Genomic DNA, 57,671 nt, shown 5'->3' with positions numbered 1-57,671 from the left:
TATGGTTTTAACGTTTTTACTCAAATTTTATACACACGAATTTATATATATTTTTCGAAATAATGGTTTCAATCTTCTATTTCTTTACTATTTAGATAATAGATTTTATTATAGCTTTTTCTATGCTTCCCTTAATGATTGGTTTTGCTATATAACCAGTCATTCCCGCATTGATACAATTTTGTTTTTCATCTTTTTCTGCTCCGGCAGTTACAGCTATTATAGGGATTTTTTTTCCTGATTTTAATTCCCGTATTGCTTTAGTTGCTTCATATCCGTTCATAACAGGCATTTGTATGTCCATAAATATGATATCTGGATCTATTGTTTTGTATAATTCAACGGCTTCTTCTCCGTTCTCAGCGTCGTATATAATAGCATTTATAAAAAGATTTTTTATAGTGGCTCTTAGTAGTAATCTATTGACGTTATTGTCTTCTACGATAAGAAATTTTATTTCTTTGGCAAGTTGCTCTTCAGTTAAAACATAAATAGTATTATTGTTGTCTTCGATAGCACTTTCAAAAAAAACAGGATCGTATATATTGCAGCTTTGTATATCTAGATCAAAATAAAAAGTGCTTCCTACGTTTACTTTACTTTCTAATTTTAAATGGCTATCCATCAAACTAAGAAGTTTATTTGAAATAGTTAACCCTAGTCCAGTACCTCCAAATTTTCGTGTAGTAGAGCTGTCTTCTTGTGAAAATGCCTGGAAAATACGTTTTTTATTTTCTTCGAGTATTCCAATACCAGTATCAGAAACCGAAAAACGTATTGTGTACGTATCGTTTATTTTGTCTAGTACAGTTACATTAAGTTTTATTGTCCCTTTTTCGGTGAATTTAACTGCATTTGCAAGCAAATTTATTAGAATTTGTTTTATTCGAACAATGTCAATCCAAAAGCAACTTGGTATGTCTTCATTGATGTTTAGTTCTAATGTAAGGTTTTTAAGGTTGGATTCGTATAATATTAAATCGACAACTTGATTAAGTATTTCTCTAATGTTATATTGATCAATATTTAGCTCTAATTTTCCAGCTTCTATTTTAGAGAAATCAAGAATGTCATTTATAATATTAAGTAACGATTGTGCTGACTGATTAACAGTAATCATATATTTTTGTTGAATCTCCTGAAGATTTGTTTTCATTAGTAAATTGGTAAAACCAATAATACCATTTAGAGGAGTTCGTATTTCATGTGACATATTTGCTAAGAAATCAGATTTTGATTTATTTGCAGCTTCTGCCAATTGTTTTGCTTTTATAGCGTCTTCGGTTTCTTTTTTGCTTGTAATATCAAAATAAATTCCACCAACAAAATCAATTGTATTTCCTTTCTTGATTACATCACCAAATTCTTCTACCCAAATATATTCGCCAGTTTTTCTTTTTATTCTATAAACGCAATGTATTGGTATTCCATTTTTTAAATCACTAATCTGATTTTTAATGATGTTTTCTTTGTCATCTGGATGCATTAATGACATAAATGGCAGTTTATTCTCTAGAAACTCAGATTTTGGATATCCGGTTAAATTTTCTATTTCGTCGCTCAGGAATACTTTTGTACCTAGTTCATCAAATTTAGACAGGTAAACAGTACCAGGAATATTATTGGCAATTAGCTTAAATTTTTCTTCACTTTGATGAATTCTAGTTTCGTTTCTATTTCTTTCTAAGGTTGAAGAAATGTTATTTGCAAGAGACTGTAAAATATAAATCTCATCTTCAGTCCATTTTTTCTCATTCGTACAATCATCGAATCCTATAAATCCTGTAAATTCATCATTAATATATAAAGGAAGAATTAAAATAGATTTGATTTCATTGGCTATTAATAGTTCTTTAAAAAAGGAATTTTTAAGTTTAGTGGTGAGTGTATTTAATATTTTTTTATTTTGTGCCTGAGCAAATATCTCATGTAAATTTTCAGTGCTAAAACCTTGTAATTTTGTTATTTGTTTTACAAATCCCTTTCTTGCCCATTTATATTTTTGGCTTACAAGATTTGTATCAGTATCCTTTTCATAATAAAACATATGATCAGCTTTTGTAGCTTTTCCTATTATGTCAAAAGTTTCTTCAAACATTTTGGAGGTACTTTTGCTCAATAAAAACTTTTCAGTACATAGTGCTAATGCATGTAATAACTGACTCTTGAATTCTAATTTTTTTTCTGCAATCAATCTCATTTGAGATGAGACAGCTAAGGAAATAATATCCGAAATTGTTCGGCCAAAACTAATGTCTTCATTGTCCCAAATTCGTTTGTTTTGAGTTGATTCAAAACATAGGATACCTGTTAGTTGTCCATTTGTAAAAATGGGAATATCTAGCATTGACTTAATGTCATTTTTTAAGAAAGCGTCTTTTGTAAACTCGGATATTTCTAATTGATTAAAGACATCGGGAGCATTAATTATAGTTTTATTTTTTATAGAATTAAAATAGACAGGATAATGTTCTTTTTTTAAAACTGTTTTTTTATTAAGTTTATGATTATCTGTACTAAATAAATTTGTACAGGTAATAGCATCTTCAGTATATTCCCAATAACTAACCCGGTTGGTTTTCGAAGCAATTGCTGCTTCTTTGATAATTAGTTCAACAACACTGTCTATGTCATTATAGTTACTAAAGTTTGTAGTTGATAATTTTTTGGATACCGTATTGTAATCTTCTGTTTTTTCTTGCCTTATTTTATTTTCAATTTCAATGTTTTTCAGTTTGGTAATATCTCTTGCAATACCAGCATAACCTGTTATTTCTCCTAAATCATTCTTGCGAATAATAACTTTAAGAGAGACCCATAATTCTTCTTGATTTTTTGTCAATAAAGGAATTTCTATAGCAGGAAAATCATTTTCTTTTTTCTTTAGATTTTCTTCCAGATTTTCATAAAAACTCATCGTATTTGTGATGTAGTCTAATCGGATGAATTCTAGGTAATTATGAGATATTATTTCTGATTGAGAATATCCTAATGTTGAAATTGCAAATTCATTGATAAAAGTAAAATTGCCATCATCGTCGGCTTCAAAAATTAAATCGGTGGCTGTTTGGATTAGATTTTTATATAAATCTTTGGTGTTAATTTGTTCTGTAATATCTTGTCCAATACCAATTATTAAGTTCTCAGAGAATTTTTTATCCTTCCATTGAATGTACTTGTATTCTCCATTTTTACATTTTAATTTGCGAATGTAGAGTTTGTTGTCAGCATAATTTAAATGATATTCTTTGACAATAAATTCCGGATCTTCGGTAAGATTCCAAAAACCCATTCCCATGACTTCTTCGGGTGAATAACCAAGGATATCAATTATGGTTTCGCTACAAAATAAAATTTCTCCTTTGCAATTACTAGCTATAGTAAGTGAATTTCCTTTATGTACTATTTCATTAGAAAAACGGAATTTATCATTCATGTTTAATAAAACTGCATATCTTACATAATTGGCAACAAATACAATAAGAGAGAAGTTAATTAAAACTACGGATGTTTTTAACGATATTAATTGTGAAATTGTAGTATCAATTAAAAATAAAAAAACGAAAGCTGTAAAAACCCAATATAATTTTATAGGTTTTAAAATGGAATATGAAAAGTAAAAGGCAACAATAAAACTAATTATAGGAGTAATGTCGTTGGGTAAAAGAATTACATTACGTGCTATGTAAATGAAAAAGAGCAGAAATAATGTAATAAAGATAAATTGTACGTTTTTACGTAAGTAGTTGACTCTAATAGTTATAAAGTAGAATAATAAAAAGAACAGACCAATCGAGGCATTTATAATAAGTAAGCTTTTTGGTCTAATTTTAAATAGCTCATTAATTATTTCTATTAATATAATGTTGATTCCTAAGAATAAAAAATACAATAAATACTCTTTATCGGTAGTATCATTCTCTTTTTCTTTTTCAATAAAATTGCCTAATTGATTTTTTATATTAAAAAAATGGTAAATCAAAAAAGCAATAAGACTAAATAAAGCTAATCCTAGAGCTGGAAACTTAGGATTGTTATATGAAATCATCCACTGAATGCATACGTCGCTAAATATCAATAATTTATTGGCCAAGCCTGTTGGGTTTGGCCATGAGAATATTATTGATATAAAACTACAGTACAAAACCATAGATTTTGGGGGGATTTTGGTTTGATTAAATAGATTCTTGGGGAATTATCGTTTTAATTGTATTTTTTATAAAAATGTTTTTGGTCCTGAATTAGATTCTTTAATTTTTTCGAATGTGTCTAAACCAATAATTGAAGTATAGATTGCATATGTCATAGAATAGATAAAAGGAATAGTGAAAATTACTCCAATACAACATCCGATGAATCCTACCATTGCACCTAATCCTGAAACAATTAATAATCCAATAAGCATTAACGGTTGTTTTGATACAACCATAAAACTTGTTTTAATTGCATCTACAGCATTAAAATTACCAAAGATAATTAGTGGTATTGTTAGATATGTAAAAAGAGAAATTAGCAATGAAATTACTGTTCCTAAAAATGATAAGTTCAGAGTTTGCAAGATTGCAGATATAGGAACGTTTATAATTGATATAAGTAATGTGGCTATAATAATGTTTGTTAGGTACGGTAATCTGTAATAATAAAAAATCGTAGATACATTAAATTCTTCATCTTTATCTGCACAATCAGCCATTTTTAAAAAACCAGCAGTAAAGGGGGCGAAAATTACAGCCAATAAAAGCATACTTGCCATATAAATTGCAAGTGGCTGTCCCGACAATTTAACGTGTTGTAAGTTTTCTAAAGATTCTTTTGTTAAACTTTCGATTCCAAAAATAGAAATTACAAGTCCAGAACCAAAAACACCAAGTATAAAGTAAAAAACAAGTATAATCAATCCAGCGTAAAGAGCTATTTTTTTATAATTTTCGAAAGCATGATTAAATACATTTGAAAAATCTAATTGATAACCATTTTTTTTTATTTCTTCAATTCGTTGTTGCGTAGGATTCATAGTTTTTTAAAGTAGTTATTAAATTATATTTAATTTTTTTAGATTATTTAATTATAAAATATCAGTAGTAAATATAATGTATTTTTTAAATCGACCAAGCTAAAAACATTTTTTTGACAAAATGATTTAGCACATTTGGCTGCTTAGTTATGAGAAATTAATCTGCCTAATGAGTATTTAAAATTAGTTGAATTTATATCCAGTCTAATAATTTTTTAATGGCAGCCAATTTGTCTTTATATGGCGCGTATCGCATTGGTAAATCTAACCAGTTGGCCTTTTTAACAATGCCTTTATGGTGAGAAAAAGTATCAAAACTTAATTTACCATGATAGGCTCCTAAGCCACTATGGCCTACACCTCCAAATGGAAGTCTTTTATTTGAAAAATGAACAACGGTATCATTGATACATCCACCGCCAAATGAATAACGTGTGATTATTTTTTTAGCAAAATGTTGATTTTCACTAAATACATATAGAGCAAGAGGTTTTTCGTATTGGTCGATAATGTTCTTTATATCTGCTTCAGTTTTGTAAGTAAGTATAGGTAATAATGGTCCGAAAATTTCTTCTTGCATGATATTACTTTCTATATTTGGTTCATCGATAAGAGTTGGAGCGACATAAAGATTTTTAGCATCCGTTTGTCCTCCAAAAATCACTTTATTTGGCTCAATCATGCTATCTAATCGCACCCAGTTTTTGGTGTTTATTATTCTTGCAAAATCAGGTGACTCTTGTGGATTTTGACCGTAAGCTTTGTTGATTTCATCTTTTAAATAGCCTATAAAATGAACTTTCATATTTTTATGAATCAAGATATAATCAGGGGCAATACAGGTTTGTCCTGCATTGATGAATTTACCCCACACTATTCTTTTTGCTGCTAATTTCAAATTAGCTGTTTCGTCAATAATACATGGATTTTTCCCGCCAAGTTCTAGTGTAACTGGAGTGAGGTTCTCGGCTGCGGCTTTTGCAACAATTTTCCCGACAGCTACACTTCCGGTAAAGAATATGTAGTCCCAGCGTTTTTCCAAAAGTTTTTGCGCGATATCGGCACCTCCTTGTACTACTTCAACATGATTAATGTGAAATGTTTTCTGGATTATTTCGGTTATAATCTCAGCAGTCTTCGGAGTAAGTTCGGATGGTTTTAAAATGACTTTATTTCCTGCTGCTACAGCCGATATTAATGGGCATAGCGCCAATTGAAAAGGATAATTCCAAGGAGCCAAAATCAATACTTTTCCATAAGGCTCTTTGTAAATATAATCGGTAGAAGGGAAGTTGAGTATCGATGGGATAATACGTTGTGGCTTTGCCCAACTATAAATGTTCTTAATGGTATCTTTTAATTCCGAAATAACATAATTGGTTTCGGTTAGAACGGCTTCAAAAGCAGGCTTCTTGAAATCATCATACAAAGCTTTTACGATTAAATCTTCGCTTTTTTGTATGTTGAACAATAGTTTTTTAAGCGTCTCTTTTCTGTAACCGATGTCATTTCTATAGTCCATTTTAAAATCAGCTTAGTTTTATTCTATGCAAGTTAATTTTAAAATTTTAAATAAAAGTGATTTTTATCTAAAAATCATAAGGCATTCCATATCACTTCATCTGGAGTAGGAGCAATAATGGTAAGCGATTCTTTTGTTACTGGATGTATGAAGGTTAATTTTCGGGCATGAAGATGAATTCCTCCATCGGGATTACTTCGGTCAAAACCGTATTTTAAATCTCCTTTTATAGGTGATCCAATTGCCGAAAGTTGTGCTCTAATCTGGTGATGTCTTCCTGTATGTAAATTGATTTCGAGTGCTACGTAATTCTGAAGTTCTTTAAAAACGGTATAATCTAAGCTTGCTAATTTACTATCAGGAACTTCTTTTAGATGTGCTTTTGAAGTGTTATTTTTTTCGTTTCTTTTAAGGAAATGAACCAATTTGGCACTTGTTTCGACGGGTTTGTTTTTTACAACTGCCCAATAGGTTTTTTGTGTTTCGCGATTACTAAACAATTCGTTCATACGCGTTAATGCTTTACTTGTTCTTGCAAAAACTACAATTCCAGTTGTAGGACGGTCTAAACGATGAATCACACCTAAAAATACGTCTCCGGGTTTATTGTATTTATCTTTTATGTATTCTTTTACAACATCCGATAGTGGTTTATCACCTGTTTTATCACCTTGTACAATATCGCCTACGCGCTTGTTTACAACGATAATATGATTGTCTTCGTGTAGAACTTGGAGATTATTCTTATCTGATATTATTTTCATTTTAGACTTCTTAGATTTTTAGACTGGCTTAGACTTCTTAGATTTTTTAGAATAAAATATTATAATAAAGTAGCTCTAAACCGTGATGTCATTTTAATAATTTCTTCCAATAAATTGGTTAATTCAATTGTGGTTTCTTCTGTAATAAATCCTAAATAAGACGAGATTAGAAGTTGTGTTTCTACTTCATAAGCAGACCCAATTGCAATTTCTATAAAGCGCGCAAAATCTTTATTAGAATTTCTTGATGAACCTTCTGCAATATTAGATGGAATTGAAACCGATGCTCTTCTGAGTTGATTTGTGATTCCGAATTTTTCTTCGCTAGGAAATGTAGTAGTGACATTATAAATTTTAGAACAAAGTAATCTGCTCTTTTTCCATATTCCTAGTTCTTTAAATTAATGCATTTTTTAGATTTTTAAAAGTCTTATAGTTCTCAGATTATTGAGGTTTGTAAAATCAGTATATAAAAGGAGATTTATACTACAAAATTAAAATAACCCAATAATCTAAGAAGTCTAAGTAAGTCTAAATTTAGTATTGCTCACCAGAATTAGGGAAATCTCCTGATTTTACATCATCAACATATTGGCTAATTGCTGTAGTCATTCCTTCGTATAAATTCATGTAGCGTCTTAAGAAACGCGGGCTAAACTCATTGTTCATTCCTAACATATCGTGAATTACCAAAACCTGACCGTCAACTTGACCTCCAGCACCAATTCCGATTACTGGGATAGAGATACTTTTTGCAACTTTCTCAGCTAAATGTGCTGGTATTTTTTCTAGAACTAAAGCAAAACAACCAATTTTTTCAAGCATTTTTGCATCTTCAATTAGTTTCTCAGCTTCGTCTTCTTCTTTTGCTCGAACGGTATAAGTCCCGAATTTATATATTGATTGTGGTGTTAAACCCAAATGTCCCATAACTGGAATTCCTGCGTTTAATATTTTTTTAATTGATTCTTTAATTTCTTTTCCACCTTCTAGTTTTACTGCATGACCACCACTTTCTTTCATAATTCGGATAGCAGAACGCAATGCTTCTTTAGGATCCGATTGGTAACTTCCAAAAGGTAAATCAACAACGACCAAAGCTCTTTCGATAGCTCTCACTACAGATGATGCATGATAAATCATTTGGTCTAGTGTAATTGGTAATGTAGTTTCATGACCAGCCATTACATTTGAAGCCGAATCTCCCACAAGGATTACATCGATTCCAGCTGTATCAACAATTTTCGCCATTGTATAATCGTAAGCCGTAAGCATTGATATTTTTTGCCCATTGGCTTTCATCTCAATTAGTGACTTAGTAGTAATTCTTTTGTAATCTTTTTTTGCTACAGACATTGTAATCTATGATTTAGTTCCGATCCCGAAACGTCGGGAGGGGATTGATTTATATTTTGAATCTGTAAAAGTAATAAAATGAATTTTTTTAAACCCCGATAGCGCGGAAATTCTTTCGGTGCTCACAAACAAATTGATTTAAGATTTTAGACTAACGATTTTTGATTTCAGATTAATGGAACTAGTTATGATTGTGTTGGTGTATTCTAACCTTATGAGAGTTCGTTAAAATTGTATTTCAATTTATTAATTGAATTGTGCAGAGTTTATGCGCTAAATTATGAATTGCCTCCTGCTTTAGTTGGAGGTTTAAGAATTGATAATTATTTAGGGCTTTAGCCAAAAGAATATAAGGTTTGGCTAAAGCCATTGATTTTTACTTTTTGTACCTCCAGCTAAAGCAGGAGGCAATTCAAAACAAAAAAACCGATAGCGCGGAAATTTTTTCCGTGCCCACAAACAATGATTTTTTATACTCGTTTTATTCTCTTGCGTCTTTTTTTGGGATGGGCGCGAAAAGAATTTCCGCGCTATCGTTGTGTGTATTCGAGTAGCCAGATTTTTTAGCTATATTTGCGGTTCCTAAAATTACAGAATCATGACATCTAAAAAACTTTTGCCCGTGTGGTATGGTGGCGGTATTGGAAACAACCGTAACACTTTCTGTAAAGTGTAGGACACCTTAGCTATACGGGTTTTATATTTCCTAAAATTACAGAGTTATGAGTACAAACAACCTTTCGAAAGAAGCCGAAGCTAGGCTTAGAGATTTCTTTAACAAAACGATAGACCCCAAAGCTATGGCTAAGGAGATAAGGCAAGTAAATTATTTACTGGCTTTAGGAGTCATGAGGGAACACAAAACCCTTAAACATGACGTAACCAGTTTAGAAAAAAGTTTTTATTGGCTGAATCAATTAGCCGAAATTCTAAATCCCTATTTGGAGAATGAATAAATTTCTTTCATTACAATTTTAAGATTAACAATAAAGCTTAAACCTTGATTCTAAAGAGTCGAGGTTTTTTATTATAATGTTGATTTGCTTTGTGGAATAAATTTATCACAAAGGTGCAATTTTTTTATAAACATCAATTATCCACACTGTTTGTCATTTCGACGAAGGAGAAATCTCCACAAGAAACTCCGCAACGAGAGTCCTAGCTTTGTAGAGTTACTCACGAAGATTTCTCCTTCGTCGAAATGACAAGATTGTGTTTAAGCTTTGCGTTTTTTTACATCTTTACAAGATTAAGGCTGCTTACTAAAATCTCTTAACTTAATGACATTGAGCTAAAGCAGGAGGCAATTCAAAACTAAGCTACCTATTTTGTTTTAGCCCTGATGGGAACGGCATCCTTTTATGGCTTTTTTTGCCATAAAAGATATAGTGTACAGCAGGATTAGCTCCTGAAAAAAGAATGTATTATGGTAGACTAAAAAAGTATTTGGAAGTATTTAATTAACAAATAGGTAAAATAACTAATTTTGAAAAAATAAATTCACAAACCCCTATTTTGAAAAACATCCTTATTATTGACGATGAAGAAAAATTACGCCATCTTCTCGCTAGAATTATTCGCTCGGAAGGTTTCGAAGTTTTTGAAGCTCCGGATTTAAAATCAGGTTTCAAAAAGTTAGAACACAATGATATTGATGTTGTGCTTTGCGATGTCAAGCTTCCTGATGGGAATGGTGTTGATTTTCTTCAGAATATAAAAGCTGCTTTTCCGTTTACTGAGGTTATTTTGTTAACGGCTTTTGGTAAAATTTCGGATGGTGTTCAAGCCATGAAAAATGGTGCTTTTGATTATATTGTAAAAGGCGATGATAATGATAAAATTATTCCGCTTTTGTACAAAGCTCTTGAGAAAGTGCAATTGCAAAAGAAAGTAAAGCAGCTTGAAAAACGTATCTCTGATAAATATTCTTTTGATAATATTATAGGAAAATCGAAAGGCTTGGAGCAGGTTATTAATTTGGCGCAAAAAGTTTCTAAAACTGATTCTACCGTACTTTTAATGGGTGAAACTGGAACTGGTAAAGAGGTTTTTGCTCAGGCAATTCACGAAAACAGCAATAGAGTTGGTAAGTCGTTTGTGGCATTAAATTGCAGTACTTTTAGTAAAGAAATTCTTGAAAGCGAATTGTTTGGACACAAACAAGGTGCTTTTACGGGAGCGATCAAAGATAAAAAAGGATTTATTGAGGAAGCAAACGGCGGTACTTTATTTCTTGATGAGATAGGCGAAATGCCGTTAGAACTGCAAGCTAAGTTATTGCGCGTTCTGGAAACCAATGAATACATTCAGCTTGGTGATACAAAACCAAGAAAATCTAATTTTAGATTAATTGCTGCTACGAATCGAGATTTAAAGATTGAGAGTGAAGAACACCGTTTTCGTTCGGATTTATATTTTAGGTTGAATATTTTTGAAATCAAGATACCGCCTTTACGAGAAAGGGTTAAAGATGTTGCACCATTGGCGTATTATTATGTAAAGCAATTTTCTGAAAAAATAAATAAGAAGGCTTTGTCTATTGATGAAGGTTTTATGCAAAAACTGGAAACTTACCAATGGCCTGGAAATGTTCGTGAATTAAAGAACGTTATCGAACGCTCGGTAATTTTGGTAAATGATGATGTTTTAACAGAAGATGTTTTGCCTTATGAAATGCAACATCAGGTAGTTAAAACGAATAAAAGTGTCTCGGCGTTTTCTATGCAAAGTGTAGAGAAATTGCATATCCAGAAAGTATTTAATTATACAAAAGGCAATAAAGCCGAAACGGCGCGATTACTCGAAATAGGTATTGCAACTCTTTATCGAAAACTAGACGAATACAACATTCAATAATAAAACATACTATTTTGAGAAAAGCCTATCATTATGATAGGCTTTTTTTGTGCCTAATTTTTAAGTAAATTCGATAAGGTTTTAGTTTACAATGGTTTGTGATTATTTCTTTTTTTTGGAATGTATTTTGGCATAAGGGAGAAAGAACTAAAAAAATCATTCTTATGAAAAATCAAGTCACCACGATTTACAAGCAAGCAGAGCGTTTTGCCGAAATCACTAAGACTGCAATCATTACTGGGAATATTGTCAGAGCAAAAAAATGCCTGGCTCTTGCCGAGCGATTATATACTACTGGAAGTTATGAAACTAAAAGCGCTATCTCGAATGTGTACGTTTTCTCAGTTTCTTCTTTCATGGAATTGCGGCACTGTACGATTTCAGACTTATTTCCAAAATCACTGAAGGCTGAATATATAAAGCAAATTAATGCGTCGGGGGTGTGAGAAAGACTAATAGAAGCAAGAGAATAGAAACAAGAGAATAGAAGCAAGATAATAGACTGATAGATGAAAGATAATAGACGCAAGACAAAAAGACTAAATCTATTATCTCCTAGTCTTGTCTCTGATAGTCTTGCATCTTCTAATCTTGCCTCTCCTAATCTCTAAGTCTAAAAATAAATAATCCAATAATCTAAATAAATCAAAACCTATGTTACTAACTATTCTTTTACTCGCACTGGCCGTTTTGCTCTTTGCGATTTGTTTTAAATCTGTCGAATTTTTTGAAAAAATTTAAATCATGACTGCACTATTTATTATTGCCCTTGCCGTTTTCGGCTATTTGGTTTATGTATTAATCAAACCCGAAAAATTTTAATAATGTATAAAGTGATATGGGATAATGCGAAATGTGATGAGTAGGGTGTGAAATGTAAGAAGGTTAGATGTTATACATCAGTTTGTTTTTACTTCTCACATTTTGTAATCAGCGTTTCTCAGGAAAACATTTCACAAGAAAACATTTGTCTCTAAAAAAAATTAAATTATGAACACAGAATTATTTGGCGTCATCAGTATTTTTATCATTACGATAGTTTTAGCCATTCCTTTGGGAAAATATATTGCTAAAGTTTATTTGGGTGATAAAACATTACTCGACCCGATTTTCAATCCAATTGAAAAACTTATTTTTAAAATCAGTGGAATCAATTCCACCGAAGAAATGAACTGGAAACAACACTTAAAAGCTCTTTTAAGTATAAATATGGTTTGGTTCTTTCTTTGCTTCTTTATCTTATTGTTTCAAGGGTCGCTATTTTTAAACCCCGACAACAATCCATCGATGAGCCCAGATTTGGCATTTAATACTGCTATTTCATTTATGGTAAACTGTAATTTACAGCATTATTCAGGCGAAAGCGGTGTATCTTATTTATCTCAAATGTTCTTGATGTTCTTGCAATTTGTTTCGGCTGGTGTTGGACTTGCTGCTGCTGCAATGGTTTTTACAGCTATGAAAGAACGAACTACAGATAAACTAGGTAATTTTTATAATTATTTTATAAAAAGTTGTACTCGTATTTTATTACCACTTTCGGCTATTGTAGCTACTATTCTTGTATTCAGTGGTTCTCCGATGACTTTTGAAGGTAAAGATGCGATTACTACTTTACAAGGTGATAATGTAGAAGTTTCTCGTGGACCTGCTGCTGCATTTATTGCTATAAAACATATAGGTACAAATGGTGGAGGTTTTTTTGGAGCTAACTCGGCTCACCCGTTAGAGAACCCTACCTATCTTACTAATGCTGTCGAATTATGGGCTCAACTAATAGTTCCGTTTGCAATGATTTTTGCCTTAGGTTTTTATCTTAAGAAAAGAAAGTTTTCATACGTAATTTTTGGAGTAATGACGGTTGGATTCTTATTGCTGGTTATCCCAACAGTTATGAGCGAGATTAATGGAAACCCTGCTATCGAAAGAATGGGAATTACTCAGGCAACAGGAGCAATGGAAGGTAAGGAGGTTCGTTTGGGGCCAGCTATTTCAGGTTTTTGGAGCATTGCAACAACTGTAATTTCTACTGGTTCTGTTAATAGTATGCACGATAGCTCGATGCCAGTATCTGGTGCTATGGAATTGCTTGCCATGATGGTCAATGCATTTTATGGTGGTTGCGGTGTTGGTATTCTTAACTTTTATGTTTTTATTATTCTGGCTGTATTTATTTCGGGTTTAATGGTTGGTCGAACTCCTGAATTTTTAGGAAAGAAAATCGAAGCTCGGGAAGTTAAAATAGCTGCTTTTATTGCTATTCTTCACCCTTTACTAATATTATCAGGAACAGCTTTGGCATCTTATTTTGCTGCAAATGATACTGCAATGGGATTTTGGTTTAGCGGGAATGCAACGGGGTGGTTGAATAATCCGGGGAATCATGGATTTTCGGAAATGTTATATGAATATACTTCGAGTGCAGCCAATAACGGTTCAGGTTTTGAAGGTTTAGGAGATAACAACCCTTTCTGGAATATTACTACTGGTATTGTATTGTTATTGAGTCGCTTTATTCCTATAATCGGACCATTGGCTATTGCAGGATTACTTGCTAATAAAAAATATATCCCAGAAAGTGCGGGAACTTTAAAAACTGACACTTCTATTTTTGGAGTTATGGTTTTTGCTGTAATCGCAATTATCGCAGCCTTATCATTCTTCCCAGCGTTGGCTTTAGGTCCATTGGCAGAATATTTTACATTAAAATAATATAAAAGAAAATGACTAACAATAAATCCAATTCATTGTTTGAAAGTAAGCAGGTAAAAGATGCCTTAGTGCAATCTTTTGTGAAGCTTAATCCAAAATTGATGATTAAAAATCCGGTAATGTTTACCGTAGAAATAGGGACTGCCATTATGTTTGCTGTTTGTATTTCCATATTAATGGGAGCACAGGATCAAGGTAGTTTTGCTTATAACTTAATTGTGTTTTTAATTTTACTAGTAACTCTTTTGTTTGCCAACTTCGCCGAAGCAATTGCCGAAGCCAGAGGGAAAGCTCAAGCAGATAGTTTAAGAAAAACAAGAGAAGAAACACCTGCAAGACAAATCCTGGCTAATGGTGAAATTAAAAACATTAGTTCTTCAGAATTAAAAAAAGGTGATGTTTTTGTTTGTGAAGCTGGAGACTTAATTGCAACCGATGGTGAAATCATCGAAGGTTTGGCAACTATTGACGAAAGTGCGATTACTGGAGAAAGTGCTCCTGTAATTCGTGAAGCTGGTGGAGATAAATCATCAGTAACTGGAGGAACAAAAGTATTGTCAGACAAAATTAAGGTTATTGTAACTTCTGAACCGGGCGAAAGTTTTCTTGATAAAATGATTGCTTTGGTTGAAGGGGCAAGCCGTCAGAAAACTCCAAACGAGATTGCTTTGACTATTTTGTTGGCAGCCTTTACACTAATCTTTGTAATTGTTTGTATTACGCTAAAACCATTTGCAGACTATGCCAATGCACCAATAACAATTGCCGCTTTTATTGCGCTGTTTGTATGTTTGATTCCAACAACAATTGGAGGTTTACTTTCTGCAATCGGGATTGCAGGTATGGATAGAGCGTTGCGTGCTAACGTAATTACTAAATCTGGAAAAGCGGTAGAAACTGCTGGAGATATTGATGTATTGCTTCTGGATAAAACGGGAACTATTACTATTGGTAACAGAAAAGCAACTAATTTTTATCCTGCTCAAGGCGTTTCTGAAAAAGATTTTATAGAATCTGCTGTATTAAGTTCACTTGCTGATGATACTCCTGAAGGGAAAAGTATTGTAGAATTAGCTGGTACAACGGTATCTCAAAGTTTATCTATTGAGGGGGCAACTTTAATCAAATTTACTGCTGAAACCAGAACTAGTGGTGTTGTCTTAAAAGACGGCACTAATATTAGAAAAGGGGCTCAGGATGCTGCAAAAAATATCTCGCTTCAGGCTGGGAATGTTTTTCCAGAGGATACTGCTCAAAAAGTAATTGATATTTCGTCTAAAGGAGGAACACCATTGGTGGTGGTTAAAAACAACCAAGTACAAGGTGTTATCGAATTACAGGATATCATTAAAACAGGAATGAAAGAACGTTTTGACCGTTTGAGAAAAATGGGTGTTAAAACGGTAATGGTTACTGGAGATAATCCTCTTACGGCTAAGTTTATTGCTGAAGCTGCTGGTGTGGATGATTTTATTGCCGAGGCGAAACCTGAGGATAAAATGAACTACATTAAAAACGAGCAACAAATGGGTAAACTTGTCGCAATGATGGGTGATGGTACGAATGATGCACCGGCTCTTGCGCAAGCTGATGTAGGTGTTGCAATGAATAGCGGAACTCAAGCTGCTAAGGAAGCCGGGAACATGGTCGATTTAGATAATGACCCAACTAAGTTAATCGAGATTATTGAGATTGGAAAACAGTTGTTGATGACCAGAGGTACGCTTACAACGTTTTCTATTGCAAATGACGTAGCGAAGTATTTTGCTATTGTTCCAGCGCTTTTTATTACTGCGATTCCTGCTTTGCAAGGTTTAAATATTATGCATTTGCATAGTCCTGAGAGTGCGATTTTATCGGCTGTAATTTTTAATGCGATTATCATCCCGATATTGATTCCGCTAGCGTTGAGAGGTGTTGACTATAAACCAATCGGTGCAAGTGCAATCCTAAAAAGAAACTTGTTGATTTATGGTTTAGGTGGATTAATAATTCCTTTTATCGGTATTAAATTAATTGATTTAGTTGTAGCTCTTTTTATGTAAGTTATTAAGGTGCTAAGTTTCTAAGGTACTGAGACAAAAACCTTAATATGTTATAAAATTTTAAAAAAAAATAGCTTCTTAGGTGCTAAGTAGCTAAGAGATTGAGAGAAAAACTTAGAATCTTAGCAACTTAGTTCCTTAGAACCTTTAAAAAAATTCAAATGAAAAATATATTTTCAATAGTAAAATTTACCCTACTTACGGTGGTTCTGTTTGCAGTTATTTATCCTTTGGCAATTTATGGAATTGCTCAGTTTGCACCTAATCAAGGTAAAGGAGAAACTATTTCGGTTAATGGTAAAGTGGTAGGGTATCAAAAAATAGGTCAGAAATTTGACAAGCCTAATTATTTCTGGGGTCGTCCTTCGGCGGTAGATTATAATGCTGCTGGTAGTGGTGGAAGTAATAAAGGACCAAGTAACGCTGATTACTTAGCAGTGGTTCAAAAAAGAATTGATACTTTTTTAATCGTTCATCCTTATTTAATAAAATCGGAAATTCCTGCTGATATGGTTACGGCTTCAGCTAGTGGTTTAGATCCAAATATTTCACCTCAAGGTGCTTTGGTACAAGTGAAAAGGGTTGCTAAAGAAAGAAAATTAGCTGAAGATAAAGTTAAAGCTTTGGTTGAATCTAAAATTAATACTCCTAAGGTTATGGGAACTGCAATGGTGAATGTTCTGGAATTGAATGTTGCTCTTGACGAACTTTCTAAAAAAGGTTCTTAGGTTTTTGTCCCTACAAGATTTTTAAAAACTTGTAGGTATGATTATCGGTGCTAAATTAAGGTAATACCTAACAGGTTTTAAAAACCTGTTAGGATAATAAAAAACATTTGTAAATATTAATGATTAATACTAAATCTAACAGATTTTAATATCTGTTGGTAAGGTTTCTAGTGCCTTGTAGGTATGAAAATTTACGGACAAAATAGAGATAAACTTGTAGTTGCTTTATCTGAGTTTGCCCTTTACAACCTAACAGGTTTAGGAAGCCTGTTAGGAGAACTAAAGCCCTTGTTGCCCCAAGTGTTTTAGCCCAATTCCGATATTTATCGGAAGAAGCGGTATCCTTTTCTGGCTTCTTTAGCCAGGAAAAGATATAGCTGATAGTTGGTCCCAAAAACTATCGGGATTGCTCCTAAAAAAACTAATAAAAAAAAATAATTATACTCGATAGGTTATAGAAACTTGTCAGGTTTGAATCCCCTTATAAAATGAAAAAAATAATACTTACAGCTTTAATAGCTTTCGGATACACAACAATGAATGCTCAGGAAGAATCTAAAAGTCCATTTACGTTTTCGGGATATATAGATGCCTATTACAGTTATGATTTTGGAAATCCTGAGAATCATACTCGTCCAAGCTTTCTTTATAATTATAACAAACACAATGAGGTAAACCTAAATTTAGGTTTGGCAAAAGTGAATTATGCGAAAGACAATGTTCGAGGGAATTTTGCCATTATGGCTGGAACTTACGCCGAATATAATATGGCTGCTGAACAAGGATTGCTAAAAAATGTATATGAGGCTAATGTGGGAGTAAAAATCTCAAAAGAGCACAATCTTTGGGTTGATGCAGGAATTATGCCTTCGCACATTGGTTTTGAAAGTGCTATTGGTAAAGATTGTATGACTTTGACTAGAAGTATTCTGGCTGAAAATTCTCCGTATTATGAAACGGGTGTAAAGTTAGGATATACATCTAAAAGTGAAAAATGGTATTTGGCAGTAATGTACTTAAATGGATGGCAACGTATCCAGAAAGTTGAGGGAAATCAAACCCCAGCTTTTGGATCTCAGGTTACTTATAAACCAAATTCGGCAGTTACATTAAACTGGAGTACTTATGTTGGGAATGAACAACCGGATGTGGAAAGAAAATGGAGATACTTTAATGATTTTTATGGACAGTTTAAAGTGTCTGAAAAAGTAAATTTGATTGCAGGTTTTGACATTGGAGTACAGCAAGCAACTAACGGAAGTTCTGACTATGATGTTTGGTATTCTCCAATTGTTATAGCGCAGTATAAACCAACAAATAAAATTATGGTTGCCGCAAGAGGAGAGTATTATCAGGATAAAAAAGGTGTTATTATTGCAACTGATACTCCTAATGGTTTTAAGACTTACGGTTTCTCGGCAAATTTTGATTATTTGGCTGCAGAAAATGTGATATTTAGATTAGAAGCACGAACTTTGAATAGTAAAGATGATATCTTTTTGAAAAATAATAACCCAACTGATAGTAACGTATTTATAACGACATCTTTGGCAATTACTCTTTAGATTATTTAGAAGTCAGAAGCAAGAGGCAAAATTTATTTTATAATTATTTTGGCATCTTGCTTCTAACTTTTTTCATCTTTTTTTACAGATAAAATATATGGATAACGAAAAGGAAAATAATGTTAAGCACTTTCTCGATTTAATTCAGAAATCCCGTAAAGGTAAGTTTAAGGTCTACATTGGCATGAGTGCTGGTGTAGGCAAAACTTTTCGTATGCTACAGGAAGCGCATACATTATTGAGAAACGGAATTGATGTAAAAATTGGGTACATAGAAACGCATAATCGTAAGGAAACGCATGAATTACTGGATGGTTTGCCTGTGATTCCGCGTCGTTCTATTTTTTACAAAGGAAAGCAATTGGAGGAAATGGATGTGCAGGCAATAATTAATCTACGACCAGAAGTGGTTATTGTAGATGAATTGGCACACACAAACATAGAAGGCAGTAAGAATGAAAAACGCTGGCAAGATGTTCTTGAGATTCTGGAATCTGGAATAAATGTAATTTCGGCAGTTAATATTCAGCATATCGAGAGTTTAAATCAAGATGTAAAACGGATTACGAATGTAGATGTTAAGGAACGAATTCCTGATAATGTATTACGATTGGCAGATGAGGTTGTAAATATCGATTTGACTTCGGAGGATTTAATTGACCGATTGAAGGAAGGGAAAATTTATACAGCCGATAAAATCCAGACGGCTCTGAATAATTTTTTTAAGGCAGATCAGATTTTGCAATTGCGAGAATTGGCTCTTAAAGAAGTAGCAAGCCAAGTGGTGCGAAAAGTAGAAAATGAAGTTCCTAAAACTCAGGCGCTGCGACACGAAAAATTATTAGCATGCATAAGTAGTAATGACCGAACGGCAAAGAATATTATTAGAAAAACAGCTCGATTGGCTAGTTATTACAATAGCGATTGGTATGTTTTGTATGTTCAGTTACCAAAGGAAAGCAGCGATAAAATAGCATTGGATAAACAACGGCATTTAATTAATAATTTTAAATTGGCTACTCAACTCGGTGCCGAAGTAATTAAGATTGAAAGCACTAATATTACTGATACTATGCTGAAGGTTGTAGAGCAAAAAGAAATTACAACGGTTTGTATTGGAAAACCTCATTTTAACTTTTTTAAGGTAATTTTGTCAACATCGATTTTCAGGCGTTTATTGAGTCGTCTTTCTTTATCGAATGTTGATCTTGTAATTTTGTCTTAGATATTGAGATATTGAGAAGTAAGATTTGGAGAAGCGAGATAATAGATTTTAGAGGCGAGAATAACCATATAAGTTATGTAAGTTCATTTAAGCAGGTTGAAGAAAATTGTACTTAGATAAAAAATAAAATGTTTTGTAAATCATAGGAAATGAAAATTAAAACGAAATTAAACTTGGGCGTGGGACTATTATTTTTAATGATAATTATCCTTGCATTAGTGAGTGCCTTTTATATTTTTTTGATAAAAGAAGACACCGAAAATATTTTGAAAGCCAATTATAATACATTGGAATATTCTAGAAATATGCTCACTTCGCTTGATGAAATAAGTGGTAATGAAGATAAAGCAATTGTTGTTTTTAAAGACAATTTGAAAAAACAAATTATCAATGTAACCGAAGCCGGAGAAGATAAGGTAACGACTAATTTACAAATGAGTTTTAATAAATTAGAAAATAACTGGGATGATCAGGCTGTTAAAAGTCAGATACGTCAGGATATTTTTGCAATCATGAAACTCAACATGAACGCTATAAAACAGAAAAGTGATATTGCCAAACAAACTGCCGAAACGGCTAATTTTTCGATTGCAATTGTTGGTACGCTTTGTTTTCTGATTGCTTTTAATTTGCTAATTAATTTGCCCAATAATATTGCAAATCCAATTAAAGAATTGACAGAGAGTATTAAGCAAATTGCTAATAAAAACTATTCGGAAAGAGTGCATTTTATGAATCATAACGAATTTGGTGATTTAGCAAAATCATTTAATACGATGGCCGAAAAACTCGAGGAATATCATGATAGTAATTTGTATAAATTATCATTTGAAAAGAAACGACTGGAGACTTTAATAAATAATATGCATGACCCAATTATAGGACTTGATAATCAGGGGAAAGTTTTATTTGTAAATAATGAAGCGCTTAAGATTATCGGAATGAAATCGGAAGATGTGATTGGGCAATTAGCTACAACGCTGGCGCTAAAAAATGATTTGATGAAATCTTTAATCATCAATGATCTGGAAAGTACCAAAGCGCACCCTATGAAAATTTTTGCTGATGGTAAAGAAAGTTATTTTGATAAAGAGACCGTTAATATTACAATTACACCAACTGGTGAGGACAAAACGATTAATATTGGAGATGTAATTATTTTACGAAATATTACACTGTTTAAAGAACTTGATTTTGCTAAAACTAACTTTATTGCAACGGTTTCGCATGAATTAAAAACGCCAATTTCATCAATAAAATTAAGTCTTCAGTTATTAGAAAAACCGAATACGGGGATTATAAATGAGGAACAAAAACAACTAATTGATAGTATTAAAGATGATAGCCAGCGCTTGCTGAAAATTACAGGAGAATTACTAGATATGGCACAATTAGAAACAGGTAACATCAAACTTAATATCGGGCAATGCAGTCCGTATAAAATTATAGAATATGCTCTTGAAGCGGTAAAAGTGCAAGCGGAGCAAAAGCAAATAGATTTGATTATTGATAGCGAAGCTAACTTGGCAGATATTAAAGCAGACTCAGAAAAAACGACTTGGGTTATGATTAATTTCTTAACGAATGCTATTCGATATTCTTATGAAAAAAGTAGTATTACAGTTAAACTGAAAAAAGAAAAAAATCAGATTGTTTTTGAAGTAGTCGATACTGGTAAAGGAATCGATAGTCATTATAAATCTAAAGTATTTGATAAGTTTTTTCAGATTCCAGGAAGTCATAAATCGGGAACGGGACTTGGCTTGTCTATAAGTAAAGAATTTATTGAAGCACAAAACGGGACAATTGGCGTAGAAAGTGAGTTGGGATTAGGAAGTTCTTTCTGGTTTAAATTGTTGAAAGCGTAGTTTTTTAGTATTCAGTCGCAGTTTTCAGTTGCAGTACCAGTTTCAGTTTTCAGTGATTGAAATCTATAAAATAAAAAAGTGTTCAGTGCAATCTTTTAGTTTTTGAAAACTGTAACTGCAACTGAACACTTTTTTATAACTGCGACTGATACTTCTTACTCGCAAACAATTGTAAACTGCGACTGAAAACTGCGACTGAATACTAAAAAACTAAAACTAGCAATCCGCCATATTAACGGCAATAGCTAATCCTCCTTCAGAGGTTTCTTTGTATTTTGAGTTCATATCTTTTGCAGTTTGCCACATAGTATCGATAACTTTATCGAGAGGCACTTTTGCATTTTTGGAATCAGTTTCCAGAGCTAATTCGGCAGCATTGATAGCTTTTATAGCTCCCATTGTATTTCTTTCGATGCAAGGAATTTGTACTAAACCTCCAATTGGATCACAGGTTAACCCTAAGTGATGTTCCATAGCGATTTCGGCTGCCATTAAAACTTGTGCTGGAGTTCCGCCCATTAATTCGCAAAGTGCTGCTGCTGCCATAGATGATGAAACACCTATCTCGGCTTGACAACCTCCCATTGCTGCAGAAATGGTAGAACCTTTCTTGAAGATACTTCCTATTTCGCCAGCCACCATCAAGAATTGTTTGATTTCTTTTTCGCCTGCATTATGGTTTTCGATCACTAAATAATACATTAAAACGGCAGGAATTACACCAGCGCTACCATTAGTAGGCGCAGTAACTACACGTCCTAAAGCTGCATTTACTTCATTTACTGCAAGTGCAAAACAACTTACCCATTTTAGGATTTGACGAAATTTAACTTCAGTTTTTCTTATTTCTTCTAGCCACGTTTGTGGAGAATTATAATTAGATAAACCGATGAGGTTTTGGTGCATATCAAAGGCTCTACGACGTACATTTAATCCACCCGGAAGTATTCCTTCAGAGTGACAACCTATATACATACATTCGAGCATGGTACTCCAAATACGCATTAATTCGTTATTAATGAATTCTTCAGAACGCATCGATTTTTCATTCTCATAAACAATTTCCGAAATGGTTTTGTTTTGAGCAATCGTATAATTTAAAAGTTCTGCTGCATTTTGTATAGGAAACGGAAATGCACATTTTATCTCCGATTTTATTTTAGCATTTTCACGTTCTTCTTTTACCACGAATCCTCCACCAATAGAGTAGAAGATTGACTCGTATTCAGAGTCATCTTTGGCGTAGGCCGTAAATTTTAAACCATTGGCATGAAAAGGCAAGAATTCTTTATTGAAAATGATGTCTTGTAAAAAGAAAAACGGAATGGTTATCTCGTTTCCAAGTTTAATTGTATTGGTATCTTCAATAGATTTGATGATTCCTGCAATATCGCTTATAGGAATATATTCGGGATCTTGACCGCTTAATCCTAACATAACTGCCAAATCTGTAGCATGACCTTTTCCCGTTAAAGAAAGAGAACCATACAAATCGACTTTGACACGAGTGATTTGAGAAAACAGATTTTCACTTTTTAATTCAGCAAGAAAACGTTCTGCTGCACGCCAAGGTCCAAGGGTGTGTGAGCTTGAAGGTCCTACACCAATCTTCAGCATATCAAATACCGATATACATTCTTCCATTATACTATAATTTTGTTATCACAAAGATAATTGAATAATGCAAAGATTTGAAACGAAGATTTGTTAATGTTGCATATTTATTAAAATTTGTATTTAATATTAATAATTTGGCAATAAAATAATAATGTGAAAAAGATTAATTATAATATTCTGTTTATCTTAAAATTAAGCTTTTAACAACAACAAGTAGGAAAATCCAGTTAAATAAGAAAGAAATGTTGTTTTTAATAAACCATTAAGAGATTAAGTTCCATTACGTTTTAATCCTTAATTTTCTTAATTTCTTAATGGTTTAAAGCTTTTAATTTTTAACGATTCAAGGCAGGTTTCATTTCGGTTGTTACACCAATTCTGTTCCAAGCGTTTATAGTAATAATTGCCATTATAATATTTGATAAATAATTTTCATCGAATAAACTAGCTGCTTTTTGATAGGTTTCGTCTGAAACTCCTCCATTGCTTATTAAGGTAATTTCTTCAGTCAAAGCCAAAATTGCTCTTTCTTCTTCAGAATAGAAATCAACTTCTCTCCAAGCGTTTAATAAATAAATGCGTTGTTCGGTTTCGCCATATTTGCGGGCATCTTTTGTATGCAAATCAATACAATAAGCACAACCATTTATTTGCGATGTTCTAATTTTTATTAATTCGTGGTGCGTGTGAGTTAAAGGAGTTGAGTCTAAGTAAGTATTCAAATCCAATAATGGTTTTATTGCTGCTGGTTGGGTTTGTGCAATTTTAATTCTCTTGCTCATGATTTCTTTGTTTTAAATTATTAAGCAAAGATATTTATAGAAATAATAAAAAATCTTAAGCTGGTTTAAGAAATGAAATTATGGTGTGTTTTTTCTTATCTCGCTTAAATATTCGGGAGTAAGGTTTAAGTAGGATGCCAACATATATTGTGGAATGCGTTGCACAAACTCAGGGAATCTGGTAATAAAATGCTGGTAACTTTCTTCTTTTGTAAAATCGTATAAATACTTCATTCGCAATTGAGCAGCCGAATAGGCTCTATGTAAAATAAGTCGGAAGTAGCGTTCTAGTTGTGGTAATTGACTAAAAACTTTTTCTTGATTGTGATAATCAAAAGCATATACTTCGGTATTTTCGATTGCCTGAATATAAAATTGTGATGGCGATTGTGTATCAAAACTCATATAATCGGAAATCCACCAGTTTTCGATTGCAAATTGTGTGATCTGTTCGGTTCCTTTATCATTGATAAAAAAGAACCGCAAACACCCTTTTTCGACAAAATAAAGTGAGGAACATACTTGCCCTTCTTCTAGTAAATAACTTTTCTTTTTTAGGGTAATGGGCTTGATATTAGCCAAAACTAATTGGGTTTGTTCATCGTTTAGTTCGACGTACTTTTTTATATGTTCAATTAGGTTTGGTTGCATTATTATTTTTTATTTTAACAATAGTATAAGTTGTTGCGTATAATTATTTTTTAACACATAGAAACATAAAATTTTTATGTAAAAAGAATGTGAAAAAAAAATACATTTCTTCCGCATAGCTCTGTGTTTTTAAAATAAGTGAAACGCCTTTTTGAGCGTGTAAAATCTATGTTTGTATGTGTTAATTTTTTTGCCAGAAATTATATCCAACCAGTTATGACTTTATTAAATAGCTATAAAAATAGGCACTTCGGCACTTTCAGGATTGGATGCTTTTTCTCCGTATATCTCAAAATCGGCAGTATATTTTCTGTTGAGATCAGTATTCCAAATTTCTATCCATTTTTGGATTACAATACCGTCTGCTAAATTTCCTTTGGCTGTAAATTGTTTGTAGGTTTCTTTAGCAATAGTTTTTCCAATCATTCCAGCTGGGATATTGTCTAAATTTGAAACTTTACAACCTAAAATTGTAGTGTATGGTTTTGTATAATCCTTTTCATATTCGGTGTAGACTGAATAGACTGAGTTATCTATTTTATTCGGAATGTTTTCGATTGTATTTTCAGTCATAAATTTATTCCATAGCGCTGGAATATCCGTTGCAGATTGGTTATTTTCATTGGTCGTTCTTATCGATAACCCGATAATGAAAAATTCTTCGATTGTAATTAATTCCATTTTAATTTCAAATTATATTGTTATTCTGTGTAAAAGTAGCGCAATAAATTACGCTGTTAATGCTAATGTTGTTGCTAAAATCGAAATTAATAAACATAATGGAGAAAAGTATTTTGTGTCCATTTGTGCAAATTTTGTGGTTTTGACTTTTTTGAAAAATCCCACGTATTTAAATTCGCCAATTGCTCTTATGGTAAATAATAGTGCAATAACCCAAAGTCCATATTCTTGTAACCAATTAGGTAAACTAAAGGCTATTATTTCTGATTTTATTAAAACTATAACCGAAAGACTAAGTAATCCAATTGCAACTACCATGCATTCTTTTAGTTTTGGATTGATTACTTTTTCATTGTTTTCGGTTGTTGGTATTGCGGCATCATTTCCCCATTTTCCGCCAAATCCCCAATAAATATGAATTCCAGCTAGGAATAGAAGAATTAAGACTAGAATTGATCCAATTGTTGTTTGCATAATGTGATGAGTTATAATTTTGAGGTTACTATTTTTTTGTGGCAACTATCGAATATACCATTGGGATTTTATTGTCCAGATGTTTTATTCTGTATTTTTTTGGTTCAAATTCTATGGTATTATTAAAGCAGTTATAGGGCGAATAATCATATTCATTTAGGGAATTTATTTCAAGTCCGTTTTTAATTAAGCTATTTATAACTTCGCTCATACCATGATTCCAACATACATATTCGAGTTGTATTGGTGCATTTTTGTCGGCGTAGGTTCCTTCTTGAGTTTCTATTATTGCTCCCGAATTGAAATAATTATATCCTATTTTTTCAAAATTATCATCGAACATCCAAACGACAGGATGAAATTCGGCAAAGACTAATTTACCATTTGGATTAAGAAAACCTGAAATTAGTTTTGCCCATTTGTCTAAATCGGGTAGCCAAGGAATTGCGCCATAGCTTGTAAATACGATATCGAATTTCTGGTTTAAATGGTTTGGTAAATCATAAATATCACAACAAATAAATGAAGCCGATGCATTAGCCTCTTTAGCAAGTTTGTTTGCACTATCGATTGCTTTGTCTGATAAATCGACTCCTGTAGCATTTGCGCCAAGTCTTGCCAAAGAAATGGTGTCTTGACCAAAATGACATTGTAAATGCAGGATTGATTTTCCTTTTATACCTCCTAGTAATTCTAATTCGATACTGTTTAATGAAGTATTCCCTTTTAGGAAACCTTCTAAATCATAAAAGTCAGATTTAAGATGTGACTCAACCCGGCTGTTCCAGGATTGTTTATTAACCTCTATATAATTGTTTTCTAGGCTCATTTTTTTCGGTCATGAATTAATAATTATTTTTTTCGCTACTCACGATAGTTATCGGGATAAAAAGATTAGAATGATTTCAAAAGCAGTTAGCTTCGAATTTCACTAATTTAAAACTTTGCGAACTTTGCCTAAACTTTTGCGCTCTTTGCGGTTAATTTTTCTGCCAGAGATTAAAAATATTTTAAAACCTTTGCGTTTTTTTTATTTATTGAAAGCTTCTTTCGGAAATTTATCGGCTATAAGGTTCAGGTTGATATTATGTTCTAAATAGGCTTTTAGTCCGTCGAGAACTGTGGTAAATCCGCCTGTAGCGTCTTTGATTATGTTTAAGAGTTCATCTCCTTCTTTAGCAAAACCATAATTTTTGATAACTACATAAGTTGTATCATCAGTTATTTTTCTGAATTCAAAATCAACGGTTGTTTTAGGTTCATTCCATTCGATAGAAATCTTCTCATTTTTGATAATCTCTTTTACAAAAATGGTTGTCGATACTTTATACATTTCCCATTCCCAGATTATGTGTTTACCAACGGCTAGTTTATCACTTCCTTTTGTAAACCAAAAGTTTTTGGTTACATTCGGGTCTATAAAGGCATTAAAAACAATTTCAGCTGGTTTTCTTATCAGCATTTGGGCTTCTACAGATTTTGGATTGCTACTCATATTGCTGTTTTTTTCTAGTTCTAGTTTAGAATCTTGCATATAAAAGTATTCTTTTGAACGCATATAATGATGGCGTTTTACTAAACCTTTTTTCGATTCTGTTTTTAAATTCTCGTACGAATTGTTCTTTTATCGCTCCTTCTAATCTCTCAAAATAAGGAACTAATGTAGAGCCCGAAATAAACTCATATAATTCGTCATGAGAGTTGGCTATCATCGGATATACCTTTTGGTAAATGATTATATCTGTACCGCCATTTTCGAATAAAATCTGGGCATAATCATCCATTGTAAGTACGGGTGAAAATCGTTTCCAATTATTTAATGCGCTCTTATATGGTTCTTCCTGTACCAATTCGATTACGATTTGATTGAGTAAATTCTCATTCTGACAAGGCATTTGGATTGCCAATTGCCCCTCTGGATTTAATAGTGATATAATTTTAGGAAATAATGCTTCGTGATTATCAACCCATTGTATTGATGCATTTGCAAAAACTAAATCCCATTTTTCTCCCGTATTAATTTGTTCTTCGATTGTTTTTTGATCAAATTGTATCGAGGTAAATTCTTTGGCTTTTTCGAGCATTTCTTTGGAGGAATCGATACCTTTTACAGAAGGATTGGTCAACTTCTCGGAGAGCATATTGGTTAATTCTCCAGTTCCGCAACCTAAATCAATGACTTTCATATTTGGGTTATCCACAATATGGGCAACCAAATCAAAGAAAGGTTTGTATCGAAGTGTTTTAAACTCGTTGTATTTTTCAGGATTCCATGCCATAATAATTAATTTGTAAGTTATGGTTATTAGTTATCTAAAAGTATTAGCCTTTGCTTTTATAAAATCCTAAAAGCAAGCACAACGATTATAAGTATCATTGTAGAAACAATTAGGAATATCAAATACTCAATATAGATAATAAAAAAGCCTTTGTTTTACTTAAACTTTATATTGTTTGTACTGATTTAAAAATTAATTATATGTTTTGTACTTTGGTTTTAATCTTTAATTTCCAATAAAAGTATACAATAGTAACAACCTCTGCAACAAGAATCCAGTGTAATTTTTTAGTAAAAAAACGATGATAATTATATTGTTTTATTTTAATATTAAAAGTTACTGTTTCTAAATAAACACGCCATAATTAATAATAAGAAGGATAGTGCAGATGTAATGGTTCGAACCAAATGCAGGTTATTCCATTTAAGTTCGAATTTATCTCTTAAAATTCTTGCATCTTCTAGAGAAATATTGGTTAAATCGGTTTTGTCTAAAAGATTATTTAGTGGAATATTTCCCATGATTGTTACCAGAAATACGCCTACAAAATATAGTATAGCGGCAATAAGTAATAGCCATAAAATATAAGAATGATGGGATTTATAGAGATATGATGTAGCAAAAGATAAAAACACAGGCCCCATAATTATAATTAAGAATAATGGGTTTACAATAGCCCTGTTCATGTTCTGGAATGCGCGGAGATAATTAATATCATCAAGCCTGCCAATACCTGGAGTTATAGCATTTGACCAAGTAAAAAAGATTCCAGCCAAAAGTCCAGTTAATAATGTAGTAAGTAATAAAACAATAGTTTTTGTGTCGATAATAAATGGTTCCATGATTATGATGTTTAATTAACATAATAAAATTAGGACTATTGATTATAAGTTGTTTGTTTTAAGTGGATTAAAATTTGTTTTAAAAGAATTATTTTTTTTAATTCGCTTGTTCGATTAAAACGACGAAGTTATTTATTTCTATGATATCTGTTGTCATGAAATATGGATTAACTCTATTCTGAAAATTTATTTAAAATAGTCATGGCATTGTCTGTGTCTTTTTTGTTTACAAAAATGTGGTCGTGATAAAATGCAGCTACAACATTACAACTAATGTTATTATCGGATAATGCTTTCGCGAAAGCGGCAGTTAAACCTACAGCTTCTAATGAGGAATGCACAGTAAGTGTTATCCACGACATTACAACTGAATATTCAAGTTTTAGCTCGTCGGCAATTTCCTTTTTTAAGATTAAAGTAATGCCTTCGCTTTCTGTAAATGACATTACAATATCTTTGATAGCTATATTTTCAAGACTTTGTGCGGTGCAAAAAACATAATCGCCAACATTGTGTTTGGGTTTCATGCTTTTGAGTAATTTCTCTAAATCTTTTTCTCCAGACATTTTTAATGGATTGTTTTTATTTTAGATTATGCTATTATGGAAATTATTACTCGATTCGTTTTGCAACATTATCAATACCTTCTGCTACTAAATTAAATACAATCTTATTATTAGGGAACTCAATTTGTATTTCATTTCTTAGTTGCATAAAATGCCCTTGCGTTTCATAATCGTTCTCAATTGATTTATCACAAGAAATGAAAATTTCATAAGTAGAATTATCTTTTGCTAAGAATACATATTTTATGTTTGTATCTCCAAAAAAGGTAGTTTTTTCAAAAGCTTCTGCTAATTGATTAACCTCACTTTCTTGAATGTTTTCTTCATAAATAATTTCATTCTCTGCAGCCCCATATTTTTTTGTTACTTGATTAAGTTGCCCTGTTTCTGTAGACAATAAGACACAAATGATAATGCTAAATGTGATTAAAAGGGCAATGAATCCAATCCCAATTGTTCGCCACCCACCATAAAATGCACCACCAGAATTTATATGTTCATTTATTTTTTGTCCCTGATAATATTGTACACAATAAAAAGCAATGCCAGTATATATTAAGGGGATTATCTGATTTGGAATTTTTACATCTTCAGGAATTAAAAAGACTCCACTAAAAATTATTATTGTTGCTATAATTGCAATTATCCATGTTATTTTTGCCTTTTGAGTTTCATTAAAGACCTTAAAATTTTCGGCTATTAAATAACCTGCGGCAAGAGGTCCACCTAAAAATGTTCCAACCCAGATTGCTCGGTCTTTATAAATTTTTTGAGTAGGTACTTCATTCTGTTTTAATGCTTCCATTTTGATTATTAAAGTATCGTTTCTTTTTGTATTTCTTTTTAATAGACTATATTTTTATTTATTAGCCATATGCAATGCAATTCTGTTTCCTTCGCAATCTTTAAATTCGGCTACAGAACCATATTCACCATTTGATGTTATTGGAAATAAAACTTCAGCACCATTTTTTACAGCAAGATTTAAAGTTGCATCAATATCTTCGGTATTAAAATATACAAGAGTTCCGTTTATTGTAGGGATGTATATTTCTCCTTTTGCCAAAGCTCCCGAAATTCCGTTATTACCTTCGATAAGAGGAAAAAACGCCATTTCGTTACCATGGATAATATCTCGCTCAAAGTCGAAATTAAAGACTGCCGTATAAAATTGTATGGCTCTTTCTATGTCGGTTACAGGAATCTCAAAATAGACAACAGGATTTAATTTGTTTTTCATGTTTAATTTAAGAGGAGTTCTTTTTTAATTATTTCACTTTGGTCATATACATATACCAATTCCATTCCCAAGTTTCTCCATTATCGGCAGACATCGCTTGGCTCCAAATTGGATTTTTTTTATCTCTTGCATCCCAACGGAATACATTGATGACTTTTTTTCCTTCGTAGATATCTCTTGAAAAGAAATGACCTACTTTTTTTTCGAATGATCCTATAACTGGTTTGTCTAAAACTCCGGTATTTGAATCTGACCAATAAATACTCCACAAATTTGTTTCTGGATTAAATAATCGTACTGTCATTCCTTCAAAAGGTTTGCCATCAAACTCTGCAAGAAAATTATCGATATTACCAATTCCATTTAGGACCTTATACATTTGTTGAGTCGATGGAAATTCAATCCAATCGGTACAACCCGAGAATCGGTATTTTAGTTTTTTATTTATAATATTTGATTTCCCCTGAAAAAAATCAAAATCATCTTTGGATGAAGTAGGGGAAGGGATTATTATTAATTCACCACTTGCATTAAAAATCAATTTTGGGATTTCTAAATTTAAATTATCTACAGGCATATTTTTTTGATTTTATTCATTTCCTTTTTTTATCCACTTACCAACTTCTGGTGCCACGTAACTTTTCATTTTAAGGAGTAAATCCTGTGAATCTGCACTTACGATTATCATTTGTTGGTTTATCTCTTTTAAGAAACCTTCATTTACCATTTTTAGTATAAATTCTAATAATAAATCGTAAAATCCATCGATATTTAAAATCCCGATTGGTTTTTTATGGAGGCCTAATTGAGCCCAAGTAAGCATTTCAAAAAATTCTTCTAATGTTCCGAATCCACCTGGTAAAGCAATTACACCATCGCTTAGTTCGTTCATTTTGGTTTTTCTTTCATGCATGCTTTTTACAATAATTAATTCAGTTAAATTATCGTGAGCAATTTCTTTCTTCATTAAAAAGTCTGGTAAAACACCAATTACTTTTCCGTTTTTATTCAAAACACCATCAGCAATGGCTCCCATAAGTCCAACTTTGGCTCCGCCATAGACTAAATCAATATTGTTTTCGGACATTGTTTGTCCAAGTTTGAAAGCTTGAGTTTCATATTCTTTTTTATTTCCAAAACTTGATCCGCAAAAAACTGTAATTCGGTTCATATTCAATTTTATATTGTTGTTATAAGTTTTTGGCTAATCGAAATCCTAAGTCATAATTAACATTTGATTGCTTTTGTAATAGTAAACGAAGTTATAAAAAATATAGGTAGCCATTTAAACAAAAAAAGCAATTTCTAGAAACTAGTATTGCCTTTTCGTGTTTTGAGAATTGAATAATGGTTAAGATTTAGACTTTAGTCTACTTAGTGTTTCTTGCGAAACGTTGAGGAAGGAAGATACAATCTTGTTAGACAAACGTTGTGTAATTTTAGGATTGGTATCTAGTAATTGCTTGTATCTTTCGGTCGCATTTTGGGTTAAGAATGACATGAGCCTTTTGGTATTAGTTACATAAGCCATTTCCATATAATGCCTATAAAAGCTACCCCAATTAGGTATGATTTCTAGTAAATTATAAAAATCCTTACGCGAAATATAAAGTAATTCTGTTGGTTCTAAGGCCTGAACAAATTCTAAAGAAGGTTCATTTAACACAAAGCTAGATAAAGCGGTCACAAAATTACTTTCGAACCCTAAATAGCGTGTTGCTTCTTGCCCTTCTTCGGTTATAAAAAATATACGCAAGCAACCATTGCAAATAAAATACATTCGTTGGGTGGTTTGTCCAGGGAAAACCAAGAGCTCATTTTTTTCGACTTCTAAAGGGATAAAGTAACTTATTATTTTTTCCAGTTCTTGGTCTGTAACCGTTGATACTTCTTTTATATATTCGATTAATTGCTCTTTCATGTTTTAAATAAAATCTCTAACAAATTTACGATAATGTACAATATCTGCTATTGTTAAAACTACCAATTGATGCTTTTTAGCAAATGATAAAATCTCTGGTAATCTTGCCATAGTTCCGTTAGGATTCATTAGTTCGCATAATACAGCTTCAGGTTTTAAACCTGACAATTTCATTAAATCTACGCTTCCTTCGGTATGTCCGTTGCGTTGTAGAACACCATTATCATTTGCTCTTAACGGAAAAATATGCCCAGGTTTTACTAAATCTGAAGGTTTTGCATTATCTGCAGAAGCGGTTCTTATGGTTTGAATTCTATCTGATGCCGAAAGTCCAGTTGTAACTCCTTCTTTTGCTTCTATAGTAACCGTAAACGGAGTCTGGAAAAGACTGGTGTTTTCTTTTACCATATAAGGTAATTCTAATTCATCAGCTTTTTTATTCGAAAGGCAAAGGCATACGATTCCGCTACATTCCCGAATCATTAACGCCATATCTTCGACTGACATATTTTGGGCTGAATAAACTAAATCGCCTTCGTTCTCACGGTCTTTGTCATCGAGTAATAAAATACCTTTTCCGAGTCTAAGTTCATTAATAGCATGCTCTACACGTTCTTTACTAGTTGTACCAAATGATACTAATGGGGTTTCGTTTTCTATTTCAGTAATCATTTGAATGTTGTTTTTTCGGCCAGTTTTCTAGCATTTGGAATAATTATAAAAGCGGTAATGTAGGCAACAGGAAGCATGACACTCCATGCTTTTAGAAATTTGAAGAGCCAGTCTTCTCCATAACCATAATTACGCATAAGACCTACAAACGCCATAATGAGGGTCATAGGAATAACAACAAATAAGGTGTTGATGTATTTAAAATACTTTTTGTTCATTTTTAATTAATTATTAAATTTTTGAAGGAACAAAATTGTTTAAATAAGAAAGGAAAAACATTGATGTACATCAAAAAAAATAAAAATTCCCAAACCTATATTTAATAGCTTCGGGAATGTGTATTTTAAAAATAAGTTAGCCTTTGTAAGTCTTTATTTCAAGCTGTTTTCTTTTTTCCATTTTCTTATTCTAGCTCGAGCATTTTTATATGGAGATGAGGTATTAAATTGTATCATTCTTCCCATTGTCCATTTTTCATACCATGATTGCTCATAAAGCATGTTGTTATCGTAGCTTTTTATCAAGGTTTGTAACTCATTTACCGTTGTGTCTAATTTATCTTGTAGCGCTATAAAATCCAACTCTTGATAATCGGCATAAAATTTCTGGGCAAGTTTGCCTAACTCGTTCCATTTATAACCAGTTTCGGGAAAATCTACAGGTTTATTCTTGTTCTTTTTATGGTGCCATTTTAAGACTAATTCTCCCCAACCTATTAAGTATGAAACTAAGTTGTTTACACTCATCAAGGTGTTTTTAGAATGGCCTTCGAGTGTTTTCTGCGTTGTAAGTTCAATAGGAATTGATTTTAAATCCTCTCGAAGTTTTGTGAACGTTATTTCAATTTCTTTTAGAAGTTCGATTTTATTCTGAGGTACAGCCATATTTAAAATTTTAATATAAAATCAACAGTTTTCCATATAATTATTCCCATCGAAAAGCCTCCAATTGTACCTGTCAATAATCTCATGAAGTTGCTATGATATTTGTATAATGAATTCTGGAAATACCAATCTGCAAGCATTAATGCTAAACCAATTATCGAAAAGTAAAAAGGAGGGAGGAAATAAAAAAAGTAACAAACAGCACAAAAAATATGTCCGATGCTTGCGCCCAAACACCTTGCACAAAAAGGCATGTGTTTGTCATTAATTTTATAACACCTCTCAGGGATTCCGTGACAACCTAAAGTAAAATCATCTAGTTTCATTTACCAGCTACGTTTACAATTTAAACAAGTCATTCTAATTTTATTCGATTTATGAGTACCACATAAGAGACCTAATGGACCAGCCAGTATTGCTCCACAACAGGCTTTTTTTCCACTAAAACCTTTTTTGTCCACATGTATTTGTATTGAATGACATTTTGGACATCTAATTTGGTTGTCTTGATTAATAGTGTTCATGATTTTAGTTTTGGGTTAGCCTATTGGGTGTAATTAATTTTGACACATAGAAACATAGATTTTGTACTCTTTAAAAAAGGTGTTTCATTTATTTAAAAAGCACAAAGCTAGCTATGTGAAAGAAATATATTTCTTTTTTGTATTCTTCTTCAGTCATAAAATCTATGTTTCTATGTGTTAATTAAGACTTTTTGTGACTCGAGCGAAGCGAACAGATGTAGTAATTACGCACAAAATAGGTTAAGGTTAGTTTTCTTAAGTTGTTAAATTAGTTTTTGGTTTCGATTTCGAATATTTTTTTTCCGTTATCTCCTAAATAATGAAAAAGTAGTTTTTCATATACTTTATAACCATCATCAACATTAGTAAAAATTAGTATCCCTTGTTTTGTTTTCGGGAGAAGGAAAAAGATTGTTTGCACTCCTTGGTCTGCACCACCATGTGATAATGCGATTTCTCCGTTTCCTAAATCGTAGATAACCAGACCCAAACCATAATACTCATTGGCTTTCATTTCTACTTGATTTGTTAGCATATCGTCAAAAACTTTTTTAGATAAACCGTCACCATTCATAACACTAACTAGAAAATTCCCATAATCTTCGATAGTTGTTAATACATCATCGGCAGCGTTTGCTGTTTTTCTTTTCTCGATTTCATAGGCATTCCCTTTTGGATCATATCCAATTGCAAAGCGTGTTTCGTCTGTTTTTTTGTCCCAGATATAATTGCTGTCGTTCATTTGCAATGGAATGAATAGTAATTCATTGGCTAATTGATCAAGGGTTTTGTTGAACTTTTTTTCTAATGCTTTTCGCAGATATTCAAAACCTTCACCTGAATATTGGTATTTTGTTCCGGGTTCAAAATCAAAGCTTAGCTTTTTATCGGGATTATTCCAACGCCAATTAGGGAAACCAGTTTGATGGCTTAAGATATATCTTGTAGTGATTTTTTTTGTTTTAGGATCATTTACGATATCAGGATCAGTCCAATATTTGTAAAGAGGTTCATCTAAGTTCCATTTGCCTAAGCTAACTAATTTTAGAGTTACCATAGCGGTAATTGGTTTGGTTAGTGAGGCAACATTAAAAATGGTATTGTATGGTGCTGTAATTCCTTTTTTTAGTTCGCCAAACACTTTAATCTGCTGTAGTTTTCCAGCATTGATGATTCCAAGGCCTAGAGTTGGGACATTATTTTCTTTAAGCCATTTTTCAATTTCGGCATCATTATCAAAAATTGGGGTTTTATTTGCAACTGTAGTATTGTTATTATGGTCGTAACTAAGAGAGCGAGCTAATTTCCAAGTTCCTTTTTGCAGCAACCATAAATGTGTAAATCGACCAATACTTCCTGGAGTTTCTTTTTTGTCAGTAGTTATTCTATAAAACTGATGCATTCCTATTTGTAATGCACCATAGAGAACTTTGTCTTTATAAAGCGGATAAATTTCGGTGGTTCCAGCGATGAGATCCCTTCTTAGTTGATAGGTTTTAGAAGATGCACATAATCCGTTATGAAGGTTATAAATGAATTTCTTTTTGTTTGAGATACTATCTTCGTCATGGTAAAATTCGAAATCTTCTGTTAGTAATGTTTCAAATTGATTGATGTCGCAAGTATTAAAGCCTACCTTAAAGAGTAAGCTATCTCTAGAAATAATGGTTTTGTATAAATCGGATTTTTTATCAACCTGAGCTGATAATGAGAGTGATGCTAGAAAGAATAACAGTAATAAATAATGGCTGATTGTTTTGATTGTCATGATTGATGATTTTTTTATATGACGTAATATGAATTCTTTTGTTACAAAAGATCATAATGTCAATGTTTTACTATTCAGACAATTATTTTATTTAAATACTAAGTTTAATTCTTAACTGCCGATATCAATATAAAAATTGGTCTTCTTGCTTCATCAACCATTTCAGGGTATTTCTCTAATATTTCCTGTGAAGGTTTAGGCTCGGATATTTGTTTAATAGTAAAATTGGAATTAATTAATGTGTTTACAATAGTTTCAAAAGTTCGGTGGTATTTAATTACTTCGTGACCTAGAAATTGAGTGTGTCTTATGCCTTCATCCTGATAATTATCTATTGGCCAGTGCAGGCGATTGCCATCTGAGTCGGTAAACCAATCTTGTTCTGGTCGGGAGGTAAAAGCTGGATGCTCCATTGAAAAAACAAAGTTCCCGCCTTTTTTAAGATAGGCATTGATTTTATCAAAAATGACTTTTAGATTTTTTACATAATGAAATGCTAGTGAACTAATGACAACATCAAATTCTTCGGGCTTAAAGTCGATATCTTCAATTGCCATTTGTCTGTAATCTATGACTAAGTCTTTCGAATTCTCTTTGGCTTTTTCAATCATTTTTTGAGATAAATCGATACCTAGAACTTTTTCAGCGCCTTGCTCTTTGGCATAAATGCAATGCCAGCCATATCCGCATCCAAGGTCTAGCACATTTTTATCTTTAAATTCAGGTAGCATTTCGCGTAAAATGTACCATTCGCCAGCAGCATTTAATCCTTCGGCAGAACGGGGCATTTTGCCATAATTTTCAAAAAAAGATTTGTCGTCGTATTTATTTTGTTTCATGTGTGGTATTTTTTTTTGTAGCGGAGGGTTTTCTTATACGTTTCTCAATGTATACGTTACCAAATTTGCTATATTTTGATGTGTGTTATTATAGGGTTTATCTTCATGTACAAAATTAAGTTTTTTTAAAATTGATACCGAATTGACATTGTCTGAGGAAGGAAATGCAGTTATTATAGTCGAGTTTATTTCTTCAAAAGCATGTTTTACAACTTCTTTTAAAGCTTCTGACATAAAACCTTTTCCTTGGTATTGCGATAACATTTCGTAACCAATTTCGACAATTTTATTCTCAAGGTCAAAATTCCAAAGACAAACAGAACCTATTAAATCATTTTTTTCTTTTGTTGTGATTACCCAATAAAGACATTCATTTTTTGCAATCAAATTATTCATTCGAATGATGTAAGCCTTTGCTTTTTCTAAATTAGAAGAATTATCTCTGCCTACAAATGAGTTAACAATTGGATCAGAATGTAATTTATGGATGCGTTCGAAATCCTGATTTTCGAGATTCCTCAAAATTAATCTTTGAGTTTCTAGTTTTGGGAATTTACTAAAATCTAATTTCATGACATTTTGGTTTTAAAATAAAAGTGAAATTATGAAAATAAATTAATACTTATCCTAATACTTTAATTTGCGATAGTTGAGGGCGAATCAGATAAATTGTCAATATTTTCTATATTCGATTCTATGAATATGTTTTAATAATTTTTTCTGTTCAAGATCTTCAAATAAATTCAGCATATCTTTAAAAGGACTTTCAAAATGTTTGGTAAGATGTGTAAGATGCTTAGTTGTTTTAAGGAAATTATAGAAAAAGTAAGGATCTAAATTCTCAATATGCTCTTTATGACCTAGAGAAACTTCTAGAGTTTGTCCCGTTATTGTATTTTCAAACATACAATGTTCCCCATGTACATCATAAAACCAATTATCGGATAATGTTTTTTTGTTGTTTAAAAAATCGGCATTTTCAATTTCGTCATAACTCCCTTTTTTGATTGCTTCAATTTCAGGTTGATTCGTTTCATTGATTATTTTATTAATTAGTCGTTCTGCTGTAGTCATAAATTCATCCATGGCATTTAGCAACTCCATTATTATTTCATTTTGAAATGTTCTCATAATTAGTTTTGTGAATAGCTTTTATTGTTATGGATATTGGCTAAAATTTTTAAAGGTATTTATGTTTGCATCGGGTAATTAAAAACCTATTCTGTAGTAGATTTTACTCCACACCAAGAAGATATATTTACAGAATTAAAATCGGGACAGTTTTTTATTTTTTTCTTGGATATCGAGATAATATCTTCGGATTTTAAGCCTCCGTTGTAATAATAATAATTGTAGTCTTCTCCATATATCCAAGCATCGCTAGAACCATTTTGCATGACGGTAGCGTTAAAGATAAACAGGTTAGATTCTTTTGGGATGTGGTAATTTTTATCAATTATATATCCCCAGGAATTTATTAAGAATGGGGAGATAAATAGTATATAAAATAGGATGAATAACAGAAACGTAATTAAAGTTTTTTTGTATTTCATAAATGATATAATTTTTTCATTTTTCCTTATGTCTATTTGTTATGAAAGTGGATTTTAAGACTAGTATATCTAGGTTATTAAACTATAAACTAAGGATTTCTTTAGTCAAGATTTAACAGAAATTAAATAATGCGAAATTAAATGTTTTCAGAATTGTTCTTTGTCTGTTTTATCAGAAAACAATAGAATCGAGATGATATTATTCTACATTTTTCAATAATTGAAATAGAATATATGTTCCTTGTTCAGATTGTCCTTTCTCTTTTTCGATAAAGCCTTTATTCTTATAGAAATTTACTGCTAGTGTATTATTCTCCAGACATTTTAAAGTAACAGGAAAATCGGATTTATTAAGAGCAGCTTTCAATAACTGAGTTCCCATACCTTTTCTATGGTACTTTTGATCTACATACAAATGATGAATAAAATTGTCTTCAACCCACATCGAAATAAATCCCATCACAATATTATCCGAAATTGCGATTAGGATATATTCTGCTTCTGTTTCTACATCAAAATCCTGTAAACTAAATGTAGCCGTATCCACCCACGAAAATGTTGTTTGTCTTTCTTTAAGAAATATATTTCTTAAAGAGTCAAGGTCACTTTTTCTGATCTCTCTGATTTTCATTGCATCCTATTATTGTACTTTGTTTTTGCGTTTTCTTCTAATTTTTCGGACAATATATACAATACCAGTAATTAAGATGATAAATGGCCAAATTGCAATAGTCCAAAGTAAGAAATCAACAATAGAAGTCCATCCCTCACTAATAGAATTTTTAATTCTTTCCGAAAATTTGTCTTGTGCTTGTGGCTTGTAAACGTATTCTTTTTCTTTATATAAGTTTAAAGCCAAAGTACTAAATGAAACTTGATCGCTAAGGTATTTCAAACGTCCTTCTTTGCTTTCTATTTCCTCTTCGATTACTCGAATGTTTTCCTCGATTGCCAGAATATCTTTTACTGTTGAAGCTTTTGAAAGTAATTCTTTATAGCGTTTTAAATAGTCTCTTTTATTGGCTAAACGAGTTGTAATATCAACAAATTCTTCGGTTACATCTCTAGCTTGGATGCTTTTACTTGTAAGTTCATCTTTGCCGTTTTCGATACTTGAAATCAGTTTTTCGAAATTATCCGCAGGAACTCTTATTTTTAAATTGTAAGAGATTGCCTGATCGTTATTTTGAAGATCTTCAGTTTCATAATAGGCGTTTAGTTTTTTCAACAATTCGTCTATGTTTTTTTTGCTTACAGCAATATCATTTGTTTTAACTGAAATGTTTCCATCTTTTATTATTTTCTTTTTAATTAATACAGGTTCAACAGTTTTAAGTACTGCATCATCTTTCTCAGTTACTTTGTCTTTTTCGGGCATTGACAGTTCTGCTACAGACTCTAAAGATGCTGGTGCTTCAGATAATGTAGCATCTGCTGAAACAGCATAATTTGCATCACCGTTGCTAGAGTTACAAGAAAATAAAACTATCGATAAAAGAAATAATATGCTAAAAGAAGTTGATTTCATATATGTTTGGTTTATGTATTGACTATAAAAAGGCTCAACTAATATAGTTTTTAATATTAAAAAAATAAGGTATTGTTAGATTAATCCTCTGAAGATAGATTAGGGGAGTTTCAATTATCTCTTTCTACTCTAATAAAGGAATTTTTTGCAGATTGCAATCATCGTTAAGAACGTATGTTAAAGCATCCTGTTTGATTCCTTTCATTTCACGGAAACGTTTTGTGTTGCGACCCGGATCTATTTTATGGTTTGGTGCTGTAGCTGTCATCAGTCGAATATAATTATAAGGTAAATTACGGAAATTTATGTTATTTATTGATGATTTATAATAATCATTTGTGTGAAATATCCTTTCTTTTTTTAAACTTTTGACTTACTTATACAAAACTATTAGAATACAAGAATAGTTAAATAATGATGTATTAAATCATTTAAGTAAGAAAAAACAGTTGTAGATAAACAATAACCAGTTTGTTTGTAAGAAAAAAAATAATATATTTGAATCAAGTCAAAATAAAGTAGCTCTTCATTAATATTCCTAAATAGGAGTGTACACGAAGATTTATTTCGCATATATGCAAATTAACAGGCATTGAAACAAAATATAAAAAACAAACTTAATGACAGAATTTAGAAATTATTACGGAACAGACCCAGGCTGGGGAACAGATGCAAGGAGAGCATTATTTAACGCCGCATGTAAATATTTAGGAATTAACCCAACACAAGCAGAAAATATTTTTGGTGTAGGATTTCATTCTATATTGCAAAGTAGCTCAGTTCAGCTTTCGGGAGAAATTCTCAATAAAGTAAAGAAAGATCTAGCAATTCTTAATAAACAAAGGGAAATAGTAACGGAAATAAAAAAAAGAAATGATTATAAGATAAAAAAAATAATTGATAAAGTTCTCCCTTTTGGGATTCAACTTGGTGGACAACGAGCCAGAGGCGAAATGTGGAGACAAGCCTTAGAGTTTTGGAAATGGAGAACGGAATATAGTGCTACTTGGGAAATGGCATTTGATGAATTAACTTGGGCAGTTCGATCAGTAAATGTAAATTGCAATTATATTGCTGATAGCAATGGATATATTACATTATTTTATAATTTAACTGACACATTAGATTTGCGCCCGTCTTGGGGAAATCGTTCTATGGAATACAACGCTATATGCTGTGTATTGGGTTTTATGTACCACGATGTTCTAGGCGGAAGCGACGAATTACAAGTAAAGGCAAATTGGAAAACAATAATTAAATAAAGATGAAAAACAAAATCAGTATTACACTTAGCGTTGCTATTATGCTATGTTTCGTATCGTCATGTATTTTTAAAAAAGAACACAAAGATGTAGATCCTTTTTATACAACTAATCATTTTGGTCAATTTCATCTCCTTCCTTTAGCAAAACCAATAACTTTATCGTATGATCCTAGTACAAAAGTTTGGTTGCTACAAGATAATAAACATATTTTAAAACAAAATATGTTTATTGATTCATTAACAGAAATTGGAATCGATAAAACCTATATTTATGGTAAATTATTTGAAAGGAAGGATTACATAGAAACATATCAACCAGAAGACTATTTATTTTTGAATAAGTTTGGCTCAATTACTTTTAACTCCAAAAAGGATAAGCCAACACCGGATGAAATCCAAATTTACCCTACTGATAGTATTCATAAAATATTTATGATACCAGAACGCTGGTTTGTTATAAATGTAGCAGACAGTACAACCGAAGCTTTTTTTTCGAAAAAAGAATATAAAAACTACTTGAAAGAAAAGGGAGTATCTGGCAAAATGTACAATATAGAAAGTGTAAAAAAAGAATTTGCAAAAACAGGTATCGCTCCGTGGTTTCCTGAAGATATAAAAACAAAACTGAGAGAATAAATAAAGCGATGATCTACTAGTTACCATTTAGTAATAGGACAGTTTTAGGCTTAATATTCTAGGCGGAAGCGACGAATTACAAGTAAAAGCAAACTGGAAAACGATAATTAAATAAAGATGAAAAATAAAACCAGTATTGCACTCCTGATTGTTATTATGTTATGCTTGGTGTCTTGTATATTTAATAAAGCACACAAAGATGTAGATCCTTTTTATACAACTAACCATTTTGGTCAGTTCCATATCCTTCCTTTGTTAAAGCCTCTAACATTAATGTATGACCCAAGTACAAAAGTGTGGTGGTTAGAAGATAACCATTCATTAAAACATAATATATCCATTAATACTTTAACAGAAATAGGAGTCGATAAAACCTATATTTATGGTAATATACTTGGATGGAAAGATACCATTCAAAGCTATACTGCAAAGGATTATGTATTTACCGACAAGTATGGAATAACATCTTGGAATGCAAAAAAAGATAAGCCAACACCAGATGAAATCCAAATTTACCCTACCGATAGTATTCAAAAAATATTTATAATACCAGAACGCTGGTTTGTTATAAATGTAGCAGACAGTACAACCGAAGCTTTTTTCTCGAAAAAGGAATATAAAAACTACCTGAAAGAAAAGGGAGTGTCTGGCAAAATGTACAATATAGAAAGTTTAAAAAAAGAATTTGCAAAAACTGGTATTGCTCCGTGGTTTCCCGAAGATGTAAAAACGAAACTGAGAGAATAAATAAAGCTATGATCTACCGGTTACTGTTTAGTAACAGGACAGTTTGAGGCTTAATATTCTAGGCGGAAGCGACGAATTACAAGTAAAAGCAAACTGGAAAACGATAATTAAATAAAGATGAAAAATAAAATCAGTATTACATTTATGGTTGTTATTATGCTATGTTTCGTATCATCTTGTTTTTTAAAAAAAGAACACAGAGATGTAGATCCTTTTTATACAACTAACCATTTTGGTCAATTCCACATTCTTCCTTTGTTAAAGCCTATAACATTAATGTATGACCCAAGTACAAAAAACTGGTGGTTAGAAAAAAACAACTTATTAAAACAAAACATATCTAATGAAATAACAGAAAAAGAAATTGGAGTAGAGAAAACCTATATTTTTTGGAAAGTCATTGGAAGGAGAGATACTATTGAAGGATATACTTCAAAAGATTATGTGTTTTTAGATAAATATGGTGTAATATCATACGGACCTTCTAAAATAAAAACTTTCGTTGATGAAATCCAAATTTACCCTACTGATAGTATTCATAAAATATTTATAATACCAGAACGCTGGTTTGTTATAAATGTTACAGACAGTACAACCGAAGCTTTTTTCTCGAAAAAGGAATATAAAAACTACCTGAAAGAAAAGGGAGTGTCTGGCAAAATGTACAACATAGAAAGTGTAAAAAAAGAATTTGCAAAAACAGGTATCGCTCCGTGGTTTCCTGAAGATATAAAAACGAAATTGAGAGAATAAATAAAACTATGATCTACCAGTTACTGTTTAGTAATAGGACAGCTTTAGACACGATATTCTAGGTTGAAGTAACGAATTACAAGTAAAAGCAAACTGGAAAACGATAATTAAATAAAGATGAAAAATAAAATCAGTACTACACTTATCGTTGCTATTATGCTATGTTTGGTATCATCTTGTTTTTTAAAAAAAGAACACAGAGATGTAGATCCTTTTTATACAACTAACCTTTTTGGTCAATTTCATCTCCTCCCTTTAGTGAAACCAATAACTTTATCGTATGATCCTAGTACAAAAGTTTGGATGTTAGAAGACAACCATTCATTAAAACATAGTATTGGCATTGATTCATTAATAAAAATTGGAGTAGAGAAAACCTATATTTATGGCAAAGTACATGGATGGAAAGACACTATTGAAAGTTATACTTCAAAAGACTATGTGTTTTTAAATAAGTATGGTAGAATATATGGACCTAGTAAAAACAAAAAGGGTATAACAAATGAAATTCAAATTTACCCTACCGATAGTATTCAAAAAATATTTATAATACCAGAACGCTGGTTTGTTATAAATGTAGCAGACAGTACAACCGAAGCTTTTTTCTCGAAAAAGGAATATAAAAACTACCTGAAAGAAAAGGGAGTGTCTGGCAAAATGTACAATATAGAAAGTGTAAAAAAAGAATTTGCAAAAACTGGTATTGCTCCGTGGTTTCCCGAAGATGTAAAAACGAAACTGAGAGAATAAATAAAGCTATGATCTACCAGTTACTGTTTAGTAATAGGACAGTTTTAGGTATGATATTCTAGGTTGAAGCAACGAATTACAAGTAAAAGCAAACTGGAAAACGAGAATTCAATAAAGATGAAAAATAAAATCAGTATTACACTTAGCATTACTATTATGCTATGTTTGGTATCATCATGTATTTTTAAAAAAGCACGCAAAGATGTAGATCCTTTTTATACAACTAACCATTTTGGTCAATTTCCTCTCCTTCCTTTAGCAAAACCAATAGTATTAACATATGATCCAAATGGCAGAGTATGGAGGATGCTAGAAGATAACCAATCGTTAAAAAAAAGTGTTTATATCGACTCTTTAACAGAAATAGGAGTCGATAGAACTTATATTTATGGTAAAAAATTTGAGAGGAAAGAATATATTGAAACATATCAACCAGAAGATTATTTATTTTTAAGTAAGTATGGCACAATTTCGTGGAATGATAAAAAGGACAAGCCAAGACCAGACCAAATCCGAATTTATCCAATAGATAGTGTACAAAAAATATTTATAATGCCAGAACAATGGTTTGTAATAAATGTAGCAGATAGTACAACCGAAGCTTTTTTTTCGAAAAAGGAATATAAAAACTACCTGAAAGAAAAGGGAGTATCTGGCAAAATGTACAACATAGAAAGTGTAAAAAAAGAATTTGCAAAAACAGGTACCGCTCCGTGGTTTCCCGAAGATATAAAAACGAAACTGAGAGAATAAATAAAACTATGATCTACCAGCTACCGTTTAGTAACAGGACAGTCTTAGGCTTAATTTATTAGTTTGTTTATTATTACATTTAGAATTATAACTTACAGGTTTAGATTTATAACTAGCAGAGACAGGTTCATAGTTTATCCTATTTCTATTTCGGTTCTAAATACAACTACAGCATCACCTTTTATTTGAATCAATGTAGGCTTATTGTCTTCAATCTTAATTTTGACTTTTATTACGCCAAGTCTGTCTATTTTTTCTCCTTGTCTTCCGTTAAATTCGAATTCAGAGTCTTTAAAATCAACGATTTTATTCTGTATCAAATATCCTCCCAATGGTCCGTTTGCATTACCTGTAACAGGATCTTCATTTATGCCAATTCCGGGAGCAAACATTCGGCCATAGGTTAAAATATCTTTGTTATCTGAATCAAAAGTAAACACAAAATAGCCATTGCAGTTAATGGTTGCACTCAAGTTAGCTAATGCATTGTAGTCTGGCGATAAACTGTTCAGTTTTTCTCGGCTTTTAATTCCTATCATAACTTTAGAATGTCCTGTAGATGCTATCTGAATAGGGCAATTTTTATCAGCATCAGATTCTTCTAAGCCTAATGCAGTTAGCATTTTGTTGGCTATATGTTTATCGAATGTTGGACTTAGTTCAAAAGTTCCTTGAGTCATTAAAATTTGATAATCTTCATTGTTTTTGATAATCTCAAAAGGAAGAATACCGATTTTAGTTTTAAATCTTAAAATGCAAGAATTTAAATTTTCTTCAACAGCTTTAGCATACATTGCAGCAATTGTAGCATGTCCGCAAATAGGAACTTCGGTACTTGGTGTGAAATAACGAATTACACCGTCGCAATCATCATTATCTGGAGGGAAAAGAAAGGCTGTTTCGGAGTTGTTTAATTCTCTAGCTATTTGTTGCATTTGGTAATCATTCAGTCCTTCGGCATTTACAACTACTCCTGCTGGATTTCCTTTGAACTTTTCTTTTGTGAAAGAATCAATTTGGTATGTTATTCTTTTCTTCATCGTTACTTTTTTTGACCTACAAATCGTATCACAGAACCTTTTCCGTTATGAAAAAGACCTTCATTCAATTCTATTTCTTTCTCAGTTAATTCGATGATTTCATAATCAGGAAAGTCAGCTTTTATTTCATCAATAGAAAATAACATATCTAGTTCTTTTGGCCCACCAATTTTTTCGTCTTTTGAGTTGTATTCGATATGTTTCTTACTAAATGCTTCAAAAATTAGTAACCCTCCTTTGCGTAAATAGTTGCTAAGTGTTTTGTGGTACAATGATTTAATGTTACCAGGAAAGTGCGCATAAATTAAGGCAATTGCGTCAAACTGTTCGGGTGTATAATTTAATGTTTGTAGTTCGCCAATCTGATAGTCAATTGTCACGTTATTTGCTTTGGCAAGTCGTAAGGCTTTATTTTTTCCTTCGATGCTTATGTCAAACGCCGAAACTGCCCAGCCCAGTTTGGCAGCAAAAACTGCATTCCGACCTTCTCCTTCAGCAGGGAAAAGGATTGTTCCAGTATTTAGTTTTTCTAACTGTTCTTTTAAATAGTTGTTTGGATGCTCACCATATGCAAACTGATCTGCGCTATATCTGTCATTCCATCTTTCGGTCCAAGAATCATTCATTTTTTTCGTGAGGGATTAGTGTCTTTATAAATTGTTACAACATTTACTGTTGCTTTGTTTATTAGGAGCGTTTTTAGCTTTACGAAAATACGAATTTTAAAGGGAATTTGTTGGTGTTTTGAACCTTCAAAAAATAGATTGGGTAGAGATATTCATGATAGTTACAAAATAAGGTTCTTGCTGCGTGAAGGATAGAGGTGATATCCTTTTGTGTGCAGAGCAAAGCAAAAGATAAAGCCGAAAGCCTGACCCATTTTCGGGTCACGCCATAAAAAACATCCGACTTGTTTTTCACAAATCGGATGTTATAGTATTGTTTAATATTGATTTTTTTAAAAAGTTATTTCAGTTTTTTTATTATCTGATTTACCGTTTCTTCTAATCCTTTATGGTAATCTCCTTTTTTGAATTCTGGTATTGCAGTACTAGATATGATACTCTTAATTTCGTCGTAGTTAAGTTTATTACTTATTTGCTCGCTGCCCTGAACCTGAATTTGTCTTAGCCCTTTGCTTAGGATAACTAAAACGGTAGTATTTAGTTTTAATTGATTGGCTAAATAGGTATTTAAGCCCAATGAGTATTCGGGGATACTGGTATAAGGTTGTATAGAAGAAGTTGTTACAACAATAATTTTATGACCTGAGCTTGTTTCGTATGATTGTAAAGTGTTTTTTAAAGCTTCGATTTGATTTGGGGCTAATATTTTTTCGAAATCATTTACGTAATTGTATGTTTTGGAAAAAATATTTTGTGCTTCCGAATTTGGGATAGCCGTTTTATTTGTTTGGGCAAAAAAACTATTTAATGAGAATAAGGTAATTGTAATAATAAAGAATGTCTTTTTCATCTTAGTGCTGGTAGGTTAGATTTGGTGCCGCGAAAATAAGACATTATTGTCATAAAATATTCTCTAATTTTATGTAAAATGGTTACTATTTTATTGTTTTAATGTAAAGTGTTTGGGAGGGATATTACTGAATATGATTCTTCTTTTTTGGAGAAAAGGCAAAAAAAAATCCGACTTGTTTTCACAAATCGGATTTAGATATTTAAAGCGTGGATTTCTATTTCTGATTAAATAATAAAATAGAAATTATTTTTAGTAAATCTTATTTTTTTTCAATTCCCCAAATTAATTCTGATTCATGTCTTTTAATATTATGAATTTCAGGACCATACTTACCCCATGCAAATCCACTTTTATTTGCTTTATTTCGTAAATCTGCAATAACAAAATTTTCAGGAAGTGTTAATGCAAAGTTTTTTAAAGTTGAATCTTGTGAATTTATTGCATCTTCTATTTTTGTAAATCCATTGTTTTTTGACCAGATGTCAAAAACTATTTTTTCATGGATTATATCTAAATTTGATTTGTTTCCATTTTTGCCAAAATCGTCTAAGTGTTCTAGAAATTGGGATAAGTTTTCTGAATGTTTTACAATTACAGCAGGATCGTGACAAACGTAAAATATGCTTCCCCAGTTTCCATTTTTTTCAATATCTAATATCCAAAAGTTGCCAAATCCATCGCCTGCAAGAAGTACTGAATTAGGGAAAATTTCTTCAAGACCAAATTCATTAATTCGATCGAAAGTTATCTCTTCAAGTGGATCAAATTCCATTCCGTTTGAGAATTTTAAAAGTTCTCTAATTTCAGAGGGTATTTTTCCTGTTGGAAGCTGCTCGGCTAAATCGTCAATCTCTTGAACAGTTAAACCAGGATTAAGTTCTATCTTATATTCATCGCCATCTTCTGAAAAGTATTTTTCATTTAAAAGAGATTTTAGTTGTTCTATTAGTATCATTGAATAAAAAATTTTATGTTATTTTTTTAATGTTTGATAGATAGTAATACATTCTATCTAAAAGATTAAAAAAAATATTAATCACAAATATAGTTTTTTTACTACAATAGAATAATGTCATTATTTTTAATCTTCATAAAAAATCCGACTTGTTTTCACAAATCGGATTTAAAATTGAAAATTATATGTAACCGTAGAGATGCTTAGGTGCATCTCAGATTATTATTTACAAGTGAATTACTTCGCCGTAAGCATCAGCAACAGCTTCCATAACAGCCTCGCTCATAGTCGGGTGAGGGTGGATAGATTTTAGGATTTCATGTCCTGTAGTTTCAAGTTTACGCGCTACAACTGCCTCAGCAATCATATCGGTAACACCAGCACCAATCATGTGACATCCTAGCCATTCGCCATATTTAGCATCGAAGATTACTTTTACAAAACCATCAGGAGTTCCAGCTGCTTTTGCTTTTCCTGAAGCTGAGAATGGGAATTTACCAATTTTTAATTCGTATCCTTTTTCTTTAGCTTGTTTTTCTGTTAAACCTACAGAAGCAATTTCTGGAGTTGCATACGTACATCCAGGAACGTTTCCGTAATCGATTGGCTGTACATGTAATCCAGCAATTTTCTCAACACAGTTGATTCCTTCAGCTGAAGCTACGTGAGCCAAAGCTTGTCCAGGAGTTACATCACCAATTGCATAATATCCAGGGATATTTGTTTGGTTGTAAGCGTTTACTAATATTTTATCTCTGTCTACAGCGATTCCTACTTCTTCAAGACCGATATTCTCGATGTTTGTTTTGATTCCAACAGCCGAAAGTACGATGTCAGCCTCAAGAACTTCTTCTCCTTTTGCAGTTTTAACAAATGCTTTTACACCAGCACCAGTTGTATCAATACGCTCTACAGAAGAGTTAGTCATGATTTTGATTCCTGCTTTTTTCAAAGAACGCTCCATTTGTTTAGAAATGTCTTCGTCTTCTACAGGAACAATGTTTGGCATAAATTCTACAATAGTAACTTCTGTTCCCATTGAGTTATAAAAATGAGCAAATTCAACTCCAATAGCTCCAGAACCAACGATAATCATTGATTTTGGTTGTGTTGGTAATGTCATTGCCTGACGGTATCCTATTACTTTTACTCCATCTTGAGGTAAGTTTGGCAACTCACGAGAACGAGCTCCAGTAGCAATGATAATATGATCAGCACTATATTCAGTAACTTTATTGTCTTTATCTGTAACGTCAAGTTTTTTTCCTGGCTTTAATTTTCCAAAACCATCGATAACGTCGATTTTGTTTTTCTTCATCAAGAATTGAACACCTTTGCTCATTCCTTCAGCAACACCACGACTACGTTGTACAACAGCAGGGAAATCTTTATCGAATTCAGAAACAGTCAATCCGTAATCGGAAGCGTGTTTTAGATAATCAAAAACCTGAGCTGATTTAAGTAATGCTTTGGTTGGTATGCAACCCCAGTTTAAACATACACCACCTAAGTTTTCTTTTTCAACTACGGCTACTTTAAAGCCTAATTGTGATGCTCTAATGGCAGTTACATATCCGCCTGGACCACTTCCTAAAACAATAACGTCGTATTTCATTTTTTAAGTATTTATTATATTTTTAAAATTGAAAGCGGTTAAAAACGCATTTCATTTTCTATTTATCAACTATCGAATAGAGATTGCGAATTTAAGGATTTATTTTAAAAAAAGGTTTAATTTTTATTTCAAGGTCAATTTACATTGACTATTTCACAGAGATTAAAATAAAAGTGATTTAATATGCTATAATTAAGCGAATAATCGGCTTTTTTTTGAGAAAATAGCAGTAAATCTATGACAGGACTAACTGTGTGTTTTATTAATTTGCAACTACAAATTGAGAGTCGTATAAATTTTTATAATATCCATTGGTACGATTAATCAATTCCTGATGTGTTCCTTGCTCTACAATAAGCCCTTTGTCCATAACCACAATTTTATCGGCATTAACAATTGTTGCCAATCGATGTGCAATTACAATCGAAGTTCTGCCTTTGGTAATCGTTTCGGTAGCACGCTGAATCATTTCTTCAGAGTATGTATCTATAGAAGAAGTTGCTTCGTCTAAAATTAAAATACTAGGATTACTTACATAAGAGCGCAAGAAAGCAATAAGCTGGCGTTGTCCTGAAGACAGCATAACTCCACGTTCTTTTACATCAAAATCATAATTATCGGGCAAACTCATAATAAAATCATGAACACCAATTACTTTGGCAGCTTCTAGAACCTGAGCTTTTGTTATTTCGGGATTATTAAGGGTAATATTATTGTAAATTGTATCGGCAAATAAAAATACATCTTGTAAAACTACAGCAATTTGCTTGCGTAATGAAGCCAAAGTATAGTTTTCTATATTATTCCCGTCGATACAAATCGTACCACTGTTTATTTCATAAAAGCGATTCAATAAATTTATGATAGTCGATTTTCCAGCTCCTGTAGAACCTACAATTGCTATTGTTTGTCCAGCTTCGACTGATAAATCAATTCCTTTAATAACTTCTTCTTCTGGGATATAACCAAAACGAACGTCTTTAAATTCGATGGTTCCGTTAAAAATAGGAGCTTCGATAGTTCCTGTATCCTGAATATGATCCTGAGTGTCAATGATATCAAAAACACGATTGGCAGCTATCATTCCTAATTGCATCTCATTAAATTTATCTGCAATCTGGCGCAATGGGTTAAACAGCATTCCGATAAACATGGTGTAGGAGAATAAATCTCCAAATGTGGTAAAATTATCTCCGTTAAGAATTTTAAAACCTCCAAAAACAACAATACAGCCTAATGTAAGTGATGAAATAATGTCGGCAATAGGGAAGAAGATTGAGTTATATAAAATTGTTTTAATCCATGCTTTTTTATGTTTTCCGTTTATTTCTTTGAAACTTTCATATTCGGTCTTTTCACGATTAAAAAGCTGAACGATTTTCATACCTGTAACACGCTCTTGTACAAAGGAGTTCATATTGGCAATTTGAGTACGAACTTCCTCGAAAGCAACTTGCATTTTGCGCTGAAAAATTCGAGTAATATAAACAAGGATAGGCATTGCTATCACAACAATCCAAGTAAGTTTCCAGTTCATGTAGAACATAAAAATCAAGACAACAAGCATTTTCATCAAGTCGCTAATAATCATGAATAAACCTTGGCTAAAAATTCGGGCAATCGACTCAATATCAGAAACAGAACGAGTAACCAATTGTCCCACAGGAACAAGGTCGAAATATTTCATTCTGAAACTTAAGATGTGCTTGAACAATTTCGTACGAATATCTTTTACGATATCCTGTCCAAGCCAATTGGCCCAATACACAAAATAAAACTGAGAGAAAACCTCTAACATAAGTACAATTCCCATTAAGGTTACATAAAAAAGTAGTCCTAATTGGTCATGCGTTTTAATATATCCATCCACCGTTTGCTTAAGTAAATAGGGGCGGAGTGCGGCAAAAATAGATAGTGAAATGGCAAAAATGATTACACCATTATAACGCCATTTATAAGGTTTAGTATAAGTAAGAATTCGTTTGAAGAGGCCAGTATCAAATGCTTTTGCTTTCATTTTATTTAGGAGCTGTTTCCTGCTTTTCATTGCAATCTTTATTGTTTTTAAAGAAAAAACAATAAAGGATTTACATTTCAATCAGGGCTATTAGGTAATATAATCGTACTCAACCTTAGTTAAATACAATCCGTGAGCCGGAACCGAAAAACCTGCTTTGTCTCGGTTTTTACTGGCGATAATGTTTTCGAAATCTTCCAGCGTAATTTTATGCAAACCAATATTTACTAATGTACCTACAATGGCACGCACCATATTTCGTAAAAAACGATTGGCCGATATCGTAAAAATTAGCTTATTGTTTTCAGTTTTCCAATACGCTTCAAAAATACTACAATCAAATGTATTTACATCTGTATTGACCTTTGAAAAGCATTGGAAGTTGATATGATTTAACAAAATTTTAGCAGCTTCGTTCATTAGAGGGACATCTAAATATTGATGAAAATACCAACTTAGTTCTTCTAGAAACGGATCTTTTACAATATTGATATGATATTCATAGGTACGCTTGGTTGCGTCAAAGCGACAATGCGCTTCGTCTTTAACCAAAATAATATCATAAATAGCAATGTCTTTTGGTAAATATGAATTGAGTTTGTGTATCAAATTTGGTACCTCAATAGGAGAATCATAATCAAAATGAGCATACATTTCTTTAGCATGAACACCAGTATCAGTACGTCCAGCTCCCATTAAATTAATAGGTGTATTTAATAAAACCGAAAGGGCTTTGTTAAGTGTTTCCTGAACAGATGCTGCATTAGGTTGGTATTGCCAGCCGTGATAATGTGTGCCGTTGTATGCAAATTGTATAAAATATCTCAAGTTTTTAAGCTTCTAGGAGTGTGAATAGCAAAGGTACAAAAAAGGTTTTTTTAAAGGAGGTTCAAAGGTTTTTTTTAAGATTTTAAGGTTTTAACGTAGAGACGCACCGCAGTACGTCTTTACAAGGTATTTCTGCAAAAAAAAACAATATTCAATTCCAGAATATCAAAATCTTGATGAGAGACGCACTTGTGATACACCTCTACAATGTACAATCAACGATGTACCTCTAAATAAACCTCAGAATTTCAGAGCCTTAGTGTCTTAAAAAAGAAAACCTATGCCTCTCTGAGCCTTTGCCTCTTTGAGCCTTTAAATAAAAAAAACCTTTGTACCTTTGTACCTCTCAACCTCTGAACCTTTCTTAAAAAATTGAAAAAAATACTCTTACTTTCCGATACTCACAGTCATATTGATGATACTATTTTAAAATATGTTTCACAAGCTGATGAAGTATGGCACGCAGGTGATATTGGTGATTTATCGGTGAATGATGCTATAAAAAAAATAAAACCATTACGTTGTGTTTATGGGAATATAGATGATGCGAAGGCACGTTTAGAATTTCCTTTAAATAATCGTTTTATGTGTGAAGGTGTTTCGGTTTGGATTACTCATATTGGTGGATATCCTGGGAAATATAATCCTGCTATTAAGGAAGAAATGGCATCTAATCCTCCTAAACTATTTATCTGTGGACATTCGCATATACTTAAAGTTATGTTCGATAAAAAGAATAATTTATTGCATATGAATCCTGGCGCTGCAGGAAAAAGTGGTTTTCATCAAGTGCGCACAATGCTTCGTTTTGTGATTGAAGGAGATAAAATAAAAGATTTAGAGATTATCGAAATCGAAAAGCGGAATTAGTTTAAGTTTAAGTACATTATAGGAACTTCTATTCTAATTGAGGTTCCCATATTAATTTTGGATTTAACAGTTATTTCTCCTTTTAAGTTCTTTATTCTGGCCTTAATTTGATTTAAACCAAAACCTTCGATGATGTGAAACTTATCCGTTTTATATCCTCTGCCATTATCACTCACGTTAATAATCAAGTTGGATTTATCTTCAGTTAATGAAATGTTTGCAATGCTGGCCTCACTATGCTTAATAATGTTGTTTAAAAGTTCTGAAATGATAAAATAGATCCTCATTTCAAATTTTTCATGATAGCGAGTTTTGGAAGGAATTGTACAGTGATATTCAAATAATATGGTTGAGTTAGAGTTTTTTTCGCATAAATCTTCTAAAGCATAAAACAATCCAAATCGAACTAATAATGTAGGTAAAAGTTCATGAGATAAATCACGTACTTTGTCGTGTGCTTCTTCGAGGATGAATTTTGTTTTTAGGATTTCTTCAGAAACAGGTTCGTTTTGAGTCGAAAAAACGTTTAGGTGCATTCCTGCCGAGGACAACAATGCGCTGATATTGTCATGTAAAAACAAAGCAATTTTTTTACGTTCACTTTCTTGACCATCAATACTAGCGTTGATTATGTTTTGTTGTATTTTACCTTGTATGTCTTTTAGTCTATTTTTTTGTTTTAGTTTGGTATTTTGATAGAAGAAATAAAATAAGATGATACTAATCACAAATAGTGATATCATAATGCTAACCACTTTTTTGTTCCGGGATTGCTCTAGTAACAATGATTGCTGATTGGATTTGTATTGATTTCCAATTTTATCGATATCTCTTTTGTACTCGTCAACTTCTAGATTAAGTCCAGCAACATCAACCTTTCGTAATTTATCTTCATTGTTTAGCTCTTCATTTAAGATATGATAAAGAGCAAGGTTTTTGTATGCAGCTTTATGCTCTCCTATTTTTGACAAAAATTTAGAATATTCTAGATATGTAAAGGATAAATCCGATTTTTCATCACCATCAATACCAAGTTTTATTGCTTTTTTATAAAAGAAATCAGCTTTTTGGTTTTCATTTGTGTGATTGTAGTACATACCATTAAGCATGTTTAAAACTACTAAAGTTGATTTGTCGCCATGTTTTGGGTGAAATTTATTGATATAACTTAAGTAGGGGTAGCCATCATTATAGCCGCCAATATCAAAATATGCCCAAGCTATATTTAATTTTGTAAAAACAATTTGAACGGAATCTTTTATTTTAGTGCTATAATAGAGTGATTTTTTGTAGAATGAAATTCCTTTCTCATACTCTTTTTTATTAAAGCAGTATATGTTCCCTAAATTATTGTAAAGCCAATTTTTAAGTTCTCCGTTAGTTGTTTTTTCAGCATAGATTAACCCTTTGTTGTAATAAAATAAAGCTTTATCGGGTTCAGTTAGTTCGTCAAAATTGGCTGCAATTGTATTATATGATTTTGCAATAAGATTGGGATCTTTGGCATTAATCGCGTAGGTTAATGTGATTCGGGATTGTGTTAGTGATTTTTCGTGATGACCATCACGCATCAATTTTACAGATTCATCTGAAAGCCTTTCTATCTCTTGTTTTGATAATTTTTTTTCTTGTCCAAAAACAGTATTACCGTAATTTTGGATAAGAAATAGTATTAAGACAATAATCCGAGTAGAAGACATAAAAAAATATTTGCCGTTAAAAGTACATTAAGTTATACATAAAAAGTAAATTTTGTTAAATCACTTTGGTAATTTGTTCTAATGAGATAAAATATTTCACTTTGTTTAAAGTATTTCAAATAGCTACTTTACAGGTTTAAGATTTTATTAAATTATTTTTAATTGCATATTTTACTAAACCAATAGTATTTTTGGTCTTTAGTTTTTTCATTATATTCTTGCGATGTGTTTCTACAGTATTGGTACTAATAAAAAGTAATTCGCTAATTTCTTTTCCACTATATTCGAGCGAAATCAATGTTATTATTTCTAATTCACGAGAACTTAAAATAGAATTTTCTTCTCGAGTTCGTTCATTAAGTTTAGGATTTCCTTTTGTAAATGTGGTAAATATTTTTTCTCTTACTGAATCACAAAAATATTCTTCACCTTTATTGACAGCTTCAATGGCTTCGATGATATTTTCACCAGCGCACTTTTTGGTTAAATAACCACTGGCTCCAAGGTTCATGACTTCTTTGATGATTTTTAAATCATCATAACTAGAAAGGATTATTACTTTACAAGGATAACCTTTTTCTGAGAATTCTTTTAGGACTTCGATGCCGTCTTTTTGTGGCATGCTTATATCTAAAACTAAGATACCAGTATTGTTTGTAGTTACATCATTATAAATATTCATTCCGTTTAAAGACGAACCCACAACTTCAAATTCTGAAACAGTATGTAATAAATTAGTGAGCCCATCAATAAGTACCTGATGATCGTCGGCTAGATGTACTCGTATTTTGTTTTTCATAAAAATGATGACTATATAATTTCAAATTTAGGTAAAAATAAGAGAATGCGAGTGTTTATAAGGGTTTATTTTGTTCATAATTGCATTAATACTATAATTTCTTGCACAAAAAAACCCGAATCTTTCAATTCGGGTTTTCTTCGCACAAAATAAATTAAATTTATAGGTTTACCTCAATCGATCCACAGATTTTACAAGATCCTCGTCCTTCTTGATGGCCTTATTAGCTAATACTAATAATACGATAGCAACTATAGGTAGAAACATCCCAATACCTTTCTCTGAAACAGCAGGTGTTTCTCCAGATAAATTTAGTGAGTGATATACAAATAATCCTAATAAAATTAAATTTAATATGATATTCAGTCTGCCCATGACAAACTGGTTTTGTCTTTTTTTGTATGAAATGACACTTACTATAGTAAGCATAGTGCTTAAACCTAGCAAAACAACGTAAAGTTGATTTTGCATAAAATAATAAGGTTTAGCATCGGCAGTTATCCAAAGTGGAACAAAAAACATTAAAATGCTCGTTACTGCAAATGTTAAAATTAAATATATGGTTTGAACTCTTTGTATCATTATATCTTGTAATTGTTTTACAAAAATATATTTTCTTTTTTTAAAATACTATTGTATGATAAAATTTTATTCGTATTATTGCATCATAATACCGTAAGCACTTCATACTGCGGTTGATTCAATAAAAAAAATAAAGATACTACCTATTCTTTTACAGTATTTCTGAAAATTAATTAAATTCATAGAACATTCATGTTTGATATTTCTGCATTAAAAGAAATGAAGCTTTCTGAGCTTCAAGAAATAGCTAAATCAGCTAAAACCATAAAAGTTAACGGTGTAAAAAAAGAGACATTGATAGGTCTTATTTTATCACATCAAGAAGAAACTGTTAAACCAGCAGTAGAGCAAAAAGTTAATGATGCTGAAGATGATAAGCCAAAAAGAGCTCGAATTGTTCCTGTAAA

The 57,671-nt window shown here is 31.9% G+C and carries 61 protein-coding genes (1 of these 61 cut by a window edge); 18 read left to right on the top strand and 43 right to left on the bottom strand.

Annotated elements, in window-relative coordinates; genetic code table 11:
* Positions 1-91: 91 nt before the first annotated feature.
* From OIU80_RS13740 to panB, 6 genes are all read right to left on the bottom strand, one after another.
* The gene (locus OIU80_RS13740) at positions 92-4,150 is read right to left on the bottom strand and encodes a PAS domain S-box protein (RefSeq protein WP_264287574.1); all 4,059 of its coding nucleotides are present in this window, start codon (positions 4,148-4,150) and stop codon (positions 92-94) included.
* A gap of 66 nt (positions 4,151-4,216) precedes the next feature.
* Positions 4,217-5,014: a DUF2189 domain-containing protein gene (locus OIU80_RS13735; RefSeq protein WP_264287573.1), complete on the bottom strand. Its 798-nt coding sequence runs from the start codon at positions 5,012-5,014 to the stop codon at positions 4,217-4,219.
* Positions 5,015-5,207: 193 nt separating this feature from the next.
* Positions 5,208-6,536 (bottom strand): aldehyde dehydrogenase, encoded by a 1,329-nt coding sequence (locus OIU80_RS13730; protein ID WP_264287572.1) that lies wholly within the window; start codon positions 6,534-6,536, stop codon positions 5,208-5,210.
* 74 nt (positions 6,537-6,610) lie between these two features.
* Positions 6,611-7,300, bottom strand: a complete 690-nt coding sequence (locus tag OIU80_RS13725; protein ID WP_264287571.1) for an RluA family pseudouridine synthase — start codon at positions 7,298-7,300, stop codon at positions 6,611-6,613.
* A 59-nt stretch (positions 7,301-7,359) separates the two neighbouring features.
* The gene (locus OIU80_RS13720; protein WP_264287577.1) at positions 7,360-7,686 is read right to left on the bottom strand and encodes a four helix bundle protein; all 327 of its coding nucleotides are present in this window, start codon (positions 7,684-7,686) and stop codon (positions 7,360-7,362) included.
* Positions 7,687-7,837: 151 nt separating this feature from the next.
* Positions 7,838-8,656, bottom strand: coding sequence for a 3-methyl-2-oxobutanoate hydroxymethyltransferase (gene panB / locus OIU80_RS13715; RefSeq protein WP_035626562.1), 819 nt, complete (start codon positions 8,654-8,656; stop codon positions 7,838-7,840).
* 722 nt (positions 8,657-9,378) lie between these two features.
* On the opposite strand from panB, the gene OIU80_RS13710 reads away from it, so the two are divergent.
* From OIU80_RS13710 to OIU80_RS13670, 10 genes are all read left to right on the top strand, one after another.
* Positions 9,379-9,612, top strand: coding sequence for a hypothetical protein (locus OIU80_RS13710; protein ID WP_264287570.1), 234 nt, complete (start codon positions 9,379-9,381; stop codon positions 9,610-9,612).
* Positions 9,613-10,168: 556 nt separating this feature from the next.
* Positions 10,169-11,512 carry a sigma-54-dependent transcriptional regulator gene (locus OIU80_RS13705; RefSeq protein ID WP_264287576.1) on the top strand — a complete coding sequence of 448 codons (1,344 nt, stop codon included), beginning with the start codon at positions 10,169-10,171 and terminating at the stop codon, positions 11,510-11,512.
* A 164-nt stretch (positions 11,513-11,676) separates the two neighbouring features.
* Positions 11,677-11,958 (top strand): DUF7674 family protein, encoded by a 282-nt coding sequence (locus OIU80_RS13700; protein WP_264287569.1) that lies wholly within the window; start codon positions 11,677-11,679, stop codon positions 11,956-11,958.
* A 298-nt stretch (positions 11,959-12,256) separates the two neighbouring features.
* Positions 12,257-12,334, top strand: coding sequence for a K(+)-transporting ATPase subunit F (kdpF, locus tag OIU80_RS20915; RefSeq protein ID WP_016362011.1), 78 nt, complete (start codon positions 12,257-12,259; stop codon positions 12,332-12,334).
* 168 nt (positions 12,335-12,502) lie between these two features.
* A complete protein-coding gene (gene kdpA, locus OIU80_RS13695; RefSeq protein ID WP_264287568.1) occupies positions 12,503-14,224 on the top strand; it encodes a potassium-transporting ATPase subunit KdpA in 1,722 nt (573 codons plus the stop codon).
* A gap of 11 nt (positions 14,225-14,235) precedes the next feature.
* Entirely contained in the window at positions 14,236-16,269 is a 2,034-nt protein-coding gene (kdpB, locus tag OIU80_RS13690) for a potassium-transporting ATPase subunit KdpB (protein WP_264287567.1), read from the top strand.
* A gap of 161 nt (positions 16,270-16,430) precedes the next feature.
* On the top strand, positions 16,431-16,997 hold the full coding sequence (locus OIU80_RS13685) for a K(+)-transporting ATPase subunit C (protein ID WP_264287566.1): 567 nt from the start codon (positions 16,431-16,433) through the stop codon (positions 16,995-16,997).
* Between the two features lie 488 nt (positions 16,998-17,485).
* Positions 17,486-18,562, top strand: a complete 1,077-nt coding sequence (locus OIU80_RS13680) for a porin (protein ID WP_264287565.1) — start codon at positions 17,486-17,488, stop codon at positions 18,560-18,562.
* A 97-nt stretch (positions 18,563-18,659) separates the two neighbouring features.
* On the top strand, positions 18,660-19,787 hold the full coding sequence (locus OIU80_RS13675; protein ID WP_264287564.1) for a sensor protein KdpD: 1,128 nt from the start codon (positions 18,660-18,662) through the stop codon (positions 19,785-19,787).
* Positions 19,788-19,936: 149 nt separating this feature from the next.
* Complete coding sequence (locus OIU80_RS13670) at positions 19,937-21,655, top strand: cell wall metabolism sensor histidine kinase WalK (protein WP_264287563.1); 1,719 nt, start codon at positions 19,937-19,939, stop codon at positions 21,653-21,655.
* Between the two features lie 216 nt (positions 21,656-21,871).
* On the opposite strand, the gene OIU80_RS13665 is transcribed toward OIU80_RS13670, so the two are convergent.
* The 27 genes from OIU80_RS13665 to OIU80_RS13535 all read right to left on the bottom strand — a co-directional run bounded on the left by OIU80_RS13665 (position 21,872) and on the right by OIU80_RS13535 (position 40,744).
* Positions 21,872-23,299, bottom strand: a complete 1,428-nt coding sequence (locus OIU80_RS13665; protein WP_264287562.1) for an L-serine ammonia-lyase — start codon at positions 23,297-23,299, stop codon at positions 21,872-21,874.
* A gap of 308 nt (positions 23,300-23,607) precedes the next feature.
* Positions 23,608-24,054 carry a carboxymuconolactone decarboxylase family protein gene (locus tag OIU80_RS13660; RefSeq protein WP_264287561.1) on the bottom strand — a complete coding sequence of 149 codons (447 nt, stop codon included), beginning with the start codon at positions 24,052-24,054 and terminating at the stop codon, positions 23,608-23,610.
* 78 nt (positions 24,055-24,132) lie between these two features.
* Positions 24,133-24,705 (bottom strand): Crp/Fnr family transcriptional regulator, encoded by a 573-nt coding sequence (locus OIU80_RS13655; RefSeq protein WP_264287560.1) that lies wholly within the window; start codon positions 24,703-24,705, stop codon positions 24,133-24,135.
* A 225-nt stretch (positions 24,706-24,930) separates the two neighbouring features.
* Positions 24,931-25,386 carry a GyrI-like domain-containing protein gene (locus OIU80_RS13650; RefSeq protein WP_264287559.1) on the bottom strand — a complete coding sequence of 152 codons (456 nt, stop codon included), beginning with the start codon at positions 25,384-25,386 and terminating at the stop codon, positions 24,931-24,933.
* Positions 25,387-25,434: 48 nt separating this feature from the next.
* The gene (locus OIU80_RS13645; protein WP_264287558.1) at positions 25,435-25,860 is read right to left on the bottom strand and encodes a DUF3995 domain-containing protein; all 426 of its coding nucleotides are present in this window, start codon (positions 25,858-25,860) and stop codon (positions 25,435-25,437) included.
* Between the two features lie 28 nt (positions 25,861-25,888).
* Positions 25,889-26,689: a class I SAM-dependent methyltransferase gene (locus OIU80_RS13640; protein ID WP_264287557.1), complete on the bottom strand. Its 801-nt coding sequence runs from the start codon at positions 26,687-26,689 to the stop codon at positions 25,889-25,891.
* Positions 26,690-26,890: 201 nt separating this feature from the next.
* Positions 26,891-27,394: an SRPBCC family protein gene (locus tag OIU80_RS13635; RefSeq protein ID WP_264287556.1), complete on the bottom strand. Its 504-nt coding sequence runs from the start codon at positions 27,392-27,394 to the stop codon at positions 26,891-26,893.
* The gene (locus tag OIU80_RS13630; protein WP_264287555.1) at positions 27,381-28,139 is read right to left on the bottom strand and encodes a methyltransferase domain-containing protein; all 759 of its coding nucleotides are present in this window, start codon (positions 28,137-28,139) and stop codon (positions 27,381-27,383) included. The genes OIU80_RS13635 and OIU80_RS13630 overlap by 14 nt, the downstream gene beginning before the upstream one ends.
* Before the next feature lie 329 nt (positions 28,140-28,468).
* Positions 28,469-28,981 carry an anthrone oxygenase family protein gene (locus OIU80_RS13625; RefSeq protein WP_264287554.1) on the bottom strand — a complete coding sequence of 171 codons (513 nt, stop codon included), beginning with the start codon at positions 28,979-28,981 and terminating at the stop codon, positions 28,469-28,471.
* 173 nt (positions 28,982-29,154) lie between these two features.
* Positions 29,155-29,547, bottom strand: coding sequence for an ACT domain-containing protein (locus OIU80_RS13620; RefSeq protein WP_264287553.1), 393 nt, complete (start codon positions 29,545-29,547; stop codon positions 29,155-29,157).
* A 46-nt stretch (positions 29,548-29,593) separates the two neighbouring features.
* The gene (locus OIU80_RS13615) at positions 29,594-30,352 is read right to left on the bottom strand and encodes a hypothetical protein (protein WP_264287552.1); all 759 of its coding nucleotides are present in this window, start codon (positions 30,350-30,352) and stop codon (positions 29,594-29,596) included.
* Between the two features lie 54 nt (positions 30,353-30,406).
* Positions 30,407-30,787 (bottom strand): VOC family protein, encoded by a 381-nt coding sequence (locus OIU80_RS13610; protein WP_264287551.1) that lies wholly within the window; start codon positions 30,785-30,787, stop codon positions 30,407-30,409.
* Positions 30,788-30,815: 28 nt separating this feature from the next.
* Positions 30,816-31,364 (bottom strand): hypothetical protein, encoded by a 549-nt coding sequence (locus OIU80_RS13605; protein WP_264287550.1) that lies wholly within the window; start codon positions 31,362-31,364, stop codon positions 30,816-30,818.
* 12 nt (positions 31,365-31,376) lie between these two features.
* Entirely contained in the window at positions 31,377-31,958 is a 582-nt protein-coding gene (locus tag OIU80_RS13600) for an LOG family protein (RefSeq protein ID WP_264287549.1), read from the bottom strand.
* A gap of 180 nt (positions 31,959-32,138) precedes the next feature.
* Positions 32,139-32,708 carry a Crp/Fnr family transcriptional regulator gene (locus tag OIU80_RS13595; RefSeq protein ID WP_264287548.1) on the bottom strand — a complete coding sequence of 190 codons (570 nt, stop codon included), beginning with the start codon at positions 32,706-32,708 and terminating at the stop codon, positions 32,139-32,141.
* Between the two features lie 3 nt (positions 32,709-32,711).
* Positions 32,712-33,380, bottom strand: coding sequence for a 3,4-dihydroxy-2-butanone-4-phosphate synthase (gene ribB, locus OIU80_RS13590; RefSeq protein ID WP_264287547.1), 669 nt, complete (start codon positions 33,378-33,380; stop codon positions 32,712-32,714).
* Positions 33,377-33,598 carry a DUF2798 domain-containing protein gene (locus OIU80_RS13585; RefSeq protein ID WP_264287546.1) on the bottom strand — a complete coding sequence of 74 codons (222 nt, stop codon included), beginning with the start codon at positions 33,596-33,598 and terminating at the stop codon, positions 33,377-33,379. The genes ribB and OIU80_RS13585 overlap by 4 nt, the downstream gene beginning before the upstream one ends.
* Positions 33,599-33,751: 153 nt before the next feature.
* Positions 33,752-34,264 carry a ClbS/DfsB family four-helix bundle protein gene (locus tag OIU80_RS13580; RefSeq protein WP_264287545.1) on the bottom strand — a complete coding sequence of 171 codons (513 nt, stop codon included), beginning with the start codon at positions 34,262-34,264 and terminating at the stop codon, positions 33,752-33,754.
* 2 nt (positions 34,265-34,266) lie between these two features.
* Positions 34,267-34,590, bottom strand: a complete 324-nt coding sequence (locus tag OIU80_RS13575; RefSeq protein ID WP_264287544.1) for a DUF2085 domain-containing protein — start codon at positions 34,588-34,590, stop codon at positions 34,267-34,269.
* A 466-nt stretch (positions 34,591-35,056) separates the two neighbouring features.
* Positions 35,057-36,556, bottom strand: a complete 1,500-nt coding sequence (locus OIU80_RS13570; RefSeq protein WP_264287543.1) for a class A beta-lactamase-related serine hydrolase — start codon at positions 36,554-36,556, stop codon at positions 35,057-35,059.
* A 104-nt stretch (positions 36,557-36,660) separates the two neighbouring features.
* Complete coding sequence (locus tag OIU80_RS13565) at positions 36,661-37,395, bottom strand: class I SAM-dependent methyltransferase (RefSeq protein ID WP_264287542.1); 735 nt, start codon at positions 37,393-37,395, stop codon at positions 36,661-36,663.
* A 33-nt stretch (positions 37,396-37,428) separates the two neighbouring features.
* A complete protein-coding gene (locus OIU80_RS13560) occupies positions 37,429-37,968 on the bottom strand; it encodes a GNAT family N-acetyltransferase (protein WP_264287541.1) in 540 nt (179 codons plus the stop codon).
* A gap of 99 nt (positions 37,969-38,067) precedes the next feature.
* Positions 38,068-38,526, bottom strand: a complete 459-nt coding sequence (locus OIU80_RS13555; protein ID WP_264287540.1) for a DUF6896 domain-containing protein — start codon at positions 38,524-38,526, stop codon at positions 38,068-38,070.
* Between the two features lie 86 nt (positions 38,527-38,612).
* Positions 38,613-38,948 (bottom strand): hypothetical protein, encoded by a 336-nt coding sequence (locus tag OIU80_RS13550; RefSeq protein WP_264287539.1) that lies wholly within the window; start codon positions 38,946-38,948, stop codon positions 38,613-38,615.
* A 199-nt stretch (positions 38,949-39,147) separates the two neighbouring features.
* The gene (locus tag OIU80_RS13545; RefSeq protein WP_264287538.1) at positions 39,148-39,579 is read right to left on the bottom strand and encodes a GNAT family N-acetyltransferase; all 432 of its coding nucleotides are present in this window, start codon (positions 39,577-39,579) and stop codon (positions 39,148-39,150) included.
* Positions 39,580-39,588: 9 nt separating this feature from the next.
* Positions 39,589-40,476 carry a DUF4349 domain-containing protein gene (locus tag OIU80_RS13540; protein ID WP_264287537.1) on the bottom strand — a complete coding sequence of 296 codons (888 nt, stop codon included), beginning with the start codon at positions 40,474-40,476 and terminating at the stop codon, positions 39,589-39,591.
* A gap of 124 nt (positions 40,477-40,600) precedes the next feature.
* Positions 40,601-40,744: a hypothetical protein gene (locus tag OIU80_RS13535; RefSeq protein ID WP_264287536.1), complete on the bottom strand. Its 144-nt coding sequence runs from the start codon at positions 40,742-40,744 to the stop codon at positions 40,601-40,603.
* Between the two features lie 352 nt (positions 40,745-41,096).
* Between OIU80_RS13535 and OIU80_RS13530 the strand changes: the two genes are divergently transcribed.
* The 6 genes from OIU80_RS13530 (at position 41,097) to OIU80_RS13505 (ending at position 45,379) form a co-directional block, all read left to right on the top strand.
* Complete coding sequence (locus OIU80_RS13530; RefSeq protein WP_264287535.1) at positions 41,097-41,738, top strand: hypothetical protein; 642 nt, start codon at positions 41,097-41,099, stop codon at positions 41,736-41,738.
* 2 nt (positions 41,739-41,740) lie between these two features.
* Positions 41,741-42,376 carry a hypothetical protein gene (locus OIU80_RS13525; RefSeq protein ID WP_264287534.1) on the top strand — a complete coding sequence of 212 codons (636 nt, stop codon included), beginning with the start codon at positions 41,741-41,743 and terminating at the stop codon, positions 42,374-42,376.
* A gap of 117 nt (positions 42,377-42,493) precedes the next feature.
* Positions 42,494-43,123: a hypothetical protein gene (locus OIU80_RS13520; protein ID WP_264287533.1), complete on the top strand. Its 630-nt coding sequence runs from the start codon at positions 42,494-42,496 to the stop codon at positions 43,121-43,123.
* Between the two features lie 117 nt (positions 43,124-43,240).
* Complete coding sequence (locus OIU80_RS13515) at positions 43,241-43,876, top strand: hypothetical protein (RefSeq protein WP_264287532.1); 636 nt, start codon at positions 43,241-43,243, stop codon at positions 43,874-43,876.
* 117 nt (positions 43,877-43,993) lie between these two features.
* Complete coding sequence (locus OIU80_RS13510; RefSeq protein WP_264287531.1) at positions 43,994-44,626, top strand: hypothetical protein; 633 nt, start codon at positions 43,994-43,996, stop codon at positions 44,624-44,626.
* Positions 44,627-44,743: 117 nt separating this feature from the next.
* Positions 44,744-45,379 (top strand): hypothetical protein, encoded by a 636-nt coding sequence (locus OIU80_RS13505; protein ID WP_264287530.1) that lies wholly within the window; start codon positions 44,744-44,746, stop codon positions 45,377-45,379.
* A 134-nt stretch (positions 45,380-45,513) separates the two neighbouring features.
* On the opposite strand, the gene OIU80_RS13500 is transcribed toward OIU80_RS13505, so the two are convergent.
* The 7 genes from OIU80_RS13500 to truA all read right to left on the bottom strand — a co-directional run bounded on the left by OIU80_RS13500 (position 45,514) and on the right by truA (position 53,313).
* Complete coding sequence (locus tag OIU80_RS13500) at positions 45,514-46,419, bottom strand: PhzF family isomerase (RefSeq protein WP_264287529.1); 906 nt, start codon at positions 46,417-46,419, stop codon at positions 45,514-45,516.
* 2 nt (positions 46,420-46,421) lie between these two features.
* A complete protein-coding gene (locus tag OIU80_RS13495) occupies positions 46,422-47,045 on the bottom strand; it encodes a class I SAM-dependent methyltransferase (RefSeq protein WP_264287528.1) in 624 nt (207 codons plus the stop codon).
* A 340-nt stretch (positions 47,046-47,385) separates the two neighbouring features.
* On the bottom strand, positions 47,386-47,895 hold the full coding sequence (locus OIU80_RS13490) for a TPM domain-containing protein (protein ID WP_264287527.1): 510 nt from the start codon (positions 47,893-47,895) through the stop codon (positions 47,386-47,388).
* 262 nt (positions 47,896-48,157) lie between these two features.
* Positions 48,158-48,853: an SMI1/KNR4 family protein gene (locus tag OIU80_RS13485; protein WP_264287526.1), complete on the bottom strand. Its 696-nt coding sequence runs from the start codon at positions 48,851-48,853 to the stop codon at positions 48,158-48,160.
* 226 nt (positions 48,854-49,079) lie between these two features.
* Positions 49,080-50,468 carry a dihydrolipoyl dehydrogenase gene (gene lpdA, locus OIU80_RS13480; protein WP_264287525.1) on the bottom strand — a complete coding sequence of 463 codons (1,389 nt, stop codon included), beginning with the start codon at positions 50,466-50,468 and terminating at the stop codon, positions 49,080-49,082.
* A gap of 262 nt (positions 50,469-50,730) precedes the next feature.
* Entirely contained in the window at positions 50,731-52,485 is a 1,755-nt protein-coding gene (locus OIU80_RS13475) for an ABC transporter ATP-binding protein (RefSeq protein ID WP_264287524.1), read from the bottom strand.
* A gap of 90 nt (positions 52,486-52,575) precedes the next feature.
* A complete protein-coding gene (gene truA / locus OIU80_RS13470; RefSeq protein WP_264287523.1) occupies positions 52,576-53,313 on the bottom strand; it encodes a tRNA pseudouridine(38-40) synthase TruA in 738 nt (245 codons plus the stop codon).
* 372 nt (positions 53,314-53,685) lie between these two features.
* Here truA and OIU80_RS13465 point away from each other — a divergent pair, with 372 nt between their 5' ends.
* The gene (locus OIU80_RS13465; protein ID WP_264287522.1) at positions 53,686-54,183 is read left to right on the top strand and encodes a metallophosphoesterase family protein; all 498 of its coding nucleotides are present in this window, start codon (positions 53,686-53,688) and stop codon (positions 54,181-54,183) included.
* Here the strand turns inward: OIU80_RS13465 and OIU80_RS13460 are convergent.
* From OIU80_RS13460 to OIU80_RS13450, 3 genes are all read right to left on the bottom strand, one after another.
* Positions 54,180-55,883 (bottom strand): tetratricopeptide repeat-containing sensor histidine kinase, encoded by a 1,704-nt coding sequence (locus tag OIU80_RS13460; RefSeq protein WP_264287521.1) that lies wholly within the window; start codon positions 55,881-55,883, stop codon positions 54,180-54,182. The two genes, OIU80_RS13465 and OIU80_RS13460, sit on opposite strands and share 4 nt — an antisense overlap.
* A gap of 136 nt (positions 55,884-56,019) precedes the next feature.
* Positions 56,020-56,682, bottom strand: coding sequence for a response regulator (locus OIU80_RS13455; RefSeq protein WP_264287520.1), 663 nt, complete (start codon positions 56,680-56,682; stop codon positions 56,020-56,022).
* Positions 56,683-56,850: 168 nt separating this feature from the next.
* Positions 56,851-57,264 (bottom strand): DUF4293 domain-containing protein, encoded by a 414-nt coding sequence (locus OIU80_RS13450; RefSeq protein WP_264287519.1) that lies wholly within the window; start codon positions 57,262-57,264, stop codon positions 56,851-56,853.
* A 192-nt stretch (positions 57,265-57,456) separates the two neighbouring features.
* Between OIU80_RS13450 and rho the strand changes: the two genes are divergently transcribed.
* Positions 57,457-57,671, top strand: the 5' portion of a protein-coding gene (gene rho / locus OIU80_RS13445) for a transcription termination factor Rho (RefSeq protein ID WP_264287518.1). Its footprint extends 1,615 nt past the window's final position; the window shows 215 of its 1,830 coding nt (coding positions 1-215); the start codon lies at positions 57,457-57,459; its stop codon lies off the right edge, out of view.

It is taken from the genome of Flavobacterium frigoritolerans (assembly GCF_025847275.1).
Taxonomy (GTDB): Bacteria; Bacteroidota; Bacteroidia; order Flavobacteriales; family Flavobacteriaceae; genus Flavobacterium; species Flavobacterium frigoritolerans.
The sequence above is the reverse complement of the archived record's forward strand: the minus strand, read 5'-3'. Positions and strand labels throughout refer to the sequence as shown.

Excerpts from the sequence above, each read along its gene's own strand:
- OIU80_RS13620 (WP_264287553.1), bottom strand. The coding sequence starts at position 29,547 with ATGTCTGGAGAAAAAGATTTAGAGAAATTACTCAAAAGCATGAAACCC.
- OIU80_RS13555 (WP_264287540.1), bottom strand. The coding sequence starts at position 38,526 with ATGAGAACATTTCAAAATGAAATAATAATGGAGTTGCTAAATGCCATG.
- OIU80_RS13630 (WP_264287555.1), bottom strand. The coding sequence starts at position 28,139 with ATGGCATGGAATCCTGAAAAATACAACGAGTTTAAAACACTTCGATAC.
- OIU80_RS13570 (WP_264287543.1), bottom strand. The coding sequence starts at position 36,556 with ATGACAATCAAAACAATCAGCCATTATTTATTACTGTTATTCTTTCTA.
- OIU80_RS13560 (WP_264287541.1), bottom strand. The coding sequence starts at position 37,968 with ATGAAATTAGATTTTAGTAAATTCCCAAAACTAGAAACTCAAAGATTA.
- kdpA (WP_264287568.1), top strand. The coding sequence starts at position 12,503 with ATGAACACAGAATTATTTGGCGTCATCAGTATTTTTATCATTACGATA.
- OIU80_RS13550 (WP_264287539.1), bottom strand. The coding sequence starts at position 38,948 with ATGAAATACAAAAAAACTTTAATTACGTTTCTGTTATTCATCCTATTT.
- OIU80_RS13700 (WP_264287569.1), top strand. The coding sequence starts at position 11,677 with ATGAAAAATCAAGTCACCACGATTTACAAGCAAGCAGAGCGTTTTGCC.
- OIU80_RS13660 (WP_264287561.1), bottom strand. The coding sequence starts at position 24,054 with ATGAGCAAGAGAATTAAAATTGCACAAACCCAACCAGCAGCAATAAAA.
- OIU80_RS13455 (WP_264287520.1), bottom strand. The coding sequence starts at position 56,682 with ATGAAAAACAAAATACGAGTACATCTAGCCGACGATCATCAGGTACTT.
- OIU80_RS13460 (WP_264287521.1), bottom strand. The coding sequence starts at position 55,883 with ATGTCTTCTACTCGGATTATTGTCTTAATACTATTTCTTATCCAAAAT.
- OIU80_RS13735 (WP_264287573.1), bottom strand. The coding sequence starts at position 5,014 with ATGAATCCTACGCAACAACGAATTGAAGAAATAAAAAAAAATGGTTAT.
- OIU80_RS13640 (WP_264287557.1), bottom strand. The coding sequence starts at position 26,689 with ATGAGCCTAGAAAACAATTATATAGAGGTTAATAAACAATCCTGGAAC.
- OIU80_RS13710 (WP_264287570.1), top strand. The coding sequence starts at position 9,379 with ATGAGTACAAACAACCTTTCGAAAGAAGCCGAAGCTAGGCTTAGAGAT.
- OIU80_RS13485 (WP_264287526.1), bottom strand. The coding sequence starts at position 48,853 with ATGATACTAATAGAACAACTAAAATCTCTTTTAAATGAAAAATACTTT.
- OIU80_RS13625 (WP_264287554.1), bottom strand. The coding sequence starts at position 28,981 with ATGGAACCATTTATTATCGACACAAAAACTATTGTTTTATTACTTACT.
- OIU80_RS13740 (WP_264287574.1), bottom strand. The coding sequence starts at position 4,150 with ATGGTTTTGTACTGTAGTTTTATATCAATAATATTCTCATGGCCAAAC.
- OIU80_RS13670 (WP_264287563.1), top strand. The coding sequence starts at position 19,937 with ATGAAAATTAAAACGAAATTAAACTTGGGCGTGGGACTATTATTTTTA.
- OIU80_RS13515 (WP_264287532.1), top strand. The coding sequence starts at position 43,241 with ATGAAAAATAAAATCAGTATTACATTTATGGTTGTTATTATGCTATGT.
- OIU80_RS13655 (WP_264287560.1), bottom strand. The coding sequence starts at position 24,705 with ATGCAACCAAACCTAATTGAACATATAAAAAAGTACGTCGAACTAAAC.
- OIU80_RS13530 (WP_264287535.1), top strand. The coding sequence starts at position 41,097 with ATGACAGAATTTAGAAATTATTACGGAACAGACCCAGGCTGGGGAACA.
- OIU80_RS13635 (WP_264287556.1), bottom strand. The coding sequence starts at position 27,394 with ATGCAAGATTCTAAACTAGAACTAGAAAAAAACAGCAATATGAGTAGC.
- panB (WP_035626562.1), bottom strand. The coding sequence starts at position 8,656 with ATGTCTGTAGCAAAAAAAGATTACAAAAGAATTACTACTAAGTCACTA.
- OIU80_RS13605 (WP_264287550.1), bottom strand. The coding sequence starts at position 31,364 with ATGCCTGTAGATAATTTAAATTTAGAAATCCCAAAATTGATTTTTAAT.
- OIU80_RS13580 (WP_264287545.1), bottom strand. The coding sequence starts at position 34,264 with ATGGCTGTACCTCAGAATAAAATCGAACTTCTAAAAGAAATTGAAATA.
- ribB (WP_264287547.1), bottom strand. The coding sequence starts at position 33,380 with ATGATTACTGAAATAGAAAACGAAACCCCATTAGTATCATTTGGTACA.
- OIU80_RS13650 (WP_264287559.1), bottom strand. The coding sequence starts at position 25,386 with ATGGAATTAATTACAATCGAAGAATTTTTCATTATCGGGTTATCGATA.
- OIU80_RS13585 (WP_264287546.1), bottom strand. The coding sequence starts at position 33,598 with ATGAACAAAAAGTATTTTAAATACATCAACACCTTATTTGTTGTTATT.
- OIU80_RS13505 (WP_264287530.1), top strand. The coding sequence starts at position 44,744 with ATGAAAAATAAAATCAGTATTACACTTAGCATTACTATTATGCTATGT.
- OIU80_RS13685 (WP_264287566.1), top strand. The coding sequence starts at position 16,431 with ATGAAAAATATATTTTCAATAGTAAAATTTACCCTACTTACGGTGGTT.
- OIU80_RS13730 (WP_264287572.1), bottom strand. The coding sequence starts at position 6,536 with ATGGACTATAGAAATGACATCGGTTACAGAAAAGAGACGCTTAAAAAA.
- OIU80_RS13495 (WP_264287528.1), bottom strand. The coding sequence starts at position 47,045 with ATGAATGATTCTTGGACCGAAAGATGGAATGACAGATATAGCGCAGAT.
- OIU80_RS13545 (WP_264287538.1), bottom strand. The coding sequence starts at position 39,579 with ATGAAAATCAGAGAGATCAGAAAAAGTGACCTTGACTCTTTAAGAAAT.
- OIU80_RS13450 (WP_264287519.1), bottom strand. The coding sequence starts at position 57,264 with ATGATACAAAGAGTTCAAACCATATATTTAATTTTAACATTTGCAGTA.
- lpdA (WP_264287525.1), bottom strand. The coding sequence starts at position 50,468 with ATGAAATACGACGTTATTGTTTTAGGAAGTGGTCCAGGCGGATATGTA.
- OIU80_RS13595 (WP_264287548.1), bottom strand. The coding sequence starts at position 32,708 with ATGAAAGAGCAATTAATCGAATATATAAAAGAAGTATCAACGGTTACA.
- OIU80_RS13575 (WP_264287544.1), bottom strand. The coding sequence starts at position 34,590 with ATGAAACTAGATGATTTTACTTTAGGTTGTCACGGAATCCCTGAGAGG.
- OIU80_RS13490 (WP_264287527.1), bottom strand. The coding sequence starts at position 47,895 with ATGAAAAAGACATTCTTTATTATTACAATTACCTTATTCTCATTAAAT.
- OIU80_RS13610 (WP_264287551.1), bottom strand. The coding sequence starts at position 30,787 with ATGAAAAACAAATTAAATCCTGTTGTCTATTTTGAGATTCCTGTAACC.
- kdpB (WP_264287567.1), top strand. The coding sequence starts at position 14,236 with ATGACTAACAATAAATCCAATTCATTGTTTGAAAGTAAGCAGGTAAAA.
- OIU80_RS13675 (WP_264287564.1), top strand. The coding sequence starts at position 18,660 with ATGGATAACGAAAAGGAAAATAATGTTAAGCACTTTCTCGATTTAATT.
- OIU80_RS13725 (WP_264287571.1), bottom strand. The coding sequence starts at position 7,300 with ATGAAAATAATATCAGATAAGAATAATCTCCAAGTTCTACACGAAGAC.
- OIU80_RS13600 (WP_264287549.1), bottom strand. The coding sequence starts at position 31,958 with ATGAACCGAATTACAGTTTTTTGCGGATCAAGTTTTGGAAATAAAAAA.
- OIU80_RS13500 (WP_264287529.1), bottom strand. The coding sequence starts at position 46,419 with ATGAAGAAAAGAATAACATACCAAATTGATTCTTTCACAAAAGAAAAG.
- OIU80_RS13475 (WP_264287524.1), bottom strand. The coding sequence starts at position 52,485 with ATGAAAGCAAAAGCATTTGATACTGGCCTCTTCAAACGAATTCTTACT.
- OIU80_RS13540 (WP_264287537.1), bottom strand. The coding sequence starts at position 40,476 with ATGAAATCAACTTCTTTTAGCATATTATTTCTTTTATCGATAGTTTTA.
- OIU80_RS13665 (WP_264287562.1), bottom strand. The coding sequence starts at position 23,299 with ATGGAAGAATGTATATCGGTATTTGATATGCTGAAGATTGGTGTAGGA.
- OIU80_RS13645 (WP_264287558.1), bottom strand. The coding sequence starts at position 25,860 with ATGCAAACAACAATTGGATCAATTCTAGTCTTAATTCTTCTATTCCTA.
- OIU80_RS13565 (WP_264287542.1), bottom strand. The coding sequence starts at position 37,395 with ATGAAACAAAATAAATACGACGACAAATCTTTTTTTGAAAATTATGGC.
- OIU80_RS13525 (WP_264287534.1), top strand. The coding sequence starts at position 41,741 with ATGAAAAACAAAATCAGTATTACACTTAGCGTTGCTATTATGCTATGT.
- OIU80_RS13520 (WP_264287533.1), top strand. The coding sequence starts at position 42,494 with ATGAAAAATAAAACCAGTATTGCACTCCTGATTGTTATTATGTTATGC.
- OIU80_RS13510 (WP_264287531.1), top strand. The coding sequence starts at position 43,994 with ATGAAAAATAAAATCAGTACTACACTTATCGTTGCTATTATGCTATGT.
- OIU80_RS13535 (WP_264287536.1), bottom strand. The coding sequence starts at position 40,744 with ATGACAGCTACAGCACCAAACCATAAAATAGATCCGGGTCGCAACACA.
- kdpF (WP_016362011.1), top strand. The coding sequence starts at position 12,257 with ATGACTGCACTATTTATTATTGCCCTTGCCGTTTTCGGCTATTTGGTT.
- OIU80_RS13680 (WP_264287565.1), top strand. The coding sequence starts at position 17,486 with ATGAAAAAAATAATACTTACAGCTTTAATAGCTTTCGGATACACAACA.
- OIU80_RS13615 (WP_264287552.1), bottom strand. The coding sequence starts at position 30,352 with ATGGAAGCATTAAAACAGAATGAAGTACCTACTCAAAAAATTTATAAA.